General features: G+C 43.0%; 54 protein-coding genes, 1 riboswitch and 1 other annotated feature (2 of these 56 only partly in view). Of the genes, 42 read left to right on the forward strand and 12 right to left on the reverse strand.

All coding sequences use genetic code 11. From position 1 onward, the window contains the following. The 13 genes from dnaX to IGK85_RS06395 form a co-directional block, all read left to right on the forward strand. A protein-coding gene (gene dnaX, locus IGK85_RS06335) for a DNA polymerase III subunit gamma/tau (RefSeq protein WP_008381605.1) crosses the window boundary here: on the forward strand, positions 1-416 show its end. 1,306 nt of this gene lie to the left of the window's left edge; only the last 416 of its 1,722 coding nucleotides appear in the window; its start codon lies off the left edge, out of view; the stop codon is at positions 414-416. A 20-nt stretch (positions 417-436) separates the two neighbouring features. After that, complete coding sequence (locus tag IGK85_RS06340) at positions 437-751, forward strand: YbaB/EbfC family nucleoid-associated protein (RefSeq protein ID WP_005236633.1); 315 nt, start codon at positions 437-439, stop codon at positions 749-751. A 14-nt stretch (positions 752-765) separates the two neighbouring features. Beyond that, positions 766-1,362, forward strand: coding sequence for a recombination mediator RecR (gene recR, locus IGK85_RS06345; RefSeq protein WP_005229813.1), 597 nt, complete (start codon positions 766-768; stop codon positions 1,360-1,362). Positions 1,363-1,382: 20 nt separating this feature from the next. Next, on the forward strand, positions 1,383-2,030 hold the full coding sequence (gene tmk, locus IGK85_RS06350) for a dTMP kinase (protein ID WP_429972201.1): 648 nt from the start codon (positions 1,383-1,385) through the stop codon (positions 2,028-2,030). A gap of 32 nt (positions 2,031-2,062) precedes the next feature. After that, a complete protein-coding gene (locus tag IGK85_RS06355) occupies positions 2,063-2,392 on the forward strand; it encodes a cyclic-di-AMP receptor (RefSeq protein ID WP_005229817.1) in 330 nt (109 codons plus the stop codon). 14 nt (positions 2,393-2,406) lie between these two features. Continuing rightward, the gene (gene holB, locus IGK85_RS06360) at positions 2,407-3,339 is read left to right on the forward strand and encodes a DNA polymerase III subunit delta' (RefSeq protein ID WP_005236622.1); all 933 of its coding nucleotides are present in this window, start codon (positions 2,407-2,409) and stop codon (positions 3,337-3,339) included. Between the two features lie 29 nt (positions 3,340-3,368). After that, positions 3,369-4,169 (forward strand): PSP1 domain-containing protein, encoded by an 801-nt coding sequence (locus tag IGK85_RS06365; protein ID WP_005236620.1) that lies wholly within the window; start codon positions 3,369-3,371, stop codon positions 4,167-4,169. Between the two features lie 19 nt (positions 4,170-4,188). Further along, the gene (locus tag IGK85_RS06370) at positions 4,189-4,536 is read left to right on the forward strand and encodes a DNA replication initiation control protein YabA (RefSeq protein ID WP_077452675.1); all 348 of its coding nucleotides are present in this window, start codon (positions 4,189-4,191) and stop codon (positions 4,534-4,536) included. A gap of 74 nt (positions 4,537-4,610) precedes the next feature. Continuing rightward, positions 4,611-5,471 carry a 16S rRNA (cytidine(1402)-2'-O)-methyltransferase gene (gene rsmI / locus IGK85_RS06375; RefSeq protein ID WP_005236618.1) on the forward strand — a complete coding sequence of 287 codons (861 nt, stop codon included), beginning with the start codon at positions 4,611-4,613 and terminating at the stop codon, positions 5,469-5,471. A 172-nt stretch (positions 5,472-5,643) separates the two neighbouring features. Beyond that, the gene (locus tag IGK85_RS06380; protein WP_005236611.1) at positions 5,644-6,861 is read left to right on the forward strand and encodes an ammonium transporter; all 1,218 of its coding nucleotides are present in this window, start codon (positions 5,644-5,646) and stop codon (positions 6,859-6,861) included. A 16-nt stretch (positions 6,862-6,877) separates the two neighbouring features. Then, positions 6,878-7,219 carry a P-II family nitrogen regulator gene (locus IGK85_RS06385; RefSeq protein ID WP_005229830.1) on the forward strand — a complete coding sequence of 114 codons (342 nt, stop codon included), beginning with the start codon at positions 6,878-6,880 and terminating at the stop codon, positions 7,217-7,219. Between the two features lie 150 nt (positions 7,220-7,369). After that, positions 7,370-8,494, forward strand: a complete 1,125-nt coding sequence (dinB, locus tag IGK85_RS06390; protein ID WP_008381594.1) for a DNA polymerase IV — start codon at positions 7,370-7,372, stop codon at positions 8,492-8,494. A gap of 20 nt (positions 8,495-8,514) precedes the next feature. Continuing rightward, positions 8,515-9,171 carry a DNA alkylation repair protein gene (locus tag IGK85_RS06395; protein ID WP_008381592.1) on the forward strand — a complete coding sequence of 219 codons (657 nt, stop codon included), beginning with the start codon at positions 8,515-8,517 and terminating at the stop codon, positions 9,169-9,171. 136 nt (positions 9,172-9,307) lie between these two features. Here IGK85_RS06395 and nrdG read toward each other — a convergent pair whose 3' ends face one another. Together nrdG and nrdD are read right to left on the reverse strand one after the other, a co-directional pair. Then, positions 9,308-9,904: an anaerobic ribonucleoside-triphosphate reductase activating protein gene (gene nrdG, locus IGK85_RS06400; RefSeq protein ID WP_005236608.1), complete on the reverse strand. Its 597-nt coding sequence runs from the start codon at positions 9,902-9,904 to the stop codon at positions 9,308-9,310. Between the two features lie 80 nt (positions 9,905-9,984). After that, positions 9,985-12,180 (reverse strand): anaerobic ribonucleoside-triphosphate reductase, encoded by a 2,196-nt coding sequence (gene nrdD / locus IGK85_RS06405; protein ID WP_005236607.1) that lies wholly within the window; start codon positions 12,178-12,180, stop codon positions 9,985-9,987. 286 nt (positions 12,181-12,466) lie between these two features. Here nrdD and IGK85_RS06410 point away from each other — a divergent pair, with 286 nt between their 5' ends. The 6 genes from IGK85_RS06410 (at position 12,467) to IGK85_RS06435 (ending at position 19,259) form a co-directional block, all read left to right on the forward strand. Then, on the forward strand, positions 12,467-13,231 hold the full coding sequence (locus IGK85_RS06410; protein ID WP_005236606.1) for an ABC transporter ATP-binding protein: 765 nt from the start codon (positions 12,467-12,469) through the stop codon (positions 13,229-13,231). Then, entirely contained in the window at positions 13,221-15,275 is a 2,055-nt protein-coding gene (locus IGK85_RS06415; protein ID WP_008381587.1) for an FtsX-like permease family protein, read from the forward strand. The genes IGK85_RS06410 and IGK85_RS06415 overlap by 11 nt, the downstream gene beginning before the upstream one ends. Positions 15,276-15,410: 135 nt before the next feature. Beyond that, on the forward strand, positions 15,411-16,493 hold the full coding sequence (locus IGK85_RS06420; protein ID WP_008381585.1) for a M42 family metallopeptidase: 1,083 nt from the start codon (positions 15,411-15,413) through the stop codon (positions 16,491-16,493). Positions 16,494-16,502: 9 nt separating this feature from the next. Further along, positions 16,503-17,288 carry a DUF975 family protein gene (locus tag IGK85_RS06425; protein ID WP_237714964.1) on the forward strand — a complete coding sequence of 262 codons (786 nt, stop codon included), beginning with the start codon at positions 16,503-16,505 and terminating at the stop codon, positions 17,286-17,288. A gap of 207 nt (positions 17,289-17,495) precedes the next feature. Further along, positions 17,496-18,236: an MBL fold metallo-hydrolase gene (locus tag IGK85_RS06430; protein WP_008381581.1), complete on the forward strand. Its 741-nt coding sequence runs from the start codon at positions 17,496-17,498 to the stop codon at positions 18,234-18,236. 18 nt (positions 18,237-18,254) lie between these two features. Then, positions 18,255-19,259, forward strand: a complete 1,005-nt coding sequence (locus IGK85_RS06435) for a lipoate--protein ligase (RefSeq protein WP_008381579.1) — start codon at positions 18,255-18,257, stop codon at positions 19,257-19,259. A gap of 47 nt (positions 19,260-19,306) precedes the next feature. Here the strand turns inward: IGK85_RS06435 and proS are convergent, their stop codons facing one another. Next, positions 19,307-20,740 carry a proline--tRNA ligase gene (proS, locus tag IGK85_RS06440; protein WP_008381577.1) on the reverse strand — a complete coding sequence of 478 codons (1,434 nt, stop codon included), beginning with the start codon at positions 20,738-20,740 and terminating at the stop codon, positions 19,307-19,309. A 41-nt stretch (positions 20,741-20,781) separates the two neighbouring features. Further along, positions 20,782-20,986 (reverse strand) — a binding site (T-box leader). A 96-nt stretch (positions 20,987-21,082) separates the two neighbouring features. Further along, entirely contained in the window at positions 21,083-22,924 is a 1,842-nt protein-coding gene (locus IGK85_RS06445; protein WP_008381574.1) for a hypothetical protein, read from the reverse strand. A gap of 178 nt (positions 22,925-23,102) precedes the next feature. Here IGK85_RS06445 and IGK85_RS06450 point away from each other — a divergent pair, with 178 nt between their 5' ends. After that, positions 23,103-23,621, forward strand: coding sequence for a signal peptidase I (locus IGK85_RS06450; protein WP_008381572.1), 519 nt, complete (start codon positions 23,103-23,105; stop codon positions 23,619-23,621). Between the two features lie 62 nt (positions 23,622-23,683). Here IGK85_RS06450 and IGK85_RS06455 read toward each other — a convergent pair whose 3' ends face one another. From IGK85_RS06455 to IGK85_RS06470, 4 genes are read right to left on the reverse strand one after another with little or no spacing between them, the layout of a single operon-like run. Then, on the reverse strand, positions 23,684-24,364 hold the full coding sequence (locus IGK85_RS06455) for an energy-coupling factor transporter transmembrane component T (protein WP_005236565.1): 681 nt from the start codon (positions 24,362-24,364) through the stop codon (positions 23,684-23,686). Beyond that, complete coding sequence (locus IGK85_RS06460; RefSeq protein ID WP_008381568.1) at positions 24,291-25,703, reverse strand: ABC transporter ATP-binding protein; 1,413 nt, start codon at positions 25,701-25,703, stop codon at positions 24,291-24,293. The genes IGK85_RS06455 and IGK85_RS06460 overlap by 74 nt, the downstream gene beginning before the upstream one ends. Then, positions 25,700-26,302 carry an ECF transporter S component gene (locus tag IGK85_RS06465; RefSeq protein ID WP_005236560.1) on the reverse strand — a complete coding sequence of 201 codons (603 nt, stop codon included), beginning with the start codon at positions 26,300-26,302 and terminating at the stop codon, positions 25,700-25,702. The genes IGK85_RS06460 and IGK85_RS06465 overlap by 4 nt, the downstream gene beginning before the upstream one ends. After that, entirely contained in the window at positions 26,295-26,918 is a 624-nt protein-coding gene (locus IGK85_RS06470; protein ID WP_005236559.1) for a YkoF family thiamine/hydroxymethylpyrimidine-binding protein, read from the reverse strand. Before IGK85_RS06470 ends, IGK85_RS06465 begins: the two co-directional genes overlap by 8 nt. Before the next feature lie 94 nt (positions 26,919-27,012). Then, a riboswitch (TPP riboswitch) is annotated at positions 27,013-27,112 on the reverse strand. Between the two features lie 323 nt (positions 27,113-27,435). Between IGK85_RS06470 and IGK85_RS06475 the strand changes: the two genes are divergently transcribed. Together IGK85_RS06475 and IGK85_RS06480 are read left to right on the forward strand one after the other, a co-directional pair. Beyond that, complete coding sequence (locus tag IGK85_RS06475; RefSeq protein WP_008381566.1) at positions 27,436-28,980, forward strand: zinc ABC transporter substrate-binding protein AdcA; 1,545 nt, start codon at positions 27,436-27,438, stop codon at positions 28,978-28,980. A gap of 65 nt (positions 28,981-29,045) precedes the next feature. Continuing rightward, positions 29,046-30,056: a plasmid pRiA4b ORF-3 family protein gene (locus IGK85_RS06480; RefSeq protein WP_008381564.1), complete on the forward strand. Its 1,011-nt coding sequence runs from the start codon at positions 29,046-29,048 to the stop codon at positions 30,054-30,056. 93 nt (positions 30,057-30,149) lie between these two features. Here the strand turns inward: IGK85_RS06480 and IGK85_RS06485 are convergent, their stop codons facing one another. Beyond that, positions 30,150-31,265 carry an NAD(P)/FAD-dependent oxidoreductase gene (locus tag IGK85_RS06485; RefSeq protein WP_008381562.1) on the reverse strand — a complete coding sequence of 372 codons (1,116 nt, stop codon included), beginning with the start codon at positions 31,263-31,265 and terminating at the stop codon, positions 30,150-30,152. Positions 31,266-31,383: 118 nt separating this feature from the next. Between IGK85_RS06485 and recQ the strand changes: the two genes are divergently transcribed. From recQ to IGK85_RS06560, 15 genes are all read left to right on the forward strand, one after another. Then, entirely contained in the window at positions 31,384-33,150 is a 1,767-nt protein-coding gene (gene recQ, locus IGK85_RS06490) for a DNA helicase RecQ (protein WP_005236551.1), read from the forward strand. A 57-nt stretch (positions 33,151-33,207) separates the two neighbouring features. Then, positions 33,208-33,627 carry a GNAT family N-acetyltransferase gene (locus tag IGK85_RS06495; RefSeq protein ID WP_005236549.1) on the forward strand — a complete coding sequence of 140 codons (420 nt, stop codon included), beginning with the start codon at positions 33,208-33,210 and terminating at the stop codon, positions 33,625-33,627. A gap of 57 nt (positions 33,628-33,684) precedes the next feature. Continuing rightward, the gene (locus tag IGK85_RS06500; protein WP_005236546.1) at positions 33,685-34,425 is read left to right on the forward strand and encodes a MurR/RpiR family transcriptional regulator; all 741 of its coding nucleotides are present in this window, start codon (positions 33,685-33,687) and stop codon (positions 34,423-34,425) included. 545 nt (positions 34,426-34,970) lie between these two features. Continuing rightward, on the forward strand, positions 34,971-35,336 hold the full coding sequence (locus IGK85_RS06505; protein WP_008381556.1) for a hypothetical protein: 366 nt from the start codon (positions 34,971-34,973) through the stop codon (positions 35,334-35,336). Between the two features lie 45 nt (positions 35,337-35,381). Beyond that, complete coding sequence (locus IGK85_RS06510) at positions 35,382-37,706, forward strand: WxL domain-containing protein (RefSeq protein ID WP_008381555.1); 2,325 nt, start codon at positions 35,382-35,384, stop codon at positions 37,704-37,706. Between the two features lie 303 nt (positions 37,707-38,009). Then, entirely contained in the window at positions 38,010-40,154 is a 2,145-nt protein-coding gene (locus IGK85_RS06515; protein ID WP_008381554.1) for a glycoside hydrolase family 3 N-terminal domain-containing protein, read from the forward strand. Between the two features lie 223 nt (positions 40,155-40,377). Continuing rightward, positions 40,378-41,379 (forward strand): LacI family DNA-binding transcriptional regulator, encoded by a 1,002-nt coding sequence (locus tag IGK85_RS06520; protein WP_008381553.1) that lies wholly within the window; start codon positions 40,378-40,380, stop codon positions 41,377-41,379. Positions 41,380-41,392: 13 nt separating this feature from the next. After that, entirely contained in the window at positions 41,393-42,310 is a 918-nt protein-coding gene (locus IGK85_RS06525) for an ROK family protein (protein WP_008381552.1), read from the forward strand. Positions 42,311-42,367: 57 nt separating this feature from the next. Then, positions 42,368-43,315: an ABC transporter permease gene (locus IGK85_RS06530; RefSeq protein WP_005236531.1), complete on the forward strand. Its 948-nt coding sequence runs from the start codon at positions 42,368-42,370 to the stop codon at positions 43,313-43,315. A 12-nt stretch (positions 43,316-43,327) separates the two neighbouring features. After that, on the forward strand, positions 43,328-44,203 hold the full coding sequence (locus IGK85_RS06535) for a carbohydrate ABC transporter permease (RefSeq protein WP_005236529.1): 876 nt from the start codon (positions 43,328-43,330) through the stop codon (positions 44,201-44,203). An 18-nt stretch (positions 44,204-44,221) separates the two neighbouring features. Then, positions 44,222-45,865, forward strand: coding sequence for a hypothetical protein (locus tag IGK85_RS06540; protein WP_005236527.1), 1,644 nt, complete (start codon positions 44,222-44,224; stop codon positions 45,863-45,865). Between the two features lie 15 nt (positions 45,866-45,880). Next, entirely contained in the window at positions 45,881-46,459 is a 579-nt protein-coding gene (locus tag IGK85_RS06545; RefSeq protein ID WP_008381551.1) for a hypothetical protein, read from the forward strand. A gap of 164 nt (positions 46,460-46,623) precedes the next feature. Further along, entirely contained in the window at positions 46,624-48,252 is a 1,629-nt protein-coding gene (locus tag IGK85_RS06550) for a PTS transporter subunit EIIC (protein ID WP_008381549.1), read from the forward strand. Beyond that, complete coding sequence (locus IGK85_RS06555) at positions 48,252-49,583, forward strand: 6-phospho-alpha-glucosidase (RefSeq protein ID WP_035007167.1); 1,332 nt, start codon at positions 48,252-48,254, stop codon at positions 49,581-49,583. Before IGK85_RS06550 ends, IGK85_RS06555 begins: the two co-directional genes overlap by 1 nt. Before the next feature lie 219 nt (positions 49,584-49,802). After that, entirely contained in the window at positions 49,803-51,176 is a 1,374-nt protein-coding gene (locus tag IGK85_RS06560; protein WP_008381546.1) for a gluconokinase, read from the forward strand. An 18-nt stretch (positions 51,177-51,194) separates the two neighbouring features. On the opposite strand, the gene IGK85_RS06565 is transcribed toward IGK85_RS06560, so the two are convergent. After that, positions 51,195-51,935 carry a MurR/RpiR family transcriptional regulator gene (locus IGK85_RS06565; protein WP_008381545.1) on the reverse strand — a complete coding sequence of 247 codons (741 nt, stop codon included), beginning with the start codon at positions 51,933-51,935 and terminating at the stop codon, positions 51,195-51,197. Positions 51,936-52,085: 150 nt separating this feature from the next. Here IGK85_RS06565 and IGK85_RS06570 point away from each other — a divergent pair, with 150 nt between their 5' ends. From IGK85_RS06570 to IGK85_RS06590, 5 genes are all read left to right on the forward strand, one after another. Beyond that, the gene (locus tag IGK85_RS06570; protein ID WP_035007150.1) at positions 52,086-52,838 is read left to right on the forward strand and encodes an IclR family transcriptional regulator; all 753 of its coding nucleotides are present in this window, start codon (positions 52,086-52,088) and stop codon (positions 52,836-52,838) included. 110 nt (positions 52,839-52,948) lie between these two features. Beyond that, positions 52,949-53,596, forward strand: coding sequence for a bifunctional 4-hydroxy-2-oxoglutarate aldolase/2-dehydro-3-deoxy-phosphogluconate aldolase (locus tag IGK85_RS06575; RefSeq protein ID WP_008381543.1), 648 nt, complete (start codon positions 52,949-52,951; stop codon positions 53,594-53,596). 1 nt (position 53,597) lies between these two features. After that, on the forward strand, positions 53,598-54,596 hold the full coding sequence (locus IGK85_RS06580; RefSeq protein WP_008381542.1) for a sugar kinase: 999 nt from the start codon (positions 53,598-53,600) through the stop codon (positions 54,594-54,596). 12 nt (positions 54,597-54,608) lie between these two features. Beyond that, entirely contained in the window at positions 54,609-55,451 is an 843-nt protein-coding gene (gene kduI, locus IGK85_RS06585) for a 5-dehydro-4-deoxy-D-glucuronate isomerase (protein WP_008381541.1), read from the forward strand. Positions 55,452-55,473: 22 nt separating this feature from the next. Further along, entirely contained in the window at positions 55,474-56,280 is an 807-nt protein-coding gene (locus IGK85_RS06590) for a gluconate 5-dehydrogenase (protein WP_005229917.1), read from the forward strand. A 258-nt stretch (positions 56,281-56,538) separates the two neighbouring features. Here IGK85_RS06590 and IGK85_RS06595 read toward each other — a convergent pair whose 3' ends face one another. Beyond that, entirely contained in the window at positions 56,539-57,210 is a 672-nt protein-coding gene (locus IGK85_RS06595) for a rhamnogalacturonan acetylesterase (RefSeq protein WP_008381539.1), read from the reverse strand. Next, positions 57,185-57,671: the 3' portion of a glucuronate isomerase gene (gene uxaC / locus IGK85_RS06600; protein WP_008381536.1), read on the reverse strand. The gene runs 938 nt beyond the window's last position; the window shows 487 of its 1,425 coding nt (coding positions 939-1,425); the start codon falls outside the window, past its right edge — the gene reads right to left on this strand; the stop codon is at positions 57,185-57,187. The genes IGK85_RS06595 and uxaC overlap by 26 nt, the downstream gene beginning before the upstream one ends.

The raw sequence follows: 57,671 nt of genomic DNA on the forward strand, positions 1-57,671 counted from the left end.
ACTTGGCAAATGTTCGTAATGTTTGGGACGATCTTTTGATGTCTCTTTCCGTGACGCAAAGAGCTATGCTGCACTCCAGTGAAGCAAAAGCTGCCAGCGAATCGGGCGTCGTGATCGCTTTTGACTATGAGATCTTATGTCAGCGAGCAAGTAACGACCAAGAGTTTCAATTGATGATCCATAATCAATTGTCCCGTATGATCAAAGACTACGCCCCACAGGCTGTCTTTATTACAAAAGAAAGTTGGCCGACGCTACGACAAGAGTTTTTGGCTGGCGGTCAAGCAACGGAAGAGTCAGAAATTGAAGTAGAGCAAGAAGAGACCGAAGCCGCTCCTGTCGAACCAGAAAATGACGACTTAGTAACAAAAGCGCAAGAGTTATTTGGTGAATTAACCAGCATTGAAGAAAATTAATGAATATGGAGTGATGAATAATGATGCGAGGCATGGGAAATATGCAAGGCATGATGAAACAAATGCAAAAAATGCAAAAAGAAATGATGAAAGAACAAGAAGCACTAAACAGCAAAGAATTTATCGGCGAATCGACAAATGGCTATGTCAAAGCGACCTTTACTGGCGATAAGACGTTACAAGACATTGCTATCAATGAAGCAATCGTTGATGCTGACGATGTGGAAATGCTGCAAGATATGATCATTTTAGCCATCAATGACGGATTAAAAAAAATTGAAAAAGAATCGGAACAAACAATGGGCAAATATACAAGAAACATTCCGGGTCTATAAAAGGAGAAATGACGGTGCAATATCCTGAACCGATCGCCCGATTGATCGACAGTTACATGAAACTGCCGGGAATTGGACAAAAAACCGCAACACGTTTGGCATTTTATACGATTGATATGAAAGAAGAAGTCGTCAATGAGTTTGCTAAATCGTTGCTTAGTGTTAAACGAGATTTGCACTTTTGCAGTATTTGCGGAAATATAACGGAAGAAGATCCTTGTGAAATCTGCAGTGATCCCACAAGAGACAAAGAAACGATTTTAGTAGTTGAAGAGCCTAAAGATGTCATGGCATTAGAAAAAGTCCGCGAGTATCATGGACTTTATCATGTGCTGCATGGCGTGTTATCCCCGATGGAAGGGACAGGTCCAGAAGATATCAACATTGCATCCCTGATACAGCGGCTGCATGATGATCAGGTCAAAGAAGTGATCATTGCGACCAATGCGACCACGGAAGGCGAAGCGACGGCGATGTATATGTCGCGTTTGATCAAGCCTGCCGGTATTAAAGTCACGCGTTTGGCTCATGGCTTATCTGTGGGCAGCGATATTGAATACGCGGATGAAGTGACCTTGCTAAAAGCAGTAGAAGGTCGCCGAGAATTATAAAGATATTGGAGGCAATTAGGGTGAAAGGATTGTTTATAACCATCGAAGGACCGGATGGTGCTGGAAAAACCAGTGTGATCGAAGAATTGTATCCTCGGTTACAGCTTGAAGCAACAAGAAAAATCGTTAAAACAAGAGAACCTGGCGGAGTTAAAATCGCTGAAAAAATTCGTAAAATTATTTTAGATCCGCGAAATGAAGAAATGGATGAGCGGACCGAAGCCTTACTTTATGCAGCGGCACGCCGCCAACACTTGATTGAGGTTGTCCTGCCGGCATTGAACGCCGGACACATCGTGATCTGTGACCGCTTTGTTGACAGTTCGCTTGCCTATCAAGGAGCTGGACGTCGCATCGGGATTCCTGAGATCGCACGGATCAACGAGTTTGCGACGGAAGGAACGACCCCTGATTTTACCTTGTATCTAGATGTTGACTCTGATACTGGCTTGCGTCGCATCCAAGAAAATCGTGCACATCAATATGACCGACTAGATTCGGAAGGATTGGAGTTTCATCAACGGGTTCGTCATGCGTATCTAAAGCTAGCGGAAGAAAATCCTGTACGCATTCATAAGATTGATGCTAGAATGGGGTTACAAGAAGTTGTTGAATCCAGCTATTCAGCAATCGTTGAATCGTATCCTGCTTACTTCAAATCAATCTAGGGTAGGTTGGATAACACAAAGGAGATGGTCCCATGAAATTAATTATGGCAATCGTACAAGACAAAGACAGTAATCGTTTGGCAAATGAGTTTATTGATGCCAATATCCGTGCTACAAAATTGTCATCAACGGGTGGTTTTTTAAAGGCTGGTAATAGTACGTTTATCATTGGTATTGAAGATGACCGTGTGCAAGATGCGTTAGAATTGATTAAAAAAACCTGTCAATCAAGAAAGCAATATGTCTCGACACCGATGTCACTAGATATATCCTTAGATGGTCAAGTTCCTTATCCGGTCGAAGTCGAAGTCGGTGGCGCCACCGTATTCGTGCTGCCAGTTGACGGATTCCATCAATATTAAAAAAGGAGCATTTCATGGAGGAGTTATTTCTACAAGAATACCAGCCTCTTGTTTTTGCCCAACTAAAAAAAAGTATCAAGCATGGGCGCATTGCTCATGCTTATCTTTTTGAAGGGGACAAGGGGACTGGCAAGCATGAACTAAGTCTATGGCTCGCAAAACGCCTTTTTTGTGCCAATGTACAAGAAGAAGCGCCATGTGGTGCATGCAGCAATTGTCTACGGATCGCCCAAGGAGAGCATCCTGACGTTATCCAAATTGAACCTGATGGGCAGATGATCAAAGTCGACCAGATTCGACAGCTGCAAGAGGAGTTCTCAAAAAGCGGCTTTGAAAGCCGTTTGAAAATCTTTATTTTGTCTCAAGCTGACAAAATGAACAACAGCGCTGCCAACAGTTTACTAAAGTTTTTAGAAGAACCAGTGGGAAACTTTCTGGCGATCTTAGAAACGGAGAGCCTTGGTCGTATTTTGCCAACCATCCAGTCTCGCTGTCAGATCATTCATTTCTCTCCTTTGTCAAAAGAAAAACTGCAAGAAAAGTTACAAGAAGAGGGACTTTCTAAAGAGACAAGCCGACTTCTAAGCCACTTGACCAATAGTTATCATAAAGCAGTTGAAATCTCGCAAGATGAATGGTTTAATGAAACTAAGGATGCTGTTAAGCGTTGGGTGAATTACCTTTTGAAGAAAGACCCGCAAGCATTTATTTTTGTTCAGAAAAAATTATTGGGTCTAGCAAAAGAAAAAAATCAGCAATCAGAAATCTTTTTGCTCTTGTTATTTTACTTTCAAGAGGAGCGGGATCGATTGTTGGGGCAAGGTTTATGGGGAAAAGAGATCAATCGTGCCATTGAAGCCGCATTGCAAGCACAAAAAAAGTTGCAAGCCAATGTGTCTTTCCAAGGTGTGGCAGAACAATTTTCCGTGAAAATCATCTATGGATAAAACGCAGCAGCCGGAAAAGGAGACCAGAGATGATCGAAGTTGTCGGAGTGCGTTATCATGACGTAGGCCAGATTTATTTTTACACACCGAAAAAACAGACCTATACTATAAATGACCAAGTCATCGTGGAATCACAAGATGCTAAATGTCTTGCCACAGTCGTCACCAAAAGCAGAGAAATGAATGAGAGCGATTTGCCTCAGGTAGTCAAACCTATCTTACGTCGGGCGACGAAGAAAGATTTGGAACAGGCAGCAGCCAATCAAAAGGCGGCAGATGAAGCGTTAAAAATTGGAAAAGAAAAAATCCGCGCACATCAGTTGCCAATGAAACTGATTCGAGTAGCCTATACCTTTGAGCGGACAAAACTGATTTTTTCGTTTACTGCAGAAAGCCGTGTTGACTTTCGCGAATTAGTCAAAGACTTGGCAAGTGAATTTCATACCCGGATTGAACTGCGCCAAATCGGTGTCAGGGATGAAGCGAAGGCACTAGGCGGAGTTGGGCCCTGTGGTCGCAAACTATGCTGTGCGACGTTTTTAGGGGATTTTATCCCTGTATCCATCAAGATGGCTAAAGATCAAGGACTTTCCTTGAATCCTGCGAAAATCTCAGGATTATGCGGTCGTTTGATGTGCTGTCTTAAGTATGAAAGTGAAGAATATGAGCGGGCGAAAAAAGAATTGCCGGATCGCGGCAAGGAAGTTGAAACGCCAGATGGCAAAGGACGTGTGGTTGGGCTGGATCTGTTGAGCCGAGTGATCAAAGTCCGTTTGCATGATCGGCAAACACCAATCGAATATGATTATGAAGAACTAGTGACAAAATAAGTAGGTGACCATAATGAGCATGGACAAACGATCAATATATGACGGATTGAATCAGTTAGAATCGGAGTTGCAAAATTCCTTAAATAATCTAGCGGAAATGAAGCAGTCTTTGCAAGAAATCGTCGAAAAAAATACGACATTAGAATTGGAAAATCAACGCTTACGTGAACACATTCGTGAGTTGAACCAAGTGGCAGATGCACCCGCTGAATCGGTCAAACAAGAACTTTCTAAATCACGAATGAATTTAGAAAAGATTTACGAAGAAGGATTTCATGTTTGTTATGACTTATACGGTTCTCGCAGAGAACATGATGAACCTTGTGCATTTTGTCTAGAAGTGATCTATCGTGAAAGCGGCAAATAACTGACTGACAGTCTAATAGGTTCGTTAGAAAAAAGATCAGTTTCCACTGGTCTTTTTTTCGAAAGGAGCAGTACATGCAAAAGCAACAAAGTTATAAACAAGACACTGGAAAACTGTATCTTGTTCCGACACCGATCGGGAACTTGGAAGATATGACGGTCCGTTGTGTCAAAATTTTAAAAGAAGCGGACCTGATTGCAAGTGAAGATACTCGCAATACCCAGAAATTGTTGAATCATTTTGAGATCTCGACACCGCAAAAAAGCTTACATGAACACAATTATAAAGAGCGAGTTCCGCATTTGGTAGAACAGCTGCAGATGGGCAAGACCATTGCCCAATGCAGCGATGCTGGTATGCCCTCCATCAGTGATCCGGGGCATGAATTAGTCAAGGCCTGTCTAGCTGAAGGAATCGCGGTGATTGCGCTTCCGGGACCTACGGCAGGTTTGACAGCGTTGATTGCTTCAGGCTTATCGCCGCAACCAAATCTTTTTTATGGCTTTTTACCTCGTAAGAAAAAAGAACAAAAACAAGCCTTGAGTGAATTAGCGACCCAGAAAGCAACGATGATTTTTTATGAGTCACCCTATCGAATCGCAGCGACGATTGAAACAATGCTAGAGGTATTTGGTGAACGTCAGGCAGTCATTTGCCGAGAATTGACAAAAATCCATGAAGAATACTTGCGAGGGACCTTTTCTGAATTGATCGACTATTTAGAGCAGCAGCCAATCAAAGGAGAATGCTGTCTGTTGGTGGAAGGCTCTTCTGAAATACATGAAATTGTTTATGAAGGAAGTTACGCAGAACAAGTAGCTGCCTTGATGGAAGAGGCCGAAATGTCCTCAAAAGAAGCAATCAAAGAAGTGGCTAAACGTAATCAAGTAAAGAAACAGCTTGTCTATCAAGCGTATCACCAAATAGAAGAGTAATCATACCGAGACTTCTCTCGGTATTTTTTTGTACTACACGCTCGCTTATGTGATATTACCTAACATATAAAGTCAGCTATTTTCAGAAAATTCATGTTTTTCTCAGAAAAATCTAGATTATTCGAAAATATGGTGTTAGGATAGCTAACATATAGAAAGGGAGGCGTGTAAAATGGATACAGGGAATATTGCATTTATTTTAATTTGTAGCGGTATGGTTTTTCTAATGACTCCAGCATTGGCATTTTTTTATGGAGGATTGGAACGACGCAAAAACATCCTCAATACCATGATGATGGTGATTTGTACGATGGGCTTGGCGTCCGTCCTCTGGGTCGCTCTAGGGTATACATTATCCTTTAGCGGGACAGGATCATTTATTGGCAATTTAGACAAAGTCTTTTTCAATCATGTTTCGATGTCAGAAGGAGAGGGAATTCCAGAAGGGTTGTTTGCTGCCTTTCAAATGATGTTTGCTTTGATCACAACGGCGATTATCACTGGATCAGTCGTTGGAAGAATGCGGTTCTCTGCTATTTTTCTATTTATTGGCTTCTGGCTGGTTTTCGTGTATTTTCCAATGGCGCATATGGTGTGGGGCGGTGGCTTCTTAGATGCGATCGGCTCGATCGACTTTGCAGGAGGCAATGTCGTTCACATCAGTTCGGGAATCAGTGGGCTAGTCTTAGCGATCGTTGTCGGTAAGCGACGAGAATTTCATCAAACCGAATATCGTCCTCATAATATTCCCTTTGTTGTACTAGGTGCCGGTCTTTTATGGTTTGGCTGGTTTGGCTTTAATGCTGGCTCTGCGTTAGCAGCTGATGGTCTAGCGATCCACGCCCTAATGACCACGAATACAGCAGCAGCCAGTGCGATGCTTTCTTGGATGCTGATCGAAAAAATCGTCGTGGGAAAACCGACAATCGTCGGTGCTTGTACAGGTGCAGTTGTGGGCTTAGTTGCCATCACACCAGGGGCGGGGTTTGTCTCCCTTTGGTCTTCCTTTATCATTGGCGCTTTAGTCAGTCCGTTTTGTTACTTCTTTATTTCCGTCATCAAACATCGATTAGGGTTAGATGATGCATTGGATGCCTTTGGTTGTCACGGGGTAGGCGGAATCTTCGGTGGTTTGATGACCGGGATCTTTGCCGATCCCGCTGTTGGTGGACATTCAGGATTGCTTTATGGCGGTGTTGATCTTTTTATCGCACAAGCCGAAAGTATCGTATTTACGATTTTGTTCGCTGGTATCCTATCCTTTGTCATAATTACCTTGATTAAATGGGTGATGCCGATTCGCGTATCTCAGCAAGAAGAAGCGGTGGGGATGGATCGGATCGAACATGATGAAACGGCCTATCCTACCTTTATGGGGTTAGATTCTTAAGAGTGGAGGAGCAGTCATGAAAAAAGTTGAAGCGATTATTCGCCAAGAAAAATTAGAGGAGCTAAAAGCCGCTTTGGATCAATCGGATCTGATCAGTGGGATGACGGTCAGTCAAGTTCTCGGGTGTGGCAATCAAAAAGGGTTAAAAGAGTTTATTCGTGGCCAAGAAGTGATCACGACTCTTTTACCGAAAGTAAATGTTCGCTTTGTTTTGGCAGATGAAAAAGTCGATGCCGTGATTGAGCTGATTGTATCGATCTGTCGGACAGATGAAGTCGGTGATGGCAAAATATTCGTCTACCCTTTGGAAGAAGCGATTCGGATTCGCACCAATGAACGAGGAGAAGCTGCCTTATAGCAGAACTTCTTGGGTCATGAACCGTGCAGCAAAAGTAGCGAACGTATAGGGAAGGGCCAATGAAAATTGGTCCTTTTTGCGTCTTTGTCTTGATTCCTTGCTTGATAGGGAACTTCTGTTCGTTTATAATAAGAAGCGAGGTGAGCAACGATGTCGGAACTGCAATTTCCCTTAAAAAATGATACGAGCCGCAAAATTATTCATATTGATATGGATGCTTTTTTTGCTTCGGTGGAAGAACGGGATGATCCTGAGCTGGCCAAGCATCCCATTGTCATTGCCCGTCACCCAAGTGATACCGGCGGCCGAGGAGTGGTCACGACAGCGAATTATCTGGCGCGACAATATGGCATCCATTCGGCAATGAGCGCACAAAAAGCCTACGAGCTTTGTCCGCAAGCGATTTTTAAACCGGGGAATCATCAAAAGTATCGTGAAGTGTCCCAGCAAGTCAGAGAAATTTTTCACCGATACACCGACATCATCGAACCAGTTTCAATTGATGAAGCGTATCTGGACGTCACAGTGAACAAAATCAACTGTCCTTCAGCAATTAAGATCGCTCGTCTGATTCAGCGAGACATCTGGCATGAGACCCATTTGACTTGTTCGGCAGGCGTCAGTTACAACAAGTTTTTGGCAAAATTGTCCTCGGATTATCATAAACCACGAGGGTTAACAGTGGTGATGCCGGATGAGGCAGTGGCCTTTTTACAACAACTACCCATCGATAAATTTCATGGGATCGGGAAGAAAACTGTCCCCAGGATGCATGAGTTAGGCATTTTTACAGGAGCAGATCTATACGCTTGGAGTGAGATGGCGTTGATCCGCGAATTTGGCAAAATGGGGTATTCTTTGTATCGCAAAGTTAGAGGAATCCATGATTCACCAGTCAGTGTGACCAGAGAACGAAAATCAGTCGGTAAGGAGCATACATACGGCAATCCATTAACGAGTGAAGAACGAGTCTTAAGTCAATTACGCGCCATCGCAGAAGAAGTTGAGAGATCACTAAAGCGCACACAGAAACATGGCAAAACAGTCGTGTTGAAAGTCCGTTACAGTGATTACTCTACGATCACTAAACGAGTGACTTTGCCGATTTACGTTCATAAAAAAGAACAGTTATTTTCAGAAGCCAGTCTCATTTGGGAAGAGATTTTAGGTCTTGAAAAAGGCATTCGTCTTTTGGGAATCACCGTCACAAATCTCGATCCTCTGACCTATGAAAATATCGTACTGCCTTTATGGCAAACATCTGACGATCAGTAGACCTAAAAAGGAGGACCAATATGACGATCTATCAAGTATATGAAACGATGATTGCTTTGGCTGATGAAGAACGAAGGGAAAAAATGGCCGCCTATATGCGGCATCAGTTTGAGTTTTTAGGCATCCCTACACCGTTGCGCCGTCAGCAGGAAAAAGCAGCCTTTAAAGTAGCAAAACAAATGAAACGAATCGATTGGGAATTTATCGATCAATGTTGGCAAAGCAGCTATCGGGAACACCAGTACCTTGCGATTGATTATTTAGTGGCGCTGGAGCCCTTTTTATCAGCCGTTGATCTAGGAAAAATTGAACAGTTAGTCATAACGAAATCTTGGTGGGATAGCGTGGACGCACTAAGTGAGGTCGTCAGAAAGCTTGTTCGCCGACTGCCAGCGTTAAAGGCTGAGATGCTTCGTTGGAGTCTTGAGGATAATCTTTGGCTACGTCGAGTGGCGATTCTTCACCAATTGTTGCAAAAAGAACAGATGGATCGACCATTACTTGAAGAGATCCTTGTCAACAATTTGGGGAGTTCTGAATTCTTTATCAACAAAGCCATTGGCTGGAGCTTGCGAGACTATGCCAAGACGAATCCTCTGTGGGTCCAAGATTTTCTTCTACGCCATCAAAAAAGTCTGGCGCCTTTGACGGTTCGTGAAGCAAGTAAGTACCTTTAAAAAGCTTGGTCACTGATTTTTATATAACAAAAAAAACACCGTGCATCATCTTTGTAGGAAGATGTGGTGACCCCAAAAGTTCGATTTTTTGGTCTAACTTTTGGGGTCATCTCAAGATGCACGGTGTTTTGAGTCGTTAAATTTGTTTTTTGATTTGTTCGTAACTTGCTTCAGCATCTTTGCACTTTGCCCAGATAACCGCTTTTCCTTGTTCTCGAGATGCAGCAAGATCAATGATTCGTTGATTGCTGCTACCACGAAACTGCAAGTTTAGGTTTCGCTTGCTGAGTTCAAAACGGCCGTCCACCAAAATATCAATTTTGGATAAAAGTTCTAGTTTGTCAGGGGTCTCCAAGAGCAGTTCTTCGTAAGTGTAGCCTGACCAGCTCCAAATGTCCTTGCTATGACCAAATTCGGCGCGAACGCGATCAACAACTTTCAGACAGACCGTCGTGTTCAAGAAAGGTTCGCCGCCTAGGAGGGTCAGTCCTTGAACATAGTCATGTCGCAGATCCTCAATGATTCGATCCTCTAGCTCTTGGGTAAAAGGTGTGCCGTAGCGAAAGTTTTGGACGGCTTTGTTGAAACAGCCTTCACAAGCAAACAGGCAGCCGCTCACATATAAACTATTTCGGATGCCTTCACCGTCCACAAAGTTGAAGGCTTTGTAATCAGCAATATAATTTTGACTGTACTCGTTTGCTTTCCATTCTTGGGGCTTAGGATTTCTCATACGAAAACTTCTTTCTATTGTGAATTACAGGGGTTGTTGGATAAAAGGAGTGTAGAAGAAATCTAATACTCCTTTTATGATTATTCTTGCAAATGTTTGACCCGAGCAGAGATTTCTTTGTGACGACCGTTGACCATCGGGCGAGCTTGAGGATTTCCAAGATACCCGCAGGTTCTTTTGACAACATCACAACTTTTTGGATCGTGATTGCCACATTGTGGACATTCAAAGCCTCGTTCGGTTGGATTAAAGTCTCCTTCATATCCGCACTCGTAACAGTGATCGATAGGGGTATTTGTTCCAAGATAAGCGACCCGATCATATGCGTAATCCCAAACTGCTTCTAACGCTTTTGGATTTTGCTGCAAGACTGGATATTCACAGTAATGAATAAAGCCACCAGAACAGTATTTTGGATAGTCCTTTTCAAAATCAAGTTTCTCAAATGGTGTCGGATTTTTCCGCACATCATAGTGGAAGCTATTGGTATAATATTCTTTGTCGGTAATATTTTCAACTTCACCGAATTTTTCGGTATCTAAGCGACAGAAACGATCGGTCAAGCTTTCACTAGGGGTCGAGTACACACTGAAATGATAGCCGTATTCATCGCCCCAGGCATCGGCATGAGCTTTCAATTCTTTCACGATCGCCATCGTAAAGGCCTTTGCTTCTGGGTCTTGTTCCCAAGTTCCACCGTAAAAAGCCGAAGCAGCTTCGTATAAACCAATGTAACCAAGCGAAACAGTGGCACGTTTGTTTTTGAATAATTCGTTGACATTGTCTTTGCGATCCAAACGTTCACCGAAAGCCCCATACATATAAAGGATCGGCGCATTGGCGGGACTCGCTTCTTTACAGCGTTCCACTCGATAGACAAGGGCATCTTTAACGATTTGCAGACGGTCCTCCAGCAGTGACCAGAATTTTTCTTGATCGCCATTTGCTTCTAAGGCGATCCGTGGAATATTCAATGTCACGACACCTAGATTCATCCGACCGACATTGATTTCTTCACCACGTTCGTTTTTCCAGCCTTGCAAGAAAGAACGACAGCCCATCGGCACTTTAAAGCTGCCAGTCAATTCAACCAATTTATCATAATTCAAAATATCCGGATACATCCGTTTAGTGGCACATTCTAAAGCCAGTTCTTTAATATCATAGTTCGGATCGGTAGGGGCCAAGTTGACCCCACGGCGAATACTAAAAATCAATTTCGGGAAAATAGCAGTACGCTTTTCACTGCCTAACCCGTTGATGCGAATTTGGAGAATCGCTCGTTGAATTTCCCGTTCGAACCAGTTGGTTCCTAAACCAAAGCCAAGGGAAGTAAACGGCGTTTGTCCGTTAGAGGTGAATAACGTATTGATTTCGTATTCTAGACTTTGCATTGCATCGTAGATATCTTTGCGGGTTTTGCTCTTCGCGTAAGCTTCCCGACGTTCGGGTGTCTCAATCCATTCTTCGGCATCTTTTAAATGTTTTTGGTAATTCAACTCAGCAAAAGGAGCCAATAATTCATCTGTTCGATCAGCAGAACAGCCACCATATTGACTCGATGCTACATTTGCAATGATTTGTGAGATTTGAGCGGTGGCCGTTTGGATCGATTTTGGCGATTCCACTTCGGCGTTCCCAATTTTAAATCCATTATTTAGCATGCCTTTAAAATCGATTAGGCAGCAGTTAGTCATTGGGGTATATGGATGATAATCCAAGTCATGGTAATGAATGTCGCCTTTTTGGTGGGCATTTGCCACGTGAGGAGGCAGCATTTTCAAACCAATCGATTTTCCTACGATCCCAGCGGTCAAATCACGTTGTGTGTTGAACACGTTACTATCCTTATTGGCATTTTCATTGACGACCGATTGATCTTTATTCATCAATTTATTGATCGTAAAGTTGATGTCTGTTGCTTTGCTGCGTTCGAAATCACGATGGGTCCGGTAGTTGATATATTCTTCAGCCAAGGCATACTCGTTCTTTGCTAACAAGATATGCTCGACGATATTTTGGATCTCATAGATTTTTACATTTGTACGAAAACGTTCCGCGATCTCGTGATCGACACTGTCAACGATCTCGGTGATTTTTTCGTGGTCGATGGGAGAAAGCTCACCGTTGATTTTTCTCAGGGCTTTCACTAACGCATCATAAATTTTTTGATCATCAAAATCGACAAGCCGTCCATCACGTTTTACGATTTTTAACTGACGCAAAGCGGACTGTCTTTCCAACCCTTGCTCAGGATTTCTCTTAATGTTCATCATTTCTACCACTCCTTATCTTCCACAATATAATAAAACAAATTGTAGAAATGAGCAACTATATATAGTAGTCGAAAAGGGTTTGTGTTTTGGATATACACAATATATGGTGTATATTCATTGAGGTGTTTTCGAGAAAACTTGATAAGATTAAGGATTTGGTTGTTCCATGTTTCACATAATGAATAAAAACTTTTTTAAATTTATTTTTTCTCTGTTTTGAAGCAGAAGTATTCAATGATAAAGTATGCTACCATAAGGAGAGAATTTTTTTAAAGGAGGGTTCTGTGTGAAAAATATGATCGATGTGAAGCATCTGACAAAAAGTTACGGCACCCGTTTCAATCAAACCAAAGTATTAGATAACCTTTCTTTTGCAGTGGATCAAGGAGAATTTGTTGGGGTCATGGGGCCAAGCGGTGCTGGGAAAACGACCTTGATGAATCTTTTGTCTTCAATCATGCGACCTAGCTTAGGCTCGATCTATATCGATGGCAAAGACATTACCCGAATGTCGGAAAAAGCCCTCAGCGATTTTCGCCGTCAGCAGATTGGCTTCATCTTTCAAGATTTTAATCTTTTAGAGACATTGACAGCCAGAGACAATATTTTGCTGCCTTTAGCGATTGATCGCTTGCCCGTGAAGGAAACCCAAGTACGTATCGAGGAGACGGCCAATTTGTTAGGGATCGAACACTTGTTGGATCGCTACCCAGAAGAATTGTCTGTAGGGCAAAAACAAAGGGTCGCTGCTGCTCGGGCGATCATCAGTCGTCCGGCGGTCCTTTTTGCTGATGAACCCACGGGAGCCCTTGATTCAAAAGCGGCAACAGAATTGTTACGGTATTTAGCGCAGATCAATCAACAAGAAAAAACGACGATCTTGATGGTCACCCACGATCCTTTTACCGCCAGCTACTGCAATCGGATTCTGTTCATTCGCGATGGTGTCTTCTTTGCGGAAGTTGTCAAAAAAGGCAGCCGTCAGGAATTTTTCGAAAAAATCATCGATATGCAGGCTACGATTGGAGGCGGTCCGCGCCATGTTGTTTAAAATCGGCTGGCGGAGTTTTTTGCGGCAGTTTCGCAATTATATGGTGTATTTTATTTGTATGATGACCGCCGTGATGATTTTTTATTCCTTTAACGCCTTGATGAATGATCGTCTGCTGAATCAACGGGTCCAGCAAGACATCCGCATTGAAGGGGTTTTAGGATTCGGCAGCAGTGTGGTTGCCTTTGTCGTCTTGTTTTTTATGCTGAGTGCCAATCATTTTTTTCTTAGTCAGCGACAAAAAGAAATCAGTGTTTACCAGCTTTTGGGGTTGCGGCAAGGTCGTCTTGCTTGGCTGTTGCTACGGGAAACGTTTTTACTAAATTTTTTCTCTCTAGTGACCGGTATCTTTATGGGAATTATTTTTTCAAAATTCTTCTCAATGATTTTGATTCGGGCGATGGGCCTAAATTTGACCAGTCATTTCTTTAATTCACCGCAATCGATTTTTTCGACGGTCTTTGTCTTTATCGCCGCAATGATTATATTGAGTATTCAAGTGATCCTTTTTGTTTGGCGTACCCCAATGAGTGAATTGATCAAGACCGAATACCGCTTACCGATCAAAAAAATGAAAATGACTCCGTTTCGTACATTGATGGGGGTCCTAGGTCTGATTTTACTTGGGGTAGGGTATTATCTGTCATTGACCCTAAGGGAAACATGGACCAACTATATCACGTATACGCAAGATTTTTCAGCGATTCTATGGATCCCTTTACTGATTCTATTTTGCTGTATAACGGCAACCTATCTCTTTTTTGATTGTTCCTTGCCAGCACTGTTGTATTTTTTGAGTAAACCAAAAAAACGCCTTATCAAAGGGGCGAAGTTGATTGCTTACAATAACGTGCGTGCTTACTTGCAAAGGACGTGGAAAAGCTACGCCCTTTTGACGATCATCACTGCAATCGCGATTTCATTGATCGGGGGAACAATGGGGGTCATCTCTTTGAATTACCAAGCAACGAACCGTATCTATCCAACTTCCTTTCAGGTGTCAGGAGAGCAGGCAGGGGCCTTGCGTACCCTTTTAGAAAAGTCGGATGTGCCAATTACAGCGGAACAAGCAATTCCCTACAAAATGACCAATATGACGGTGCAGACACGCTACCTAGGAGAATTGCAAGATGAAAGTGTCGAAAATATGATGGTGAATCTGGTGGCACTTTCGGATTATCAGCGTCTGCGAAAACTGGTTCCGGGTGCTCCTGAGATTCGACTGAGTACTGATAAGCAAGCTGTACTTTTTGACAGTCAATACGACGTAACTCGTTCATTTATCACATATCGCGATGAAGTCAAAGTCGGCAGTCAGCATAATTTTAAACTCATTCAAGCCGAACAAGATTATTTTGGTGATAGTGCTTTACGCTATTCTTTACCCAATGTCCTTGTCATTCAAGATGAGGCGTACCAACAAATCAAAGGATTCACCTATACCATTGCTTATTTACAGACCGAAAAGGTGCAAACAGACGCGCTGACACAGTTGTTGGATGAAGAGCTGCCAATCGAGTGGGCGCATCCATTGACCTATGAATTTAGCGACGACCAAAAAAACGTACGCTTTTATCCAGAGACCGCTCGGGATTCAAGTAGTGATAGTGGTCAGACGACCGCATATCGGCTAACGTTAGCCAATCGCTTTACAACAATGCGCGGGGTGCGACGACAAGCAGGAATCATTTTGTTCGTATCGCTATTTGTTGGGGTGATCGTTTTGATCACCACGTCTAGTAGTTTGATCGTTCGGCAATTTTCTAACACGGAGCGGGAAAAGTACAATTACCGACTATTGACAAAATTAGGCTACACCCGTAATGAAGTGCGCAAGTTGGTGTACTGGCAAAACATTTGGATTTTTATGCCTGGCACCTTATTGGCGATTTTGCATGCGGTATTTGCCATCAATACTTTCACACAGATCATCGACAGTCCCGGGTACTGGGTCGCTCATTTGTTTGCAGGAGTAGCAGCAGTTGTCTATCTATTTGCCTATTTGATTACCGTCAAGCTGTGTCTGCGGATTATTGAAACTTGATCTATTTATACGATAAAACGATTCTAGGAAACTAGGATCGTTTTTTTTCGTTTAACCAATCTTTTTGTATTTCCCTCTGGCACCAGATTAAGAGAATGGTATAATCATAATCAATGAGACAAAGGAGGAAGCAAGATGGAGAAAAAAGAAGAACAGCTTTTAATAGACCTAACGACTGCACGTGGGGTTCCTGGGAATGAGGAGGAAGTGCGTGAAGTCTTTAAAGAATATGCCAAAGACTTTGCTGAAGATATCTTTTTTGATGGTTTAGGAAGTGTCATTGCCAAACATGTTGGTGATGGCGGCGGTCCGAAAATTTTTATTTCGGGACATATGGATGAAGTCGGCTTTATGGTAACAAAAATCACAGAAAAAGGCTTTATTGAATTTCAAACCCTTGGGGGCTGGTGGGGGCAAGTGATGCTGGCACAGCAAGTGGAGATCAAAACCAATGAAGGCAAAGTGATCCACGGCGTAGTCGGCTCAAAACCACCCCATGTGTTGAGTCCAGAAACTCGAAACAAACCTTACGATATCAAAGATATGTTCATCGATATTGGCGCGTCAAGCGAAGAAGAAGCCAAAGGCTGGGGCATCCGTCCTGGAGACATGATCACCCCCTATATCCAATACAAACGGATGAACGACAGCAAATTTTTGCTAGCAAAAGCCTGGGACAATCGAATCGGTACGGCGGTATCACTGCGGGTATTAGAAACCTTGGCAGCAGAAGGACATCCAAACTGCTTGTTTGCCGGCAGTGACGTGATGGAAGAAGTTGGACTACGAGGTGCGCGAACAAGCACTCACTTAGTGAATCCTGATATCGCTATCGCACTAGATACTGGTACCGCTGGGGACACACCTGGAATGACACCAAAAGAAGCGGATTCTGTGTTAGGCAAAGGCCCACAAGTCTTGATTTTCGATGCTTCCATGATTCCTCACAAGAAATTATTGAATTTTGTGATCGATGTCGCCGAAGAGATGGAGATTCCCTTCCAATATACCGTAATCACTGGTGGAGGAACTGATGCCGGACAAATGCATTTGACTCGTGATGGGGTTCCTTCGATCGCTATTACAGTGCCCGTTCGTTACTTGCACTCGCATACTTCCGTCATTCATGAGGATGATTACTTTAATACAGTCAAGCTTGTAACGGAAGTGGTCCGCCGCTTAGATGATAAAACCGTTAAAGCATTGCGCAGTTATTAAGGTGAGCCTATGAGATCAAACACAATGATTCGTGAGACGGCTAAAAACTCCTTGCGAGGATTCTGGGGAACGTTCGTCTTAAGTATTTTAGCGACGGTTGCCGTTCAAGCGGTGGTCAGCTCGCTTTTTAGTAGTATTGGGACTTCTTTTGGTGCAAACAATGCAGGGAGCTGGATCGATCTGATCTTGGATAATTTTGTCTTCTTTGCGTTTTCGGTAGCATTGAGTATCATGGCACTCTATCTGGTTCGTGGCAGAGGAATCCAGGTGGCGGATATTTTTCTAGTCTTTGATAAGCGTCTGTATGTACCGTTTTTGCTATTAAATTTAGTGAGCGCGCTTTTAAATTATCTTTTGAGTTTTGCGATTTTCTTGCCGCAGTTTGTCTTATCAGGACTCAATCAGTATTTGGACTTGGTATTCAATTTTAATCGGGGAATCTCTGTTGATGTGGCTATGTTTAATGGTTCGGTCGCTTTTGTGATTGGGATCTTTCTCTCCATCATTTTGTTCTTCTTTTTGTCACAAGTCGTTACTGGTGTGATCCAATTAGCAATCTATCTGCGCTATGATCAACCGGAATTAGGAGTCCTTCAATCAATTAAAGCAGCTTTCGCTCTCTTGCGACCGCATCTGGGGCAATACATTTGGCTGCAGTTATCACTGATTGGTTGGTTTATTCTGGGTTTCTTGGCGCTTTTGATCGGGATGTTGTGGGCAAACGCCTATGCGTATGCGGTCAACGCAGCATTCTATGAAGAATTGATCAATGAACAACGAGCGCTGATCAGATAAGCAAAAAAAGACGACGTACCATTGGAATGGTTCCTTAAGGATAGAGTTGAACACTCATTCAAGGGATTCATCAATAGACGTCGTTTTTTTCTGATTTTCTTGATACTTTTTCGCAAAAAAAATGGTCGGATTTTAGTCAAATCAGCTGAGATGTGATAGCATAAAAGAAGTAGAAAATCAGCTGGAGCCAAAGAGGAGGAAACACATGTGAAAATAACTGTCTTAGGCTGTTTAGGTGCCTATCCGTATAATGGTGAAGGGACTACTGGCTATTTATTAGAGTCAGATGGCTTTCATTTGCTGCTTGATGCGGGAAGTACCACCTTGGTCCAATTAGAAAAGATCCTTGATCCATTAGACTTAGATGCAGTGATTTTGACACATTACCATCACGATCATATTGCGGATCTGGGGGTATTACAATACTATTGGCAATTATATCCCGAAAACGAAGAACGCCAGGTTTTGCCGATCTACGGTCATGGGGAGGACAGGGTTCATTTTGAAAGTCTGACGATGCCGGGAGTGACTCAGGGATTTGATTACCTTCAGTCTAAGTCGTTGGAATTGGGCCCGTTCACCATTACCTTTATGAAAACGATCCATCCAGTCACTTGCTATGCCATGCGATTTGTTGAGAAAAGTACGGGCAAGGTCTTTGTTTTTACTGGAGACTCTGGCTATTTAGAATCTTTCGTTCCGTTTGCTGAAGGGGCTGACTTATTCTTGGCAGATACCTATCTTTTTGCAGGAAATGAGCGGCACAAGGCTCATTTTACTTCAAAAGAAGCAGGGGAGATCGCCCATGCAGCGCAGGTGAAAAAATTAATGTTGACGCATTTGCCGCAACACGGTGACTTAGAACAGTTACGAGAAGAGGCTGCGCTAGCTGCCAATGGAATCCCTGTTGAGTTGGCGGCTGTTCAAAAAATAGTAGAAATCATCTAATTAGGAGGAACGAATAGTATGCTTTTTGTACCGAATGAACTGAACGACCCACGCATCAATTTAGCCATCGAGATTTTTCTTCTTCAAGAAATGAAAGTGGATGAACCAATCTTACTTTTTTACATTAATGAACCATCGATTATCATTGGACGCAATCAAAATACGATCGAAGAGATCAATAAGGAATATGTGGATGAACATGGGATTCATGTCGTTCGTCGTTTCAGCGGCGGCGGTGCAGTCTATCATGATTTCGGAAACTTGAATTTCAGCTTTATTATGCCTGACGATGGCAATTCTTTCAGAGATTTTGAAAAACTGACCAAACCAATCGTCCAAGCCTTGCATGAGATGGGGGTTGAAGGGGCGCAACTAAAAGGGCGCAACGACCTTGTGATCAATGACATGAAGTTTTCTGGGAATGCGATGTACGCAACGAATGGCCGGATGTTTGCTCATGGGACGATCATGTTTGACAGTGACATCAATGAAGTGGTCAACGCCTTGAAAGTCCGCAAAGACAAAATCGAATCAAAAGGCATCAAATCGATCCGCTCAAGAGTGACCAACATCAAACCATTCTTGCCAAAAGAGAAGCAAGACATGACGACTGAAGAGTTCCGTCAAGAAATCTTATTGAAGATTTTTGGTGTCGATTCCTTGGAAGAAGTCAAAACCTATGAATTGACTGAAGAGGATTGGGTCAAGATCAATGAGATTTCCGATAAGTATTATCGCAACTGGGATTGGAATTACGGTAAATCTCCAGCTTTTGATATTGAACGCCGTTATCGCTTCCCAATCGGCTCCATCGAAGTTCGTTTGAATGTGGCAGAAGGAAAAATCACGGATGCCAAAATCTTTGGCGACTTTTTCGGACTAGGGGACATTGCAGATGTCGAACAAGCCCTGATCGGAACTCGTTATGCCAAGGAAGATTTGGCACAAGTCATCGCCAACATTGATGTTAAAAAATATTTTGGCAGCATCACGCCTGAAGATTTTCTTTCATTGATTTATTAATCAAAAAACGAAGCAGCCTTTTCAATCTGGCTGCTTCGTTTTTTCTATTAGTATGCGCGGGCGATCCAAACGGTATGCTTGGCAGGCTTGCCGCTGACGATATCGACTGTTTTTTCCATTGGTGCTTCAAACGGAATGTTCCGGGTAGTAAAGCCGGTTTCTTCTTTGATTTTCGCTTCCGTTTCTTCCGAGCCGTCCCAACCGATCAAAACAAAGCCAGTCACTTTGTCTTCTTGTTTGCACGTTTCGATATGGGCTTTTAGTTCATCCAATGTATCGATGTTGGTGTACTCATTATCTTTGTTACGTTCCTTCGCAGCTGCCAATAAGCGTGGGGTCATTGCTTGCAGTTCTTGATCAACGAAGGCTTCCAAGTCCTCAAGAGCGACTGTTTGCTTGTCAGTCAAGTCGCGGACTTTGACCATCACTTTGCCAGCTTCTAAATCTCTTGGGCCACATTCGATTCGCAAGCAAGCGCCTTTTAGTTCCCATTCATTGAACTTATAGCCAGGTGAGTTATCAGAATCATCCAATCGAACACGAATGCCCTTGGCTTTAAAGTTGGCATACAGTTCTTCTAATTTTTCTAAGATGGCTGGATTCTTTTTCCATGGACCGACTGGTAACAACACAACTTGGGTTGGTGCAATGGTTGGTGGGAAAACTAACCCATTTTCATCGCCATGGGTCATGATCAAGGCCCCCAACAAGCGGGTAGAGACACCCCAAGAGGTTGTGTGGGCATGGACATGCTTGTTTTCTTTCGTTAAATACGTAATATCAAATGCTTCAGCAAATTTTGTCCCCATGTAGTGGCTGGTTCCTGCTTGGACTGCTTTGCCGTCTTTCATCATCGCTTCGATCGAATAAGTATCAACTGCTCCAGCAAAACGCTCAGAAGGGGTTTTTTGTCCGCGATAAACAGGGATCGCTAGGAATTCTTCGCAAAGGCGGGCATATTCATCCAAGATTTTCATGGTGCGTTGACGTGCATCTTCTTCGTTTTCATGAGCGGTATGACCTTCTTGCCATAAAAACTCTGAGGTACGCAAGAAAGGCAATGTTTTCTTTTCCCAACGAAAGACGTTTGCCCATTGATTGATTTCGTAAGGTAGGTCACGATAGGAGTTGATCCAATCAGAAAAGGCAGAGCCAATCATGGTTTCTGAGGTTGGACGCAAGGCCAAAGGTTCTTCCAATTTTTCATTGCCGACTTCTGTGACCCATGGCAATTCAGGCGCAAAACCTTCAATATGATCGGCTTCTTTCATAAAGAAATTTTGCGGAATCAGCATTGGGAAGTACGCATTGCGAATGCCCTCTTTTTTCAAGAATCGATTGAACTCTTCTTGGATATGCTCCCAAAGTTCGAAGCCGTCAGGACGGAAAATAATGGAGCCTTTCACTGGGGAGTAAGCCATCAATTCGGCTTTTTGGATCGTTTGGATATACCATTCTGTAAAATCATTTTTTTGTGTCATTCTTTTTCCTCCTTAAAAAAATAAAAAAGCATCTCGTCCTAAAAAAGGACGAAATGCTTGGATTTCGCGGTACCACCTTTGTTGATTATCTATCGGGATAATCCAACTCGTAAAGGATAAGGCCTTTCCACCGACCGTTTTGCGGTCATTGCCATTGGGTAGGTTCATTTTATCAGTGGGTGTCGATTTTTCAGCTGCCATCGACTCTCTAAGACCATCATAAAACTACTATTCCAATGCTTGTTGCTGTTCTTTATCATGCTAAAGCGAAAAAGCGAAAAAAGCAAGAGTTTTTTCGCTTTTTCTTAAAATCGCTCCTTTAAAACTAATGTAGCAAGACGGTCAGTCGAAAGACAGCGGATCTATTTTCGCCCTAAGTGTCAAATGCAAGAGGTGAAGCCCGTCAGTTTCTTCAATCCGGATACTTCCTTGGTAGGCTAAACAAAGTTGTTCTAGCATTTGCATGTCAGCCTGCATCGCCTGTCGTTTGGTTTCATTGTTCTGTAGTTTTTCTGCTTCTTCATTTGAGAGAAGCGGCATTTGGCAGTCGATATGCAACTGGCCGTTCGTGTCATTCACCCTCAACGCGAGTCTTCGCTTTTGAGGATCAGTGACCGCACAAGTGTATCGGATGGCGTACTCTAGGCAATGAGCGATCAAGGATAGACGATCATTTTCCGCCAATTGTTCCAGTGGTTCTATGATGCCATCACAGGCAAAGGTGATCCTTTTTTGAGCAGCTGTGTGTTTATAATTAGCAAGCAGCATCGTCGTGAGTGATTCTTTTTCAACGGAAGGACTCGTTAACTGCTGCTTGATCTGTTCTTCAATCTCACTAAGGCCTTCATAGGCCGCTGCCAACTGCTGATCTTCTAACATATCCTTGACCGTATGGGTTCTTTGTTTGATGGTCCGTAAAACTTGCTGCCATTTTAACGTTTGTTCAGGGCTGATTGCTTGTTGGTTCTCATATAAACGCACTTTGATGTCTGCTGTATCGATCTGTTTGTTTTTGCCCTCGCTGGCAAAAAAAAGTTCGAGGAATCCATAACAAGTAAAAATGATAATTAATAAGAAAAAGATGATCGAACGCCAATTAATATCAGATTGTGGCAAAACTAAAATATCCTGAATATACAAGAAACAATGACCAATAGCCGCAATCACGATCCAAGGCGCACAAATGACATAAAAAGGATTTTTTTTCAATGCTTCATAGATTGCTGCAAAAGAAGTAATGAAGGTACTGGTAATATTCAACAAGAACATATAATTCATGATGACGGGCAAACTTTGTGCTTGGAAAAGTGCGAAAAGTATCGCTAACAGACCGAATGAATAGTGGAAGTATAACCATTTCTGGTAGTACTTGCGAATAAAATGCATATTCGTGCAGTAAAAGCCGATCAAGAACATTGGTGTAATAATAGAAAGAATATTTAACATTACGGAGTTGACGATCGGGGGAAACAGTAGTCCACCAAGCATATCGCTGAAGCCCGCTTCCAAGCCTGCTGTTAAGGCAAAGCCGCTGAATAAGAGAGAAGATATTTTCAGCCTTCGTTGATTGATAAAAGAAACTAAGACATAAAATAAATTGATGATACAAATAAAACCAGTAAATAAAAGAATGTAAATATTTAAAATTGACAGACTGAAGACATAGCCGATCAGTGCATTTGCAGGGCCAAAAAAGACTTCTGCTGGGAAGCCAGAATAGGTGTCAAAAGGACTAGTCACGTATATTTTCAAGGTTTTACCAACATAATCCTCAGGCAAGGTGATAAAAGACAATGTTTTGCCTGGATGATTGAGAGTCAGTGGATCATTGGGCTCATCGTTGGTGTAAATTTCTTGATCATCGAGATAGACAGTCATGTGTTGATGATCGCCAATTAGTAACATTGTAGGGTATTTATAATCGTTGGTCATTTTTCGCTTCATCACAAAACGATCATTGGCTTTTACACTAGGTAAATGTTTCACATAACGGCTAATAAAAGTAGATTCGGGATTGTCCTCAGCATAGAAAATCCAGTCTTCCTTTTTCTCCACTGCATGGATATCAGAAGTTGGGAATAAAAAAAGAACGAGAAAAAAGACAATACTTCCCAGTAAAAATAGGACCAGAAGGATGAAGGGAATCCAACGCTTTAAAAAAAACTTGTTATTTAAAAAAGGCATACTTTTTCTCCTCTGTTTTTTAATCGCCTTTAGCATAATATAAATAATTAAATAAAGTCAAATAATAATCGAGTAATCTTCGTATAAAAATTCAATGAAACGTTTTTAAATATTTGAAAAAAATAGAGTTATGTTATAGAATCATAAAAGAAACTGAGGTTTAGAAGGAGAATAGAAAATGAAGCTTTTTCCAAAACAAAGTATCATGCTCTCACTTTTTGTACTGATGTTCATGCTGCTGTCTGTACTAATTGTGGTGATCCCACATGCGTTTGGTTTCACAATGGCTATTGTTGCTAGTGATGCAATGGAACCGACATATTCTGAAGGGACACTCCTTTTTGTAAAAAAAGCTTCTGAAGATAATTTAGTGGTTGGCAACGAAGTAACGTATTATGTTGATCAAGGTAGACAGATGCGGACGCGGCGAATCGTTGCGGTTGGGGAAAATCAATCGGTGCTCTACACCATTGGCGACAATCAAAATCAGATGGAACCAAACGAAATTCAAAAAAGTCAATTGATTGGCCAGCCGATATTTTATATTCCCAAAGTAGGGGCCTGGTTGAACCAAACGAAGATCCAGCTGTTTAAAAACATGTATCTTCTTTTCGCCTTGTATATATTAGCAACAACGATGTTTGTTACGTTTTACCAAATCAAATCTGGCTCAGTAAAAAAGACGATCACTTCTTAATAAATCAATGAAAAAAGACAAAGAAACCCTTACGTTTCTTTGTCTTTTTGTCTCTTTCCCCTTTATAGGATGAGTGTTCCGCCAAGTCCCACCATCAAACATAAGGATAAAAACAGCGTATCCATAAAAGTGATTCGAAATGTCTTGGCATAAGTTCGCGTTCCTTCACCGTCGAAACCTCTTGAAAGCATTGCCGTCGCCAAAAGTTCGGACCAGCGAATGGATTTGACGAGTAAAGGAATCAACATTTTGAAAGAAAACGAATTGACTGAGATTCCTCTGGAACGCATGCTATTGCGGATGTTTTGATACTCTGCTGGAATGATCGGAGCAATTTGAAACGCAGCGAGCAGACCGTACGCAAAAACGGCAGGCAGGTGCAGCTGTTGCTGCAGCGAATAAATCAATTCATTGATCGTGGTCGTCACACTGAAAGAACTGCCCAGAATACCGAAGCAGTAGATTCGGCTCGCCATGTCAAGCCCATAGTGAATAGCTGCCGTTGAGGAGGGAGCGCCTTGATGGTCTTGATAGTAAAGGAGACCAGTGAAAAAGACCCCTACAGCTGCCAGTGTTAATGCAGAAAAGAGCAAAAGACTTTTTTTCAAGGAGCGCTCTTTTACAGTAATAACGAAGAATAGGACAGAGAGCAATAAATTCAATCTGAAATTATTTTGAAAAGAAACCACTAAGGCGAGTCCTAAAATGGCGAATAACTTGACTGTGGGATTGAGTGTACGCATCTGCGACCTCCTTTTGATAGCAATTGAAATCAATGATTTGCGAGCAAAACTGTTGCAACAATAAGACATCGTGACTAACGATCAAAACTAACGTGCCAGTGGTTGCTTTAGCAGCTAATAGCTCCATGATCTGCCAAGCTTGTGTGACATCTTGACCATATGTCGGCTCGTCTACTAGCAGTAGGTCGACCGGGCGCTGCAGTAAGGAGGCAACAGCCAAGCGCCGTTGCTGTCCTTGACTCAGTAGAAAAGGCGACTGGGCACTCTTGTTTTGCAGACGCAATTTTTCGAGTAGTTTGTCGCTCTCGGTCGGGGCGCTTCCTTGGCTAAGCTCTTGCGCAACGGTAGCTGCCAAAAATTGGTCTTGCGGATTTTGCATGATCCAACTGATGGAGCGAAAAGGTGACGGATACTTCTTGATTGGTTTACCTGCCAAAAGAATATCCCCTTTATAGGCCTGCTGCTGTAAAATAGCTTTTAAAAACGAAGACTTGCCGCTGCCGCTACGTCCAGTGATTCCAATCAGTGAGCCCTTATCAAAGGCAAGATCTGGGAAAACAATTTCATGGTTTCGGATGGGTAATCGGAAATTTTGAAATGAAAGCCGTTTTTCGTTAGAAGTCGATTTAATGTTCACAAGCGGCAGCGACTTGCGTAGGTGCTGATCAAGTTGGCGGAGCGCTGCTTGATTGATCGTTCTGAATTCCTCTTCAATCAGCAGCCACTCATCGACCCAGTTAGCGGTCTCTTTGATTTGATGATCGATCAATAAAATACCAAGAGCATTTTTGTGTTGGATTTGCTGCAGTTTTCGTATGACTTTTTGACTTGTGTCCGAATCCAAATTGGCAAAGGGTTCGTCCAAAAGCAAGTAACGACTTTTTAATATCAGACAACAAGCCAATGCGGCTAGCTGTTTTTCACCACCAGACAAGGTCGTGAAAGGTTGATCAGCAAGGTGGGTAATCTCGCAAAATGCCAAAGCTTCAGCCACTTTGTTTGGCATGTCTTTTTGGGGAATACATTGATTCTCTAAACAGAAAAGCAACTCTTCTCGAGGTGTTGCCATGCAAAATTGCATATCAGGATTTTGAAACAATAAGCTGACGGACGTGCTTCTTTCCCGGATGGAAAGCTGGTTCATCGTTTGGCCGTCAATCGTATACGTCCCTCCATCAAACCCCTTCTCATTTAGTCCCGCTAAGAGATGGAAAAGGGTGCTTTTTCCTGTTCCTGAAGCACCATAAATCCCTTTTGTTTCACCAGGGGCCAAAGACAGAGTCAATTCAAGTCGCTTTTGATCCACCAAAAAACTGCCGTTTTTTACCGACAGGCTCATGCGGTTTTCCGTTTGACGATGACCGTTTGATCTTCAGCAATGGGGTAACTGTTGAGGACCCCCATCCGTGTCAAGTGGTCACAGACGATCTTCACTAAAAAGGCTGAAAAGAATAACGAAGAAAGCAAGCGAATAAGAAAGATCGCCAACAGCAACTGCCATTGTAGGTTAATGAAATTTGACCGAATGATTCCCCAAAGAAAACTCGTGATCGTGGCGCCCACGGCTCCAGTAACTAAAGGGAACCACCCGTAGCGTCGGTAGCGGCCTAATGCAAAGCCGGCTTCTGTTCCGATCCCCTGTACAAAACCGCTAATAAAAATGATAGGTCCATAAAAATTTCCCATAAACACTTCTAAAAGAGCCGCAATCATTTCAGTGATCGTAGCTGCTCCCGGCTTACGTAGCACATATCCGGCAAAAGCTGCCGCCATGAACCAAACACCAAAGATAAACTCATTGGCTAAGACAGATAATCCAAAGGGCGTTAGAAGCGTACCTAACAACAATCCGAAATGGACAGCCCCAAGATAGATCACGCCAAAAATCAACGAAGCAATTCCTACCATGATGACATCTTTCAAAGCCCACTTAGTCATGTGGCATCGCCTCCTTTTTTGAAGGGCTATTGACCGAAACAGTCGCTTCCAGAACATAGTGGGGGAGATGGTCATGGGCATAGGCTAATGCGGCTTCAAAATACGCAAAGAGTTGGCTTGCTGATCCGGTCAGCATCGTCACATAGTGAGCGGAACGAGGGCTCAAGCCATGAGTCTCTGCCAGCTGGACGATCGTGGCGATTTCTTCCATATAATGATTTTCGCCAAATACGTAAAACGAATATTTGCAATCAACCAAAAAGTCACCATTCGCAAGGTTCTTTCCTTTATTGGGTTGCGCCTGTTCGCCATTCAAGAATGTGTCACCCGCAGTGTCTCCGGGACAGCCTTTGGAAAAAGTAAACTCACCCACGAGGTGTGTCTTTGATTCGTAGGCGTTGATAAATAGCGCCTCTGCTGCGTCTATGACACTAGGCGCTTCCCCTCGAAAAAGGGTACTGAACAGATCGGTCTGCTGCCAAACAGCGCTCGTATTCGTTTTTTCGATACTTGTTAAAATTTGTTGCGCGAAATGGTCTTTCATTGGGTACAAGCTAACTCGGCACCCCGTGATATCGATCCCATCTGCCGCACAGGCGATTGGTTCATTTGTCATTTTTCTCTTCTCCTCTCGATGGTTTTTCTGTCTACAAAAAAAGCGTTCCTCCTTTTTCTATCCACACGTAGACAGAAAAAATGGGAACGCGAAAAATCATGCGCTGCCACTTCCCTACGTTGGTACTAACCAAATCAGGTTCTAAGGGACCAGACATACGTCTATCTCAGCATAAAGCGCCCCTAGTGGATAATCTTGTATTCAATTACCCCTCGAGTGTAGCACAGGAGGCGACAAAGGACAATAGATAGCGATTTTCGTCATTTGCCGATTGTTGCCGAATCAACCGATCCATTCAGTAAGTTAATAATGATATCAGCAGTGGTACATATGAAAGTTTTTACATATAAAAAAACATCTTGAAAAGCTGTTGACAAGGAGTAAATAGTTGTGTAAAGTAGAAAACCGATGGTAAAACGTAAACGTTACGTTTTGTTTTTGTAAATCGTAATTGATTTATCAGTGTTTTGCCGAGGAAAAGGAAATATGGAAAAATAAAAAGGAGTGTATTTTGAAAATGAAAAAGTTTTTTAAAATAACGATGTTATCAACAGTAGCCCTAGCTTTGGCGGCCTGTGGACAAGGAGGCTCTGATGCAACTGAACAATCAGGCAACGCTGCTTCTGATAATGAACAAATCCAGGTCATGGCTACGTTTTATCCGATGTATGATTTTGCTCGTCAAGTTGTAGGGGATGAAGGGGAGGTTGAATTATTGATGCCCGCAGGCACTGATTCCCACGATTATGAACCTTCTGCAAAAGATATGGCAAAGATCCAAGATGCGGATGTTTTCGTCTACAACAATGAGAACATGGAAATGTGGGTTCCTTCGATTGAAGCCACGTTAAATGACGGGGATGTGACAGTGGTTAAAGCCACAGAAGGAATGGTCCTGTTGCCCGGTGACGATGACCACGACCACGATCACGATCATGACCACGGCGATGATGGTCATTCTCATGAATTAGATCCCCATGTCTGGTTAGCCCCAAGCTTAGCCATGAAACAAGTAGAGGCGATCCGTGACCAGCTGAGTGAGGCTTATCCAGCGAAAGCGACAGCCTTTGCTGAAAATGCTGCAAATTATTTAGCACAGTTACAAGATCTTCATGAATCGTATGAAGAAGCATTTAGCAATCCGGCGCAAAATCATTTTGTAACGCAGCACGCCGCTTTTGGTTATTTAGCTTTAGAATACGGATTGACCCAAGTTCCGATCTCCGGTCTTTCACCAAGTGAAGAGCCTTCCGCTTCACGGATCGCAGAACTAAAAGAGTTCGTTCAAGAAACAGGCATTCAGACGATCTATTTTGAAGAAAATGCCAAAGACAGCATTGCCCGGACGTTAGCGTCAGAAGCAGGAGTCGAACTGGCTGTTTTGAATCCATTAGAAGGCTTGACCCAAGAGCAGATGGATAACGGGGAAGACTACATTTCAATTATGGAGCAAAACCGCGATGCCTTGAGAAAAACCACCGATGTAGCAAATGACAAAGAAATGGCTGAAGCCGAAAAAGAAAAAACAGTTTATAACGGCTACTTTGAGGATGCCGATGTACAAGACCGTCCTTTATCTGACTGGGCAGGAGACTGGCAATCCGTTTACCCATTTTTACAAGACGGAACATTGGATCAAGTGTTTGATTATAAAGCAAAAATGGACAAGAAAATGACGGCTGACGAATACAAAGAGTATTATACGACAGGGTATCAAACGGATGTTGCTCAGATCAAGATCACAGACAATACAATGACATTTATTTTTGATGATGGTACAGAGAAAGAAGCTAAGTATGTGTATACTGGCAAAGAGGTTTTGAACTACTCAGCTGGTAATCGTGGCGTACGCTTCTTATTTGAAAGCACCGATGAAGATGCGGCGTTCAAATATATCCAATTTAGCGACCATATGATCGCACCAGGTGCTTCACATCATTTCCATATCTACTTTGGCAACGAGAGTCATGAAGCGTTACTAGAGGAAATGGAGCATTGGCCGACCTATTACCCAACGGGGATGAGCGGATTAGAAATTGCACAGGAAATGCTCTCCCATTAAAAAAAAGATTGACAATCCTCGCTCTTTTCGTCAAAGTAAACTTGATAGGAAGGAGCGAGATTTTTTTGGAAAAAACATTGAAGAAATTAGCGAAAGTGATTGACCGGATGATGGATCACGTTGATTTGTATGGCGGACCCAGTGTGGTTAGTGACGACGATCTTGAGCATTACTTAGATCCTGTTTTTTACTTGATCTTTTGCGCGGAAACAGATGGCGGCATGACCAAACTAAAAGACAAAGTCTTTGTTGAATGGGTATATACTGAAATGCTGCCTCAAGAAGTACCGTACAGTCTAAATTTTCTTCCGTTTGCCAAAACAGCCATTGAAGACTTTTATTACTGCATGTATAAAGAAAAGCATATTACCAAATCGCAATACCTAGAAATTGCCTTTGTATTGGCTGAAAAACAACCTATCTTTTTCGCTCGGATGTCCAAACCACAGTTTTGGTCAGCTGAAAAGAAAGAAGCGATGTTAGCAATGATTAAAGACACCGATCCCGAAGAACATGATCTATTGCCCGTTGATGACCCACGGATTGCTGCAATCTCGCCAAAAATCGTCCCATTTCCAACAAAACATACGGCCTTTGATGACGCAGCAGATACGCCGGTCGCCTATCAGGTCCGTATTGATTTAGAAGGATACCGTCCGCCAATTTGGCGTCGTTTGATTATTCCTGCAGGGCTGACCTATGAACAGCTACATATTTTGATCCAGATTGCCTTTGAGTGGATGAATCAACATTTGTATTTGTTTATTGCCGGCTCGAAATCGATCGGCTTAGGCAATTCCGTTCCAACGGATGCGTCCGCTATTGACCAAGATTTTCAGTATTGTAAGTCCATGACCTATATTTATGATATGGGGGCAGATTGGACACATAAGATCAAGATTGAAAAAGTGTTGACAGCAGAGGATCATCCGAATCCGGTCGTCCCGGTTTGTATCAAAGCTGTGGGCGATGTCCCGATCGAAGATGCCTTTGATGATGATATCCGTGAACCACTGGATCGTGAGATCATCAATGAAGTTTTACTCGATTATTGGGAAACAGGAGAATATGTTTAACTAGTAGTTAGGAAATTGTCCGTAATTTTACAAGAATCAAACAGCACAACCACCAGGCCGTAACGGTTCTGGTGGTTTTTTAGTGGTTTCCTATCAAAGGCGCTTTTTGATATACTCTGTCATCGGTTTGGTGTAGGACGAGAAGTCTGTTGGTTGCGCATGTACCTCATTGATCCGATTTGCTAGAAGATAACCGATGTAAGGTCCCGTCGTTAAACCGGAAGAACCTAGCCCGCTGGCGGCGAACAAATTCGTTTCATCAGGCACTTCCCCAAAGAAAGGCGCAAAATCAGAGGTATAAGCGCGTGTGCCGACTCGCATAGTCATTGGGGCAGCAAAGAGTGCTTCGGGGTCTTCAAGAAAAGCACCGATTCCTGTCATCAATTGCTGTTGAGCTGCTTCAGTAGGTGTCAAATCCCAACCAGCATCATTTTCATGAGTAGCGCCTAATAAAATTTGACCATTAGAGAAGGGAATCAAGTCGCCTTCGCCTTCTAGCATGGCGACCGGCCAACTGTTTGTCGGCAGGTTGGTGGCAAAAGAGAGCAACTGGCCTTTTTGCGGACGGATATCAACCTGATACCCTAAAGGTGATAACAAGTCTAGTAATCCCGGTCCAGCTGTCAGGCAAAGAATCTCGGTCTCAAGAAAGTGATCCTTGGTTTTGATTTGCCAATGGTGGCCGTTTCTGACGATCTCAGCTTTTTCTTCAATAAAAGTCACTTGCTGCTGCTGAGCGTTTGCTTTTAAGTGGGCAAGATAAGCCTGACCATCTAAGCGGCCACCGCCTGTGATTCGTAAAGAGGGCATTTCTTTTAGTAATGGCAATACCTCTTTGGTTTGTGAGCCCGTCAGTAAGTCGATTTCGCCGATTCCTGGTGCCGCCTTACGTCGATTTTCAGCTAATTCTGCCAGTTCTTGAAGCGCCTTTTCTGGTCGCACTACCAAAGTGCCACATGGGGCATAGATGGATTCATCTAAAGCAAAATCCCGTACCAATTTCGGGAAGAAAGCGGCTCCCTCTTGTGCTAACTGGTACCATTTTTTATTGCGGCGTTTGGATAGCCAAGGGGAAATGATGCCAGCGCTGGCAGATGTTGCTTGACCGATGAGGGAATCAATGACAGTCACGTCAAATTTGGTTTTATCAAGATAATTGGCGAGGGTCAAACCGATGATCCCACCGCCGATAATCATAACTTTTTTCATAGTAGAAGACTCCTTTGTTTGATTTCATTGAAAAGCGAATAAAAAGCGAAAGTTCTCTTAATGCCGTTTTCTTTGCGTACTTAATTGCGTATAATAAGGAAATGGAAAAGAGGGTATTATGCAAACTATTCAAACAGTCTTAAAAGAACATTTTGGCTATTCACAGTTTCGTGAAGGTCAAGAAACGATTATTCAATCTATTTTAACACAACAAAATGTTTTGGGAATCATGCCCACAGGTGGAGGGAAATCCATTTGTTATCAATTGCCAGCGCTCTTGCTGGATGGAGTGACCTTGGTCATCTCCCCTTTGATTTCATTAATGAAAGACCAAGTAGATAGCCTCGTTGATATGGGGATCCCAGCAGCGTATATCAATTCTTCCTTGACAGGAGCACAGATCAATCAACGCTTGCAAGAAGCACGCCAAGGGCGAATCAAACTGCTGTATGTTTCGCCAGAACGCTTAGACTCAGAATCTTTCCGCTACTCATTGCGGCAGATGCCGATCGCTTTATTGGCCGTTGATGAAGCCCACTGTATTTCCCAATGGGGACATGATTTTCGCCCGAGCTATCTGCGACTCGCCGAAACGATCGAAAACTGGGAGCAGAAGCCAACGATCGTTGCCCTTACCGCGACAGCTACACCCAAAGTTGCCGAAGACATCGAAAACTTACTTTCAATTCCGGCAGAAAATCAAGTCAAAACCGGGTTTGCTCGGGAAAATTTGGCTTTTCAAGTCGTCAAGGATCAAAAAGATACCTACATCACAACGTATTTGAAAATGAACCAAGGACAATCAGGTATCATTTACGCCAGTACCCGCAAGGAAGTGGAACGGATCTATCACCTGTTGAAACATGAACGCGTGTCCGTCGGGTATTACCATGGCGGACTTTCAGAAGAAGAGCGCTCATTTTTCCAAGAAGAATTTCTTTATGACCGCCTGCAAGTGATGGTAGCGACCAATGCATTCGGGATGGGAATCAACAAAAGCAATGTCCGTTTCGTGATCCATGCCCAGATACCTGGAAATTTGGAGTCTTATTATCAGGAAGCCGGGCGTGCCGGACGAGACGGCGAACCCAGTGATGCGATCTTACTTTATGCTCCACAAGACATGCAGATTCAGCAATTTTTTATCGATCAATCCGAATCAGATATTCTTTATCGCCAAAACGAATACTTGAAATTGCGGGAGATGAGCCAATACGGACATACCCAACTGTGCTTACAGCGCTATATTTTGCGTTATTTTGGAGAAGATGGACCCGATTGCGGTCGTTGCAGCAATTGCCTTGATGAAAGAGAACAAGTGGATATCACAGTGGATACACAAAAAGTGTTGTCATGTGTGAAACGAATGGGCGAACGCTTCGGGAAAGCCTTGGTGGGGAAAGTGCTAACGGGCTCTGGCGACCAAAAAGTCAAACAGTGGGGCTTTGAAAAGTTACCAACTTATGGATTAATGAAAGATTGGTCTCAAAAGGAAGTCAATCAGCTGATCGATTATTTAACAGCATCAGGGTATCTTTTGCCGTCAGAAGGGCAATACCCTTTGTTAAGTGTGACCAATGCGGGGATTGATGTGTTGCTTGGAAAAGCAAAAGTTTATAGAAAACAAACCAAAGTCAAACAGTTAGTGGTTGATGATGAACTGTTCGATCAACTGCGCACCTTACGATTGAATCTCGCACAAGAACAAAATTTGCCGCCGTATGTCGTTTTTTCTGATAAAACACTGCGAGAATTGGCGGAAGTTCAGCCAAAAACGCCGATCGATTTTTTACAGATCAAAGGGGTTGGCCAAAACAAATTGGATAAGTATGGCGATGCCTTTTTAGCATTGCTTTCTGAATACGAAAAGACGGAAAGTGATTAAAAAAGACCATTTTCTCTACGATAAGACAAAAAAACAGCAGGAAGGGACGAAAAATCAGTGATTACGATTCGACCGGCAATAGCTGCAGATCAAGCGTTTTGGTTTTCTTTGGATACTCACTTACCAAAGGAAGTCTTCGCCAAAAAGATAATGGAAAAAACTGCTTATGTGATAGTTGCAGACGAACAGCCAGTAGGGTTACTGCGCTACAATTTTTTCTGGGACACGATTCCTTTTTGTACCATGTTAGTGATCGCAGAAGCGCATCAAGGCAAGGGACTTGGGAAACGGTTGGTTACTTATTGGGAACAACAGCAAAAAGCAGCCGGCCATGCTCTTTGTTTGACTTCCACGCAAGTCGACGAGCAGGCACAGCATTTCTATCGCAACCTTGGTTACCAAGATGCCGGTGGGTTACTTTTGACAAGTCCTGGATTTGAACAGCCGATGGAATTATTTCTTATCAAACAGTTGTGATGTTTTTGCTAGCTTGTGGTACATTGATAGGAGAATGAGAAAATAGGAGCGTTTACTATGTCTTTTTTTGGAAAAATCGATTTCAATGAGTTATCAGAGACCGATCGTGCGATTTATCATTATATGTCGAGCCAAAGTGATAAGATTCCCTATATGCGGGTCCGTGAGATCGCGCTTGAATCCCACACCTCAGCTTCTTCTGTTATGCGCTTTATCCGTAAATTAGGGTATGAGAGCTTTACAGAATTTCGTACCCAGTTCAAAGCACCTGAGTTAGATGCTGTCAGTTTTTTTAGCAGTATGACCGTTTTGGATCCGGAACGCTTCCCGCGAGACATCGAAGGAAAAATCCGGCGAATCGCTGAACGAATGCTGGAATGTGAGAATATTATTTTTTATGGCATCGGTGCGTCAGGTTCAATGTGTGAATATGCTGCCCGCCGTTTTGCGACGATCGGATTTAACAGTTATGCTTTGGTGGATAATACCTATCCAATCTTTGCGAAGCTGAAGCATACTTCAGACAATATGATCGTGGTCCTTTCAATCACCGGAACGACCACCGAGATCATTGAAGTAGTCAATGGCTTTCGTAATAATCCTGACTTCACCACTGTAGCAATCACCAGTGACGCCAACAGCACACTGGGGCGAATGTCCGATTATGTCTTAGACTATTCAGTTGATGTGAAACGCATCAACAAGTATGAAGATTTGACGACGCAAATTCCTTGCCTTTTCTTAGTCGAAGCGTTGTCGGAGACGGTTCGTCAGTTTTCTTTATCCGCAGGGGAATAAGCTACATTTTTCCTTTAATAAATGAAAAAAACAAACAGGTTTAATGGATCAAGAGACTTTTCTTTTGATGACTTTTGGACCTGTTTGTTTTTTTGCATTTTAGCAAGCTAATTACGGTTCAGTCTTGTTGATAGAAAATGAGAGGGACGCCTGACATGAAGCGTCGATTCAAGGTGTCGAGGATTAAAGGAATAACGTAATCTAAGATCATTGAGCTTTTTGTTGTATAAAAGGGAGATGGCAAGTTTCTAAAATAGTTGCAACAATAACATATGAATGAAACGTATGTTTTTTTTAACTTCATGCAGGATATTCATCGATCGAGGAATATCGTGAATTTTATTCTAAGTAGAACATCGATATAATTAGTATGACATGTTTGAAAACCATGGTTTTTGAGATATCAAGTACGACTACGATCAAGATAGAATGAATTCCATATAAACAGTACTATTTAGGCTTTTGTAAAGAGATTGGCTTTAATAAAATAACACGTCTCAAAAACGATCGTTTTCGAAATGAACAACTCACAAGGAGGAGGGAGAATGGATATCAACGGTGCATCTATTAGAGGAAGGGCTTTGAAAGTATGTTTGGTCTTATTGTTCGCTTTCGGGTTTACAAGAACGAGTTTTGGCGAGGAGAGACGTTCAACGGAAACGGAGGGGACAGTGGGGTTTACCGGGATTTATGAGCCTTTGGATCAACCAGAACCATCTCCACCAACCGGTCCTGTTCCGCGTCCACCGCAAGACACGGGTAAACCCGGCGGGCAGCTGCCCCAGACAAACTTCATTCAACGGTTGGATTGGGTGATTCTTGGAAGTCTCTTGCTGATCACCGCACTTAACATATACGTAGTAAAACAACTTATCAAAAAAGGGAAATCAACATTCCCTAAGTGGGGCTAGATCCCATGGGGAAAATAAGAGAAATGACATTTAGGAGTGAATGCGATGAACTCATTTTTTCGCAAAAAAAATAAGTGGTTGCTGGTTCTACTTGCCTTACTCCCACTGATTACAACATTAACAATCATGAATGCCGAGACGATTTTTTCGTGGACACCAGAGGAAGAACACGAGGAGAAGGCCGACGATGAAGTGAGTGGAGAAATCTCCTTTGCGGAGGAACTGATCCAAGGCGAGGTCGAGCACGTAATAGATTTTATTTTCTACTCAGAAGTTGCCCTCGAAACGGTGGACATCGCGTTGCCTCAGGAAATAATCATTGATCAGGAAGCTTTGAACGATGAACTAACGGTGGTAGCAACAGACCACGAAGGTGTGTGGCAGCTGAACAGCGAGACCCCACAAACGACTTTTGTCTTACCGATTCTTGTGGATACGATCGGAGAATATGAGATCATCGTTGCCGAGACTGCTACGCAGCGCCTGCTGATCTTAGATCATACGGATGCCGAAGACACTGATTCGACGGAAGAAGAGAATGACTCTGCGGAAGCAGATCAAGCTGCGGATGCGGAAGCGAGAGAGCCAGAAGTAGATGATAGAAGTGGACAGATGGTCGAAGTGACAATTAACAAAAGCAATTTTAGAGAACACTTTGCTATCGAAGGTGACGAAAATACTGCTACTTACAATGATGAAACTGGGCTATTAGTACTAACAGAAGATATAACTGGGTCAGTCGGTTATGTTACCTTAAAAGACAGAATTAGTCTGGATCAGCCATTTACGCTTAAAGGTAAAGCCAATATTGGGTCTAAACCACTTGGTGCTGATGGGATGGCATTTGGCTTTCACAATTCTGAGACCAATAGAATAGGTTATGAGGGCAATGCGTTTGGAATCGGAGGTTTGAGGGATGCTTTTGCTTTTAAACTAGACAATAACTATAATGCTACTCGAGGTTTTTTTGACCAGAATAGGTTTATCGTTGAAAGAGACCCTATAGCTGTCAATGGAGCGCCCTTTGCTGGCTTTATCTATCATAGGACACCATTATTACTGGAAACATATATGGGAGATGATGCTCGAGCAGCAACTACGGGTGCTAGAAATGGAGCAGATGACCCGATCCTGATTGAATATCAGCCAAATAATGAAGGTCGCTGGTTTAAAGTTACTTATAGAGGTATGACTTGGGAACGTGACATCAGTGATTGGCAGCCATCAGATATTTCTGCAATGGCATTTATTATATCTGGTAGTACAGGTGCGAGAAGTGATCGTCATACCTTTTATTTTGAAGAGATGAATTATTACATTGGTACCGGAACCGTCCATGTGAATTATCGAGATCGAGAGACAGGGGTGGATATTCTACCAACTGAAACATTAGAACTACCATTACGTTTCCTTCATACCCTTGACCCCAAGAACCGAGAGAGCGATGAACCCTATCAGTTAGGGTATGACTATTATGGGGTTGAGTTTGACACAGAACACTTTGACCCAGGTACATTTGATATTATGCCGCAGCCTTTCCATCAGAATGTTACTTTTTTATTTGATCGCGTGCCATCGAACATCAAGATCAATCACATAGATGAAGAAGGGGTAGCATTGAGGGGACCAACCTATCAAGGAGAATTCGTAAATGAATCGGTCGATATCCTTCCTGAGGAGATTCCTTATTACCAATATCTTTACGAGCGGGACGGTCAGCCGCTGGAAACAAGAGTCACCCGAGATGAACAAGAATACTGGCTGGTGTATGGTTTGGAAAGTACTCCGCAACCAGTAGACCCTCTTGATCCGGATACGCAAGTAAATCCTGAGAATCCGCCTGAGATTGATGCAGAACAAGGGTTTGTCAGCTTGGATTTTGTTTCCCAATTCCAGTTTGGGACAGTTGGCATTCGGTCAGAAACGACGACCTACGATGCCCTGCCGCAAAAACTCCTTCAGCCGGCTGATCCAAATGATAATCTACGGCCTAATTATGTGCAGGTTTCAGATCGGAGGCGGGAAAATTCTGGATGGACCCTCCGTGCAACCTTACGAGAGCCTTTTGAAAGTGATGAAGGGCATCAACTGACTGGTGCTAGAATTTTATTAGACAATATCGATGTAGTAACGACTCGAGAAAACGTGTCTGAGCCACCTACTCATAAACAGCAAGCAGCACTGACTGTTGGAAATGCGGAGATAATCGCACAAGCAGGTGCCAACCAAGGCAGAGGCACTTGGGTCCAGCGCTTTGGCGATCGAGAAACAATGGATCAAAGTGTCAAACTTGAGGTGCCAATTAGTGCGACTCCTCAAGCCACGAGATATTCAGCAACCATTCTTTGGGAACTTTCATTTGTTCCTTAACAATAAACAAAAAGAAGCTGCAGCGAATTGCAGCTTCTTTTTGTTAGCATCGGAGAAGACACAATGTCGGATGTATCAGGGGATTTGGTGTTATCCATTATTCATGGTACACCTTGTACCATGATGAAGATTTTTCCTTTTTGCCATGAGTTGCACCAAAGTATGAAGACCGTCTTTTTTTGAAAACGTTTTTAATTATACTGAATGAAAGGAATCGGCAACATGTTGCTTCTGCTAAGAAGGAGCAAATGCCGCAAGTTCGATAAGCAAAAGAAGAGAGCCTAATGATTGGAGAGAATAATAGTGGAAACCGTAAAACTAAAAGAACTGATTGACCAAATGACTGTAGCTGAAAAAGTGGGCCAGTTGGTCCAACTGACGCCAGATTTTTTTGCGCAAGGAGGAGAAATCACCGGTCCGATGCAACAATGGCACATGAGTGAAGACCAATTATTTTCGATTGGTTCTGTGTTGGGCACTCATACTGCGGAACAAGTGTATGCCATCCAAACGTCTTATCTTGAGAAAAGTCGCTTAAAGATTCCTCTTGTTTTTATGGCAGATGTTATCCATGGGTATGAAACGATTTTCCCAATTCCACTGGCCTTAGCATCTTCCTTTGATGCGCAGTTAGTGGAAGAGGTTGCTAAAGCTTCAGCAAAAGAAGCGGCAGAAGCTGGTGTCCATGTCACGTTTTCACCGATGGCGGATCATGTTAAAGACGCGCGCTGGGGGAGGGTCTTGGAAAGTAATGGGGAAGATCCGACCTTATCTGCGGTGTTGACGGCTGCTTATGTACGAGGGTATCAAGGAACTGCTTCCCTTGCAGAAAATAAACAGCGAATTGCTGCTTGTGTCAAACACTTTATCGGCTATGGCGCTGCAGAAGGCGGCCGGGATTACCATACTGTCGATTTGTCTGATCTGGAGCTCTACCAAAATTATCTGCCCGCGTTTCAGGCGGCGATTGAAGCTGGTGCAGAATTGGTCATGACTTCTTTTAATACGATCCATGGTGTGCCGGCCACAGCCAATCAACCATTGTTGCAGGAAGTATTGCGAGAAAAGCTTGGGTTTGATGGCTTGATCATCTCAGATTGGGCAGCGGTGGCGGAATTGATGGCGCATCGTGTAGCTGCTGATCGAAAGGAAGCCGCACAGAAAGCTTTTACTGCAGGTGTCGAAATGGATATGATGAGTGATTGCTATTTGAACGCACTAGAGCAAATCATTCAGGCAGATCCTGCTATGAAAGAGCAGTTGAATAAGGCGGTTTTTCATGTGCTACATTTAAAGAACAAGCTAGGCCTTTTTGAAGACCCTTATAGAGGGTTAGCACCGGAAAACTTAACGCCTAGACTCCTAAAGGAAACCCGTCTTCTTTCAAGAGAAGCAGCAAAGCAAACAACGGTTCTTCTGAAAAACCAGGCACTGTTGCCTTTGCAGAAAAAACAAAAGGTCGCGCTGATCGGTCCCAAAGCAGATTCAAAGGATCTTTTGGGGGCTTGGTCGTGGATCGGCAAACCAGAGGCTGCGGTCTCCTTAGCGGAAGGTCTTTCTCAAAAAGAAATTGACTTAACTGTCTTATCGTACCCTGATGGGGAAATGTTGACGAGCGCCTTTCTTGATGAGGCGTGTAAAGTCGCTAAAGGAGCTGAGGTCGTTTTATTGGCTCTGGGGGAAACCAGCGAGGAAGCGGGAGAAGCGGCAAGTCTGACCAAACTTTCTTTATCAAGAAAGCAAGAAGCATTGATTGAAGCAGTAAGTCAGGTCAATCCTAGGATCGCAACGATTCTTTTCTGTGGCAGACCACTGGTTTTGACCGCCATTGAGCCTCTTTGTCAAGCCATCATGATTGCCTGGTTCCCTGGATCAGAAGGCGGTAATGCATTGGCAGATTTGTTGATGGGCGAATCTGAACCGCAAGGACGTTTAGCTATGAGTTTTCCAAGGGCAGAAGGACAGTTGCCGTTGACTTATGCTCAACTCTCTACAGGTCGGCCACTGACAGAAGAGAATAGTGATCAAAAATATATTTCGCGCTATATGGATGAAAAAAATGAGCCGTTGTTTTCTTTTGGCTCGGGGATAGGCTATAGTAAATGCACGATTACCCACACCCAAATCATTATTCCTCAGGAAAAGGGTGCGCCATTTGAGATCAGTTGCACACTGAAAAATGAGGGCGATGTGCCGCATACAACGACATTGCAACTCTATAGCAGAGACGATGTTACGGAAGTAGCACGACCGATGAGGGAATTGAAACAATGGCAAAAAATCCATCTTGCTGCAGCCGAAGAAAGGCAGCATTCATTCTATGTTACACCAGAGGATTTTGCTTATGTTCATTCCGATTTCTCGACAGAAAGTGATCCTGGTACGATTTCCTTATACCTTGGCTTTGCTGCTGCCTCAGCGAAGTTGATTGGTACGCTCACGATTTAAAAGCCTTTCGAGGCTTTTTTTTTCGGGTACAACTTGTACCAAAGTGGCACAGGTTTCAAGGTGCTGGTACATGCGCCAACTAGTCCTAGAACCATTGCGGGTGAAAACGTTTTTATATATAGTTGGTTTATCGGATGGCCAACCTTAGAGTGGTCGTTGATTTTTTCAGCAAAATAAAAACGTTTTTATTTTTGGGAAGAATCCTTCAGGAGGGGAGAATCATTTGACAAATCGAATCACGATTCGGGAAGTGGCAAAGGAGGCAAACGTGTCGATTGCGACCGTGTCTAAAGCATTAAACGGTGTCGATGTTGTTCGGCCCGCAACGAAAGAACGTGTGATGGCTGCCGCGCAGCGGTTGCATTATGTCCCAAATTTGATGGGCAAACAATTAAAAAACACGAAAACCAAGATGCTTGGTTTTTACACCACCAGCATTAAGGGCCCCTACTTTAGCGTACTAGTTGAAGCCATTGCCAGAGAGGCAGAAAAACATGGGTATGCAGTCAACGTGTTTTTATCTGCAGATAAGCGCGTTGTCCTCAATAGTATTTTAGGTGGTGTTGTTGATGGCATTATTGGATTTGAAGATTTTTTAACGAAGCAGGATTTGGCTGCGATGGAACGAGAACAAATCAAAGCCGTCTTTATCGATCGAAACATTCAAGAGAAGAACTTCGGCAGTGTAGTCTTTGATTCTTTCGAAAAAGGGAAAGCAGCCACCGAGTATCTTTTGTCACTTGGCCACAAAAAAATTGCCTTTATCAGTGGTATTACTGGTGTTTATGATAGTGATGAGCGTTTAAGAGGGTATTTAGAAGCATTAAACGAGGCAGGGGTTTCTAAACGGTCGGACTATCAATTGCAGGGGTTCTTTGAAGAAGAACGAACGAGAGTCCGCGTGCAACAGTTTTTGCTAGAGCAGAAAGATTTACCCACAGCGTTTCTGGCGGGAAATGATCTTAGTGCGATCGGAACGGTCAAGGCGATCCATGAGACCAAGTGGCGGGTGCCGGATGATTTCAGCGTAATTGGCTTTGATGGCATCGATCTCTTGGACTATTTCATGCCTCGGTTGACGACTGTGAAAAATCCAATCCAATTGCAAGGGGTCACGGCAGTAAACCACTTGATCGAAATGATTGAGGAAAATGCATGTGGTGTCTCCTACGTTTTACCAGGAGAATTGAGTATTAATCAATCGACAAAACAAGTAAATGAATAATGAGGGTGAAGCAATGTTTATTGGAATTGATGTTGGAGGAACGGCTATCAAATATGGTGTGATTTTGAGAACGGGTGAAATTGTGAAGAAAGGACAGATGCCAACCATTCATGAAAAAGAAAAATTTTTGCAATCCATCACAGCATTGATCGAATCGCTGCAGCAAGACGCAATGATCGAAGGTGTCGGTATTAGCGCACCGGGCATCATCCAAAAAGATGGCACGATGATCACGGCAGGATCAATCAAACCGCTTTATGGAATCAACCTAAAGTTGGAATTAGAGAAACGTGTCAAGCTGCCAGTCCTTGTTGAAAATGATGCCAATGCTGCAGCGATTGCTGAAAAATGGCTTGGGCATGCACAGGCTTGTGAGAACTATCTTTGTCTTGTTGTGGGAACTGGTATTGGTGGCGGGATCATCGTCAACAATCAGCTCTATCGAGGCAGTCATGGCATGGCAGGTGAATTTGGGTGGATGCTGATCGACACATTGCCTGAACAGGGAAATCTAGAGTCAGTTTCCTTGAATCAACGAGCAGCCATCGTGGGTGGTCTTTGCCATCAGTATCAACTGGCACTTCAGCAACAAGGGCGAAGTGATCTGCCTCAAGATGCAGTCGAGATCTTCCAGAGAGGAGAACAAGGAGAAGTAGTAGCGAACCAAGTGATTGCTCAATTTTTCCAAGATTTATCAGTGGGCTTACTGAATTTGATCAGTACATTTGATCCCGAGCTGATTTTGGTTGGTGGTGGGGTCAGTGAAAATGATGGTTTCATGACAAGGCTTGAAGAGACCATGAGCCAGCTAAAAGCTCGCCATGAAAGTATTGGTTATTTAGAAGGTCGCACGATTGCACCGATTCAACGAGCAAAATTAAAAAATGATGCTGGTATGATTGGTGCGGTCTATCAATTGATGAACCAATAAAGGAAAGCATGTATTTCCTTTGGGTGAAAAAGTAAGCGTTTTAGAAAGGGTGGAAAAATGGAATCAAAAGGTGTCATGCTAAAAGCAACCCCACAGAAAAGGTCATTTTTGCAAAAACTAAAAAGCCAAAGCTTTTATCAAGCGATGGTTTGGCCAGGTATTATCTTGATGATTATTTTTAATTTTATCCCATTGTATGGGATCGTTATCGCGTTTAAAGATTACTCAGTTCTTGATTCGATCGCAAATGCGGAGTGGGTCGGTACTCAATATTTTCAAGAATTTTTTAGTGATTCAATGTTTTGGACGGTGATGAGTAATACATTGGGCATCAGCTTTTTTAAACTACTGATTGGCTTTCCAGCGGCGATTGGTTTAGCGGTATTGATCAATGAAATCGTTCATGTGCGCTTGAAGAAGGTCGTTCAAACGGTGTCTTATTTGCCGCACTTTCTTTCTTGGGTCATCTTAGGTGGCATGTTTATTACGTGGTTGTCTGATACCGGTCTGGTCAATAATCTACTGTTAGGTTTTGGGTTGATCGATGAACCGATCCGCTTCTTGACCGATCCCGAAAAATATTGGGCGATTGCAGTCATTTCCGATATTTGGAAAGAAGTTGGCTGGAATACGATTTTATACATCGCTGCTATGACGGGGATCAATCCAGCTCTTTATGAAGCAGCTAGAATGGATGGCGCCACGAAGTTCCAGCAGATCACGCGGATCACGATTCCTTCGATCCGTCATATTATCGCCTTGACATTTGTTTTGTCAGTGGGGGGGTTATTGGGTTCAAACCTCGATCAGACACTCGTCTTACAAAACCCTGTCAATTATCAGTCCAGTGAAGTCATTAATTCATTTGTCTATAAAATGGGGATCCAACAAGGAGACTTCTCCTATGCGACCGCCGTTGGCCTGTTTGTGTCGGTTGTTTCTTTGATCCTCGTAGTAGGAAGTCATCTTTTGACCAAAAAAATCAGTGATGAATCAGTCTTTTAGAGGAGGAAAAGTATGAAACAAACATTTTCAAAAGATGAGAAGATCTTCAATACCGCCAATGTGATTTTCATGGTATTCTTTTTAGCCATCATTGCGTTGCCATTATGGAATATCGTCGCTTTGTCGTTCAATGATGCAACCGATGCCGCAAGAGGGGGGATCTATTTCTGGCCACGGGAATTTTCACTAGAAAGTTACTACACCGTTTTTGAAGATTCTGCGATCTATAAAGCTTTTGTTATCTCAGTTGCAAAAACAGTGATTGGCGTTGTTTTGCATACGGCATTAACGGCGATGGTCGCCTATGGGATGAGTCGCAGAAACTTAATGGGACGGAAAATCTACATGAACATGGGGATTTTAACGATGTTCGTTTCCGGAGGAATGATCCCAACCTTTCTCTTATTCAAAGAATTAGGGTTGTTAAATAATTTTTGGGTTTACATCATTCCTGTCTTATTTTCTTTTTACGATATGGTGATTTTGATGAATTTTTTCCGGAGCATTCCATTTTCGCTGGAAGAATCTGCCATGATGGATGGCGCCAATCCTTTTATTATTTTCGTGAAAATCATTTTGCCATTGTCCCTTCCAGTTTTGGCAACCATTGCATTATTCCACGGCGTCTTTCAGTGGAACGACTACATGACCGCCAATATCTATGTGGATGATCGTAGTTTATATCCTTTACAAATGCTACTATTTCGGATCGTTTCGGAAAATCTATCGCCCGCAGTGGCGACCGGAACCAATGTTGTCAGAAATACAACTTCACAGTCATTGCAATTAGCAACCATGGTGGTAACGACGGTTCCTGTCGTCGTGATCTACCCATTTTTACAAAAGTACTTTATTCAAGGGATGACTCTTGGATCAGTAAAAGAATAGACAAAAGGAGAGAAAAAAATGAAAGCAAGCAAATTATTTTTAGGGATCGGTCTCGTATGTACATCAGTCATGGTATTAGGTGCCTGTGGTAATTCCAGCAGCGAGTCAAAAGGAGCTGCTGAGGTAGAAGATCTGCCAGAAGCTCGCTTTGAAGCAGACAAAGATACACCAAGCTGGCAAAAAGACACCGACCATGAAGCGACCTTAAAATGGTATGTCAATTTTGATTGGTATGCTCAGCCGGGGTGGGGCAAAGACACTGTGACGCGAAAAATCAAAGAAGACATGAATATCAATGTCGAATTTATTTCAGGAAATGACGAGAACCTTAATACGATGCTAGCTGGTGGCGATCTTCCAGATATCATGACCTTCGATAAAAACCTGTCTGCTGCAAATGAAGCGACAAAATTTGCCTTGCCATTGAATCTTTTGGCAGAAAAATATGACCCTTACTTCTTAGAACATGCAGCGAAACCGGAATCTGTTCAATGGTTTACTTTAGAAGATGGCAACATTTATGGATACCCGAGCTTTTCCACGACTGCACAAGATTATGAGGACGGCAATGTAGTGGGAGACCAAGTTTTCATTGTCCGCAAAGATATTTACGAAGCGTTAGGTGAACCCGATATGTCGACGCCAGAAGGATTTTTAGATGCGTTAAAACGGGCAAAAGAAGCATTTCCGACAGCAGATGATGGTGCAGCTCTAGTCCCATTTGCTTCGACTGCACTAGATATTTCCAATGGTGGGGATGGCGCCTATGGTGGTACTTTGCAAGACTTTCTCAGTATCGCACCAAGTGTAGACGGTCAATTCAATGATCGTGACGCTGATGAGGAGTACATCACTTGGATCGAGACATTTAGAAAAGCGTACAATGAGGGATACATCAACAATGACCAGTTTTCAGACAATGACAACACGATGAAGGAAAAACTAGGACAAGGGCGTTATTTTGCTTACCTGCATACGAATACGAAGGGACTCAATGAGTTTATGTCCGATAATAATGCCCGTAATCCTGAGCAAACCTATATTGCCGTCGATGGTCCGAAAAATTCGAATGGCGATGATTCCACTTTTACTGGCGGAAATATTGGTGGATGGACACAAACCTTCATCACGACGTCGACAAAAGAACCCCAAAAAGCCATGGAACTTTTGACGTATTTAGCAAGTGAGTATGGCACGATGGTCACTACCTTTGGTATCGAAGGGGAAACATACAATCTTGTGGATGGCGTGGTTGAGTACTCAGAAGAAACAGAAGCGTTACGAAATTCTGATATTGCTCGCTTTGATAAGGAAATTGGTTTAGGTTCTTATTGGTTTGTTGGCAATGACAATTACGCCATTCAAATGGGACAAAAACCAGCAACATCGATTCGGCAGATGGTGGAATGGTCGCAAGACAAATTGGCGCCGCGTTTTGAGATCGAAGACATTGATCCTCGCACCGGTTCTGAAGCAAGAAACCTCACTTCCATCAACACAGCAAGAGTGCAAGCGTTGGTCAACTTTATTCAAGCAGACTCGGAAGAAGCGGGCCGTCAGATTTGGGAAGACTACCTAAAAGAACGAGAAAACAATGGATGGTCAGCAATCGTTGATTACCGAAATGAGAAAATCGCTGAAAATATTGAAAAATTAAACTAAAGGTGTGTGAGTGTGATGTTTGCTTTAGAGAGTCGTTTTTATCGTCTTTGCGAAATCGTTTTTCGTATGCTGGTATTGAATCTCTTGTTTTTAGTGGTATCGTTTCCGATCATCACGTTTCCAGCCGCTTTGCGAGCAGTGGTCGATGCTTACGAACATCCTGAAGCAAAACTGCTAAAACCCTTTTTGAAAAATAGCAAAAGCGCGTTATTGAAGACTCTGCCACTAGGGGTCTTCAATCTCTTCTCATTTTTATGCGGACTCAGCTTGTGGCGTTCTGCTACTTTGACGAATTCATTGTTTTTCTCTTTTTTGACCATCATTTTTCTTACTTTTTTGTTGTCTTACAACATTAACCTGTATGTGATGCAATCAAAAATGCAAGATCGGCAAAACTTGTTTGACCTTTTTCGTAGTAGTTTTTTCTTTACGATGATGCACTACCATAAAGGGATCGGAATCTTAGTCCTAGCAGCGATCGGCTATTTCTTCACATGGCAATCAGCACCAGGTATCTTCTATCTATTTTGTCTGTCTGGGCCCTTGTATTTCTATCAAAAAGTGTTGCATCTAAAAAGAGTGGATCAATCTTGATTCACTCTTTTTTTGTTGCTTGTATTCACCACTAGCAAGGAAGTAAACAGGATGAAACACATTCCAATCTTTGAAACGCATTGAATTGAAAACGTTTGCTATTCTATTAGTAACAAATGTTTCCTATAATGAACCTACAAATCAATTACAAAGGAGTTTCCTCAATGAAAGAAAAAGTGATGGATGCGATGCAGAAATTCTCCAAGGCAATGTTTGTGCCCGTCTTGATTTTGCCGATCGCAGGGATATTGATTGCCGTTGGGAATGTGTTTACAAATGTCCGCTTGCTTGAGCAGTTTCCCTTTTTGGATAATCCGATAACCACCGGTTTTGGTAGTATCTTATCCGCTTCCTTATTACCGATTTTAACCAATTTGGGCATTATTTTTTGTGTCGGGATTGCTCTAGGGTTAGCTAATAAGAAAAAAGCTGAAGCGGGATTTACCGCGTTGTTAGGTTATTTCGTCTTCTTGAATGCCATGAATAAATTCATGGAACTTCGGGGGATGTTGGTTCCAGCCGATGCCCTTCAAGGTTCAGGACAAGCGATCGTTTTAGGAATCCAAGTGTTGGATATGGGGGTCTTTCTGGGGATCATTTTAGGGATCGTCGTAGCATTGATCCATAATCGTTTTATCGATACGACCTTTAACAACGCCTTTCAAGTTTATGGCGGCGCGCGCTTCGTCTTTATTGTCTTGATTCCGGTCGTCGTGTTATTAGCCATCGTTTTCACGTTTATATGGCCAGTAATACAAACTGGCATCGACGGTTTAGGCGGCATCATTCAACAAACGGGCAACTTTGGCATCTTCTTGTACGGTATGTTGGAACGCTTATTGATTCCAACTGGCTTGCATCACTTGATCTACACGCCGTTTTTGTATACCTCATTAGGCGGTGTCGCAGAAGTTGGCGGTCAAGTCTTTGAAGGGGCACGAAACATTTATTTTGCGGAAATTGCTGACCCAGCAGTCCGCGTATTATCGCAAAGTGTCATTTGGGACGCTCGTGGGATCTCAAAAATGTTTGGACTGATCGGTGCCTGTTTGGCGATGTATCAAACGGCAAAACCAGAAAATAAAGTCAAAGTCAAAGCCATTTTGATTCCAGCTGTCGTCACTTCCTTTATTGCAGGTGTGACTGAACCAATCGAATTTTCTTTTATGTTCGTGGCACCTGTTTTGTTCGTCATTCATTCTGCACTTAGCGGCTTGAGCATGGTGGCGTTAAATCTCTTTGGTTCTCGCGCCATCGGACCGAATGGCTTCATCGACTTTCTTTTGTACAACTTGCCCTTAGGGATCGAGAAAACTCGCTGGCCAGTGTACTTGATCGTCGGAGTCGTCTTCTTCTTTCTTTATTACTTCTTGTTCCGCTTTTTGATCACGAAACTGAATTTGAAAACGGTCGGGCGTGAAGAAGATGGGACAGAGACCAAACTGTATTCGAAGAAAGAGTACAAAGAAAAACAACTTGCTGGAGCAGGTGTCGGGGTCATGGCGAGTGACCAAGCCGCCATTAGTCCGACTGGTGAAACAAGTATCTCAGCAATCATCACCAAAGCGCTAGGTGGCGATGACAATATCAAAACCATCGACAACTGCTATACCCGCTTACGTTTAAAACTAAAGGATCCTGAACTCGTGGATGAAGCGCTACTAAAAGACGAAACACAAGCCAAAGGCGTGATCAAAAATGGTGAAAATGTCCATGTCGTTTACGGGTTGACTGTGCCGAAAGTGCGGGAAGAATTAGAAAATTATCTTGGAAGAGAAGGAGAGATTGAATGATGAAAAATTTTTCAGTAGTGATCGCAGGGGGCGGCAGTACCTTTACCCCGGGAATCGTTATGATGCTGCTTGATAATCAAGAACGCTTTCCTTTAAGAAAGCTGAAACTATACGACAATGATGAAGCACGCCAAGCGATCCTCGGTGAAGCCCTAGCGATCTTATTAAAAGAACAAGCACCGCAAATCGAATTTTCATTTACGACGGATCCTGAGGAAGCCTTCAGCGATATCGATTTCTGTATGGCGCATATCCGAGTAGGAAAGTATGATATGCGGGAAAAAGATGAAAAAGTTCCCTTGCGTCATGGCGTCTTTGGTCAAGAAACCTGTGGTCCAGGAGGGATCGCTTATGGGATGCGCAGCATCACTGGTATGCTGGAGATCATTGATTACATGGAAAAGTATTCCCCCGATTGTTGGATGCTGAATTATTCCAATCCGGCTGCAATCGTAGCTGAAGCATGTCGAGTCTTGCGTCCTAAATCAAAAGTTCTGAATATCTGTGACATGCCCGTGGGTACGTTGCGTCGCATGTCGCAAATCATTGGCAAACAGCCAGAGGAACTAGAAGTTCGCTACTTTGGCTTGAATCATTTTGGCTGGTGGACTAGTGTCAAAGACAAAGAAGGCACGGAGTACATTCAAACCATACGTGACTATGTTGCAGAACATGGCTATTTGACGCAGATCGAAGTGGATACCCAACATACAGACCCAAGTTGGCAAGACACCCACAAAAAAGCCAAAGACCTCTTGGCTCTCACACCAGAATATCTGCCAAATACGTACTTGAAGTATTATTTATACCCAGATTACGTCTACGAACACATGAAAGAACACCCGGAGTATACGCGTTCCAATGAAGTGATGGAAGGACGGGAAAGACGAGTGTTCGATCATGCCAAAAAGATCACTGCACAAGGATCTGCTGAAGGGATCGCTTTTGAGATTGATGCCCATGCAACCTTTATCGTTGATTTGGCACGCGCCATCGCTTTTAATACGCATGAGCGAATGGTCATGATTGTGGAAAACAACGGCGCGATTGCGAACTTCCCGGATGATGCCATGGTGGAAGTGCCATGTATCGTCGGTTCTGATGGACCAGAAGCCCTCGCTCAAGGAAAAATTCCTGCCTTCCAACAAGCGCTCATGTTCCAACAGGTGACTGTGGAAAAATTAGTGGTCGAAGCATATGTGGAAAAGAGCTATCAAAAAATGTGGCAAGCGTTAAGCCTTTCCAAAACGATTCCTAGCGCAAAAGTAGCCAAAGAGTTACTCGATGATTTGGTCTCGGAAAATGGTGATTACTGGCCAGGATTGTCTTGATTTGTTTCACATTTGCGAAACATTCGCTAGTTGGATAACGAAAGAGGAAGATTCTCCGAGAATCTTTCTTTTTTTTGATTTTTGCTGTGGAAGAATACTTCTCTGAAGAAAATCATCACTAAACGTCTTCTCAACAAAACGATCAGACAGGTATGCTAGAATATGCCACTAACTATGGTAGAATAAAGCTAATTGAATCAGATGAGAGGGAGCAATGCGATGTTTTTAGGGATTGATATCGGCACAACAGCCATAAAATTTGGGGTCATTGAAGATCGGAAAATCATTTACTCACAGTCATTACCAATCAAAACCCATAGCCACGGGTTAAAACAGACCCAATCAGCGACCCAGATCAGTAGCCAATTAATCAGTGGTGTCACAACGATTCCCGCTCAATTAAAAGCGGCAATCACAGTGATCGGGTTCAGTACCGCCATGCACAGTTTGATGCCAGTGGCTGGTGAGACAGCAGAAGAGATTTACATTTGGTCAGACAATCAAGCGAATCAAACGATGACGGCCTTTCGTCAAACGGATCTGGCAGCAACGTTTTATGAAGAGACAGGGACACCGATCCATGCGATGTCTCCCTTTGCGAAACTGGCTTATTTTCAAACAAGTGGTTCATATTCCAAAGAGACGAAATGGTTAGGCTTAAAAGAACTAGCAATGGCGTTGTTTACTGGACAAGCACGGATCGATTATAGTACCGCATCAGCGACCGGTCTTTTTTCTTTGAAAGAAAAGCAATGGAGTCAAAAGATTCTCAACTATTTATCCCTTTCAAAAGCCCAATTAGCGCCTTTATGTGCACCGACTGATCGTTTTTTGATTACCAAGGAGATGGCGCAGCGGTGTGGCTTGAAGCCTGAGGTAGAAGTGATGTGTGGGGCTAGCGATGGGTGTTTGGCAGCATATGCTGGCTATATTTCTACAGGGATCCGCAACAGCTTGACGATCGGAACCAGTGCGGCGGTTCGTAAAGTAAGTGAGACCACGGTCTTTGATCGCCAAAAACAAAATTTTTGCTACTATCTGCAAGAAGACCTCTATGTCGTAGGGGCACCTTCGAATAATGGCGGTTGTGTGCTTGCTTGGGCAAAAGAGACCTTATCAGAAGATCCTGATGGGTTTTATCATTATCTGCCGCAAGTCATGGAGGAATCACCGATCGGCAGCAACGGTTTACGTTTTTTCCCCTATTTAAATGGCGAGCGGGCACCCTTTTGGACGAATGAAATCACAGGTGGCTTTTCTGGCTTGACCCTGAAACACAATCGCTCAGATATGTTACGGGCAGTCCTCGAAGGCATGCTGATGAACATCGATTTATTAAAGCAAATGGCGCAGTTGGAAGGGGCAGTCACTGTAAGTGGTGGTTTCTTTCAAACAAAACTATTAGGTCAAATGACCGCGGATGTGTTGGGGCTAACCTGTTATCTTTCCGATGAAAATGAACCGATATTCGGCTTGTATGATTTGTACAAAAGCTCTGTTGTGCGGCAAGATCAGCCAGATGAAAAATTTGTTCCTGATCTGCAGAACCACGCGCTTTATCAAGAACTGGCAAAAACGTATTTTCATGCATAAGCAAAAACCAGCAATCCACTAGGGTTGCTGGTTTTCTTTTTCAACACACGTGAAAGCGTCAACGATATATTCCATCAATAAGAGCAGTTTGCCAAAGAAACTGGTGTACTGGATGTTTTGGGTGTCGTAGGGACGTTCATCTGTCACTTCAAAGGAAAAGGTCGCTAGTTGATTGGCGCGATGCTCACCGTTACCACAAAACAAAACAGTTGGTATGTGATGTTCATTGGCTAATGCCATCTTTTCCAGCACTTTTTGTGTTTCGCCAGATTTAGAAATGGTGATCAACATACTGATGTTCTCAATGTTGTTACTAATGATCCCACCTGAGTCAGAAGCACTGACTAATAAGGTTTTGATGCCGTTGACAAGCATTTTTTTGTGGAGGTATTCTGCCACGATCCCCGAAAAACCTGTGGCATAAATCGTAATAAACTTGTTCTTGTTTTGTCCATAGATTTCTTTGATCGCTTCGATCGTATCTGCAATACTGGCAGCGTCAATTTGGTAATCGATGGCGGCTTCAGTGATCGTCTGATTTTTCAAGCGATTCTTTAAGAAGTAAAGCAGCTCTAGATAGCCAGAAAAACCTAGTTTTTGCGCAAGCCGCACGATGGTTGCTGGGGAAGTGTAGATCGTTTTAGCGATTTCTCTTAAGGGCAGTCCATCGATCGCAGCGGTATTTGCAAGCAAATAATCAAGAATTTGCAGCTCATTGTCAGTCAATTTTTTTCCTTTGATCAATACATTTAAGTCCATTGTTCGGCACTCCTTTGTCTTGCCTTCATCATACAATGAATAACGACAGAAAGTAAAATAGGAATCGCGTCATGCTTTTATAGAGGAAAAAGATTGTGCATTTCCTAAAAAGATATTATAATTTCTTATATAGAAAATAAAGGTGGAGAAATGATGACACAAAAACCATATGGAACCGTACTACTAAAAGCAGCAACCATTTTAGATTACCTCGCAGAAGCGCCAAGTAAACCATTGCAAGAAATTTCAGAAGCAACGAAACTGACCCCATCCACAGCTTTGAAAATATTGGAAACGCTACAAATGATCGGCTATGTCAAACGCGACAAAGAGAAGAATTATCGCTTAGGGTCTAAGCTGATCAAGTATGCGAATCAAAACATTCAAGAGCTTGATTTAGTGGAAATCAGCTTGCCATACTTGGAAGCATTGCAGAAAACGGCGGATGAAACGATCCACTTAGGGGTCTTGACCGCCAATGAGATTCTTTATGTCAATAAATTGGAGCCTCAGAATCAAACGATCCGCATGTCTTCAAAAGTAGGAATCACAAGACCGTTGTATAGCTCTGCCATGGGGAAAGCCGTTTTAGCGGAGTTTGATGCCCCTCAAGTAGAGGAGTACTTGGCAGCAACGCCTTTAACCGCTTATACCGAAAATACCATTACAAATCAGTTGAAGTTGAAGAAAGAATTGGAACAGTCAAAAGCGAACCAAGTAGCCTTTGATGATGAAGAAATGGAACAAGAAATCTATTGCATCGGCGCCTCACTGACAAAAGATCAGGAGATCGTTGGGGCGTTTTCTATCAGCCTACCGAAATACCGCTTGACCCCAAAATACAAAACGACATTGATCGATGCGATTATTGCGACAAAACAACAAATTGAGCAAGCGTTGTAAACTTTTTAATGGAAAGCCCTTGCAAATAAAAACGAGAACGGTATAATGAACGTGTAAGTTTCTTTATAATAAATACCATTTTCCAAATAGGAAATAAGTGGAGGGTCTTAATGAAAAAAGTAGCGAATTTAATGAAACTAAAGGAAAGCGGTGTGATCGCTGTTGTACGTGGCGCTTCAAAAGAAGAAGCACTACAAGCAAGTAAAGCGATCGTTGCAGGGGGGATCACCGGCATTGAGTTGACTTTTACAGTGCCTCAAGCGGCGGATGTAATCGCTGAATTAGTAGCAATCTTCAAAGAGAATCCAGAGGTAGTTGTTGGTGCGGGGACCGTTCTTGATGCAGTGACCGCCCGCTTAGCGATCATGGCAGGAGCAGAATATGTCGTCAGCCCAACCTTTGATCAAGAAACGGCTGAATTATGTAATTTATATCAAATCCCGTATCTGCCTGGTTGCATGACCATTTCAGAAATGAAGGACGCCTTAAAAGCAGGCGCAGATATCATTAAACTATTCCCGGGTAGTGCGTATGGACCAAGTATCATCTCGGCCTTCAAAGCGCCATTGCCACAATTAAACATTATGCCGACCGGTGGTGTCAGCTTAGACAACATGCAAGAATGGTTTGCAGCGGGTGTTGTAGCCGTTGGTGTAGGGGGGAATTTGTTAGCGCCAGCAGCAAGTGGGGATTTTGACAAAGTAACAGAAGTAGCGAAACAATATGCGGCAAAATTAAAAGAGATTCGAGGAAAGTAAGATGGCAAACATTCTGACACTAGGAGAAATCATGTTGCGTCTATCGACAACGTTAGGCGAACGAATCGCCCATAGTTCGATGTTTGCTGCCCATTATGGCGGTGGAGAAGCCAATGTTGCGATCTCCTTAGCGAATTTTGGTCATCGCGTTTCTTTTGCTAGTAAAGTGCCTGAGAATGCTTTAGGAGATGCCGTTTTTCATCATTTACGAAGCTATGGCGTCGATTGTCGCCACGTGCTTCGTGGCGGTTCCCGACTAGGTACTTACTATATTGAAACCGGTATCGGGGAACGAGCAGCGCGAGTGGTTTATGATCGCGCAGGCTCTAGCTTTGCTCAAATGAAAGAAAATGAGTGGCAATCTGACCTTTTTGATGGGGTTGATATTGTTCACCTTTCAGGGATCACGCCCGCTCTTTCAACGACTTGGAAGACACTTTTGCTGACGTTGATCAAAGAAGCGAAAGCAGCTGGTTGTAAAATCAGTTTCGATATCAATTATCGTGGAAAGCTGTGGACGACCGCTGAAGCACGCGTCTTTTTGCAAGAAGTGCTCCCCTATGTCGATTATTGCTCGGCAGGACAGTTAGATGCCCAAGTCTTTATGGATGTATCAGCTCCAACAGAGGAAGTCGAAGATGACTACTATTATCAAGAAATGCATCGGAAATACCCAAATATCCAGCTCTTTTATTCAACTAGTCGTCAGGTGCTCTCAGCAAGTCACAATCAATTGACAGGAAGCCTATGGCATAACGGCAATTATGTCGTTTCTGCTACCCATGAGATCAATCCAATCGTTGATCGCGTCGGAGGCGGCGATGCCTTTTCAGCTGGTATCCTACATGGTGTTGTCACGAAGAAACAAGACCAAGAAATCGTTGATTTTGCCACAGCCGCATCTGCTTTGAAACATACGATCCATGGCGACTGTAATCAGTTTAGCGCCAATGAGATACAAGAATTTATTGCAACAGGTTCAGGAAAAATTATTCGATAGGAGGAATAAAACATGCAACACATGGAAACACGCTATACCCATAGTCCACTTGATATTCGTCACTATAGTACCGAGGAATTACGCAGAGAATTTTTGGTAGAAAAAATTTTCACACCAGGACAAATCATGCTGACCTATACCCACAATGATCGGATGATCTTTGGCGGAGTGACACCGACAGAAGAAGCGTTAGAAGTGCAATTAAGCAGCGAATTAGGGGTGGAATACTTCTTAGAACGTCGCGAATTAGGCGTCATCAATATTGGAGGACCTGGTGCGATCACGATCGATGGCCAAAAAGAACCAATGAAAAAACAAGACGGCTACTATATCGGCAAGGAAACCAAACAAGTCTTGTTCCACTCAGATGATCCAGCAAATCCAGCGAAATTCTATCTATCTTGCGTGCCAGCACATAAGAAATACCCAAATGTAAAAATCAGTATTGATCAAGTCACACCAATGGAGACTGGCGAAGGCTTGACATTAAATGAACGGAAAATTTATCAATATATTCACCCAAACGTTTGCGAAAGCTGTCAATTACAAATGGGGTATACGATCTTAGAACCAGGCAGTGCTTGGAATACGATGCCAAGTCATACCCATGAACGTCGGATGGAAGCATATGTGTATTTTGATTTTGCCAACGAAGACACAAAAGTGTTCCATATGATGGGCAAACCAGATGAAACGAAGCATTTAGTCGTTAGTGGAGAACAAGCCGTTATTTCTCCAAGCTGGTCGATCCATTCGGGTGTTGGAACAAGTAACTACTCCTTTATCTGGGCAATGTGTGGCGAAAATATCACCTATACCGACATGGATATGGTGGCAATGGACGACTTAAAATAAAAAGAAAGAGGGTTTATCAATTATGGATTTTTCAATGGATCAATTTCGTTTAGATGGTAAGATCGCATTAGTGACAGGCGCTGTCTATGGGATCGGTTTTACGATCGCTCGGTCACTAGCAGCAGCAGGAGCAACGATCGTTTTTAACAACTTGGATCAAGAATCAGTGGATAAAGGATTAGCAAACTATCGTGAAGCAGGGATCGAAGCCCACGGTTATGTCTGCGATGTAACGGATGAAAAAGCAGTCAACGAAATGGTCAAGCAGATTGAAGAAGAAGTTGGCGTGATCGATATCTTAGTCAATAATGCTGGGATCATCAAACGAATCCCGATGTTGGAGATGTCTGCTGAAGACTTCCGCCAAGTCGTTGACGTGGACTTGAACGCTCCATTTATCGTTTCAAAAGCAGTCTTACCGTCAATGATCAAAAAAGGACATGGAAAAATCATCAACATTTGCTCAATGATGAGTGAATTGGGAAGAGAAACGGTAGCTGGATACGCAGCGGCTAAAGGCGGCTTGAAAATGTTGACGAAAAACATTTGTGCCGAATTTGGTTCAGCAAACATCCAATGTAATGGGATCGGACCTGGTTATATTGCAACACCGCAAACTGCACCATTACGAGAGATCCAACCAGACGGTTCTCGTCACCCCTTTGATCAATTTATCGTAGCGAAAACACCTGCTGCCCGTTGGGGTGAGCCAGAAGATTTAGCAGGACCAACTGTTTTCTTAGCTTCTGAGGCATCAAACTTTGTCAATGGCCATGTCTTATATGTAGATGGCGGTATCTTGGCGTATATCGGGAAACAACCTGAATAAAACAATCAGTAGTAAGGATGGGGACGATTGCAATCGTTCCCATTTTTATGGTGCAACACCTAATAAATGCAGGGCTTTAAAAGGTAGCTTGGCGATAAATGGGTTGAAGCAAAGCAATTGCAAACAAATCTTTTAAAAAGAAGGAAAAGCAAAACGCTGTGAAGGAAAATGTTCTTCGCAGCGTTTTGCTTGAGTTGCTCTTTTTAAAATCAGGTAGCGTATTTATGTTAGGGGAAGATTAAACACGAACAATGAGTTTCAATCTAACAAAACTTGTTGTGCAAGCGGTAATGGAGAATTTTTCAAACATTCTGCAACTAATTTGGCAACGGCTGTAGCACCCTGGTCATTTAAATGCGTGTTATCCGTAATGCCGGCTGGATAATTGGGGTGCTGATTTTTTTCTAAATGAAGAAAATAGGTTTTCGCCTGTTGTGGTTCCAGCGCTGAAAAGAACCGTTGTGTTGCGGCAAAAAGATCCAGACAGACCACATCCAAGGAGGTAGCCAAAGCACGCATTGCTTCTGGGTAAGGACCGACTGCCAAAGGATCAAGTTGTTGTTGGTCCACGTAATGCAAACGAGTGATCGAGGTCAATAGGATCGGTGTCGCTTGCTGCTGGCGTGCCGTTTGCACGTAGGTTGCTAAATTATGCTGATATTCAACAGGTGTCGTGCCGCGACTATCTGTTTTTTGATCATTGTGTCCAAATTGAATCAAGAGATAATCACCAGCATGTAGTTCTTTTTCTGCCTGCAACAAGCGTCCTTCTTCAATGAAGCTCTTGGAGGAACGCCCATTTTTTGCCAAGTTGACGATTTGATGCTGGGGTAGATACCGTGAGATTTTTTCTCCCCAGCCCGTTTCTGGACGAGCGCTAGGCTCTTTGATCGATGCGGTGGAATCACCGACGATGACGATTTTTTCCATTGTCTTTCTCCTGAAATTTGAAGTAGTTTTTGGCGTTTTGATAACAGACATTTTCTACTAATGGTTTTAGCTGACGAAGATCAGCAGGTGCTTCACCACGTACAACGATCTCAGCAAGCCATTCACAAAAGACGCGTCGGAAATATTCATGACGGGTGTAAGACAGAAAGCTTCTTGAATCCGTCAGCATGCCGACAAAGTTAAAGATCACACTGCCGTCTGCGAATTTCGTCAATTGGTGACGCATGCCTGCGCGGGTGTCGTTATACCACCAACCAGATCCTAACTGCAATTTATTATTGCCTTCTTGCTGGAAGCACCCCATCAAAGCGACGAGTGCATCATAGTCATTGGGATTTAAGGAGTAGAGAATCGTTTGAGGCAAATGGTCTTGCGCATCAGCAGCGTTCAATAATTTCTGCAAGTTTTGAGTCAGTGGTTGATCATTGATGCCATCGTAG

It is taken from the genome of Enterococcus sp. AZ015 (assembly GCF_050499225.1).
GTDB lineage: Bacteria > Bacillota > Bacilli > Lactobacillales > Enterococcaceae > Enterococcus_D > Enterococcus_D entomosocium.

What these genes read in the sequence shown, in the direction of transcription:
- IGK85_RS06340 (WP_005236633.1), top strand. Translation starts at nt 437, where the DNA reads ATGATGCGAGGCATGGGAAATATGCAAGGCATGATGAAACAAATGCAA.
- IGK85_RS06355 (WP_005229817.1), top strand. Translation starts at nt 2,063, where the DNA reads ATGAAATTAATTATGGCAATCGTACAAGACAAAGACAGTAATCGTTTG.
- holB (WP_005236622.1), top strand. Translation starts at nt 2,407, where the DNA reads ATGGAGGAGTTATTTCTACAAGAATACCAGCCTCTTGTTTTTGCCCAA.
- IGK85_RS06365 (WP_005236620.1), top strand. Translation starts at nt 3,369, where the DNA reads ATGATCGAAGTTGTCGGAGTGCGTTATCATGACGTAGGCCAGATTTAT.
- IGK85_RS06370 (WP_077452675.1), top strand. Translation starts at nt 4,189, where the DNA reads ATGGACAAACGATCAATATATGACGGATTGAATCAGTTAGAATCGGAG.
- rsmI (WP_005236618.1), top strand. Translation starts at nt 4,611, where the DNA reads ATGCAAAAGCAACAAAGTTATAAACAAGACACTGGAAAACTGTATCTT.
- IGK85_RS06380 (WP_005236611.1), top strand. Translation starts at nt 5,644, where the DNA reads ATGGATACAGGGAATATTGCATTTATTTTAATTTGTAGCGGTATGGTT.
- IGK85_RS06385 (WP_005229830.1), top strand. Translation starts at nt 6,878, where the DNA reads ATGAAAAAAGTTGAAGCGATTATTCGCCAAGAAAAATTAGAGGAGCTA.
- dinB (WP_008381594.1), top strand. Translation starts at nt 7,370, where the DNA reads ATGTCGGAACTGCAATTTCCCTTAAAAAATGATACGAGCCGCAAAATT.
- IGK85_RS06395 (WP_008381592.1), top strand. Translation starts at nt 8,515, where the DNA reads ATGACGATCTATCAAGTATATGAAACGATGATTGCTTTGGCTGATGAA.
- nrdG (WP_005236608.1), bottom strand. Translation starts at nt 9,904, where the DNA reads ATGAGAAATCCTAAGCCCCAAGAATGGAAAGCAAACGAGTACAGTCAA.
- nrdD (WP_005236607.1), bottom strand. Translation starts at nt 12,180, where the DNA reads ATGATGAACATTAAGAGAAATCCTGAGCAAGGGTTGGAAAGACAGTCC.
- IGK85_RS06415 (WP_008381587.1), top strand. Translation starts at nt 13,221, where the DNA reads ATGTTGTTTAAAATCGGCTGGCGGAGTTTTTTGCGGCAGTTTCGCAAT.
- IGK85_RS06420 (WP_008381585.1), top strand. Translation starts at nt 15,411, where the DNA reads ATGGAGAAAAAAGAAGAACAGCTTTTAATAGACCTAACGACTGCACGT.
- IGK85_RS06425 (WP_237714964.1), top strand. Translation starts at nt 16,503, where the DNA reads ATGAGATCAAACACAATGATTCGTGAGACGGCTAAAAACTCCTTGCGA.
- IGK85_RS06435 (WP_008381579.1), top strand. Translation starts at nt 18,255, where the DNA reads ATGCTTTTTGTACCGAATGAACTGAACGACCCACGCATCAATTTAGCC.
- proS (WP_008381577.1), bottom strand. Translation starts at nt 20,740, where the DNA reads ATGACACAAAAAAATGATTTTACAGAATGGTATATCCAAACGATCCAA.
- IGK85_RS06445 (WP_008381574.1), bottom strand. Translation starts at nt 22,924, where the DNA reads ATGCCTTTTTTAAATAACAAGTTTTTTTTAAAGCGTTGGATTCCCTTC.
- IGK85_RS06450 (WP_008381572.1), top strand. Translation starts at nt 23,103, where the DNA reads ATGAAGCTTTTTCCAAAACAAAGTATCATGCTCTCACTTTTTGTACTG.
- IGK85_RS06455 (WP_005236565.1), bottom strand. Translation starts at nt 24,364, where the DNA reads ATGCGTACACTCAATCCCACAGTCAAGTTATTCGCCATTTTAGGACTC.
- IGK85_RS06460 (WP_008381568.1), bottom strand. Translation starts at nt 25,703, where the DNA reads ATGAGCCTGTCGGTAAAAAACGGCAGTTTTTTGGTGGATCAAAAGCGA.
- IGK85_RS06465 (WP_005236560.1), bottom strand. Translation starts at nt 26,302, where the DNA reads ATGACTAAGTGGGCTTTGAAAGATGTCATCATGGTAGGAATTGCTTCG.
- IGK85_RS06470 (WP_005236559.1), bottom strand. Translation starts at nt 26,918, where the DNA reads ATGACAAATGAACCAATCGCCTGTGCGGCAGATGGGATCGATATCACG.
- IGK85_RS06475 (WP_008381566.1), top strand. Translation starts at nt 27,436, where the DNA reads ATGAAAAAGTTTTTTAAAATAACGATGTTATCAACAGTAGCCCTAGCT.
- IGK85_RS06485 (WP_008381562.1), bottom strand. Translation starts at nt 31,265, where the DNA reads ATGAAAAAAGTTATGATTATCGGCGGTGGGATCATCGGTTTGACCCTC.
- recQ (WP_005236551.1), top strand. Translation starts at nt 31,384, where the DNA reads ATGCAAACTATTCAAACAGTCTTAAAAGAACATTTTGGCTATTCACAG.
- IGK85_RS06500 (WP_005236546.1), top strand. Translation starts at nt 33,685, where the DNA reads ATGTCTTTTTTTGGAAAAATCGATTTCAATGAGTTATCAGAGACCGAT.
- IGK85_RS06505 (WP_008381556.1), top strand. Translation starts at nt 34,971, where the DNA reads ATGGATATCAACGGTGCATCTATTAGAGGAAGGGCTTTGAAAGTATGT.
- IGK85_RS06510 (WP_008381555.1), top strand. Translation starts at nt 35,382, where the DNA reads ATGAACTCATTTTTTCGCAAAAAAAATAAGTGGTTGCTGGTTCTACTT.
- IGK85_RS06525 (WP_008381552.1), top strand. Translation starts at nt 41,393, where the DNA reads ATGTTTATTGGAATTGATGTTGGAGGAACGGCTATCAAATATGGTGTG.
- IGK85_RS06530 (WP_005236531.1), top strand. Translation starts at nt 42,368, where the DNA reads ATGGAATCAAAAGGTGTCATGCTAAAAGCAACCCCACAGAAAAGGTCA.
- IGK85_RS06535 (WP_005236529.1), top strand. Translation starts at nt 43,328, where the DNA reads ATGAAACAAACATTTTCAAAAGATGAGAAGATCTTCAATACCGCCAAT.
- IGK85_RS06540 (WP_005236527.1), top strand. Translation starts at nt 44,222, where the DNA reads ATGAAAGCAAGCAAATTATTTTTAGGGATCGGTCTCGTATGTACATCA.
- IGK85_RS06545 (WP_008381551.1), top strand. Translation starts at nt 45,881, where the DNA reads ATGTTTGCTTTAGAGAGTCGTTTTTATCGTCTTTGCGAAATCGTTTTT.
- IGK85_RS06550 (WP_008381549.1), top strand. Translation starts at nt 46,624, where the DNA reads ATGAAAGAAAAAGTGATGGATGCGATGCAGAAATTCTCCAAGGCAATG.
- IGK85_RS06555 (WP_035007167.1), top strand. Translation starts at nt 48,252, where the DNA reads ATGAAAAATTTTTCAGTAGTGATCGCAGGGGGCGGCAGTACCTTTACC.
- IGK85_RS06560 (WP_008381546.1), top strand. Translation starts at nt 49,803, where the DNA reads ATGTTTTTAGGGATTGATATCGGCACAACAGCCATAAAATTTGGGGTC.
- IGK85_RS06565 (WP_008381545.1), bottom strand. Translation starts at nt 51,935, where the DNA reads ATGGACTTAAATGTATTGATCAAAGGAAAAAAATTGACTGACAATGAG.
- IGK85_RS06570 (WP_035007150.1), top strand. Translation starts at nt 52,086, where the DNA reads ATGATGACACAAAAACCATATGGAACCGTACTACTAAAAGCAGCAACC.
- IGK85_RS06575 (WP_008381543.1), top strand. Translation starts at nt 52,949, where the DNA reads ATGAAAAAAGTAGCGAATTTAATGAAACTAAAGGAAAGCGGTGTGATC.
- IGK85_RS06580 (WP_008381542.1), top strand. Translation starts at nt 53,598, where the DNA reads ATGGCAAACATTCTGACACTAGGAGAAATCATGTTGCGTCTATCGACA.
- kduI (WP_008381541.1), top strand. Translation starts at nt 54,609, where the DNA reads ATGCAACACATGGAAACACGCTATACCCATAGTCCACTTGATATTCGT.
- IGK85_RS06590 (WP_005229917.1), top strand. Translation starts at nt 55,474, where the DNA reads ATGGATTTTTCAATGGATCAATTTCGTTTAGATGGTAAGATCGCATTA.
- IGK85_RS06595 (WP_008381539.1), bottom strand. Translation starts at nt 57,210, where the DNA reads ATGGAAAAAATCGTCATCGTCGGTGATTCCACCGCATCGATCAAAGAG.